The sequence below is a fragment of the Caballeronia sp. LZ032 genome (assembly GCF_031451315.1).
Classification (GTDB): Bacteria; Pseudomonadota; Gammaproteobacteria; order Burkholderiales; family Burkholderiaceae; genus Caballeronia.
The window spans coordinates 1,162,582-1,207,961 of record NZ_JARUXP010000001.1 but is presented as its reverse complement, the minus strand read 5'-3'; the positions used below and the strand labels follow the sequence as shown (position 1 = coordinate 1,207,961).

Genomic DNA, 45,380 nt, shown 5'->3' with positions numbered 1-45,380 from the left:
GCTCGCACCTCCTACAACTGCCTGAGTTCGAAAAGTACAAGGCCACCTGATGAATGCCCCGAGGCGTCCACGAACAAAACCCAATTTTGCAGGTCCGACTATCTATGGTCAATGCGCGGCCCTGAAAATGCCGATCGGTGCAGTCGTTGCAGCTGGCCTCGCCATGCAGTTTTTCTTCTTTGGCATGTGGTGCGTGATCTACGCCTATACGCCGGAACTCTATCCGACTCGTGCGCGAGCGACCGGCGCAGGTATGGCGTCGTCGATCGGGCGGTTGGGATCGATTATCGGCCCGTATGCAATCGGCGTCGCACTTCCGGTAACCGGGCAAGGGGGCATATTCGCAATGGGTGCAGTGTGTTTTCTGATCTCGGCCATCACCATTGCCGTGCTTGGACAGGAAACAAGGGGAATCTCGCTGGAGGAGGTATCAAGGTAGCCCCGTTCAGCACCGCCGCGACGATGGGTACCAGAAGGAGCCAAATCACGAAATGGCCAGCATTCGAGCGCTTTACGCGAGATAGATAGCCGCGAAGTGTCACTCGACCGCTGAGCTGCTCTGTGACAGGTGCCACACCCCACCCTCCAAAGGTACCCAACTGCTCCTAACGGTCCCGCCAAGGGCGCAGAAACCTCCACTAAACGAGCTGGTGAGAAACCGTTTCAAATCAGCGCCATGACGTTAAGTTAGATGGAGAAGTTCAATGGAAAGAATAGGACGGTCGTTGAAAGCAATGGTCGAGAACTGGTTGTCGCCCAATCCTGAGCGAGGGTTCAGAGTCAGCCACTACGGACGATCCAGGATTGGGCGTTACGTTTGCGTTGTCGCTGAGAATGGAACAGGATCGAAGGCAATGTTCTTTTATCGTCACTCCGATGGAAACTGGTGCATCTTTCCACCGGCACCCGAGCGGCCGGCTATGCAGATTCGGGACTGTTGCTAGATAGTTTAACAAGATCGGCGGGAGATCCGTGCCACTTAGCACGCCTTCCTGGTAGATGGCCGAGCACTGGTCACGCGAAATCGGTCGCGCTATAAGCGGCACTTTCATCGTCTATGTTTCGATCAAAAGAGCATGACGCAATCCGTACTGAAATTGGATCAAACATCAAGGAACGGCTTCCGCTACGTATCTCCAGCGAACGCAACGATCGAACTATTACCAACTTTCGAAAGAATCCCTTGTCAGAAAGTTACTGTTCTAAAAAAGCGTGCGCTCGTACAATTTCCTCACCTGTAAATACCGAGTTCTTCCGTTTACCAATTACTCCACTCTGCGATGCTAGGTTGAGCTTATCGAGCCAATTCAACCCTTAACCGGACACTTGTATCCGGGCGTCGCGTTCCGGCGGCTGCACTAAAGAATCGGGCGGCATAGCCGAACACGTCTGAATGAGCCCGCTCTCGCGACCGGTATCTAGTTCGACAATGGTCTTGCTCAAAAGTATGCGGGCCGCAAGGCGAATTACCTTGATGTAAACAATACCTTAGCCGCAAGATCTGCGCCTTCTCGAAATCAGGATGGAGGTTACGTCCGACTCGGATCGATCTCCTCCTCCCGTGGCTCGGCAGGGAACGGAAAACCAGCAGTTACATGGTTATATGAGCATGCCAGCAACGTGGCGTTGACCAAAGAGCGGGAATAAGATGGATACAGTCAGTCAGATGCGCGTCTTTGTACGCATCGTGGAATGCGGGGCGTTTACACGCGCGGCAGAGACCTTCAACACAAGTCCGGGAGCCATGTCAAGGGCGATAACAGAACTTGAGGGACGGTTGCGCACTAGGTTGCTGAATCGTTCTACTCGAAAACTTGCGCTTACACCGGCGGGTGAAATCTACCTTGAGCGATGCAAACAAATTCTTGCGGACATCGAGAGAGCTGAGGAGGAAGCCAGCGACGCTCAGCAGCGGCCTACAGGAAAATTGCACATTCACAGCTTCGCAGGATTTGGGCTGCGCTATATTCTGCCTGCAATTAAGGCGTATCGGACGTCTTACCCCGAAGTCGTTGCTGACCTCACCCTATCTCAACGCGTTCCAGAACTCTATGAAGAGGGCATTGATATTGCCATCGTATCAACCTCGTCCGTCCTCCCCGACTCCGACCTTGTCTCGCACTTGTTGGGCTCCTCATTCAGCGTTCTCTGCGCGTCGCCTACATACGTGCTGGAACGAGGTATGCCAGGTAATCTGAATGAACTCGCTCAGCATGAGTGTCTTATTCTCCACACGCCCGCGTTTCCCGCGTACGAGTGGTTGCTTGAAAGCGACAAGGGAAGCGAAGCAGTCAAAATTTCAGGTTCAGTAGAATTGAACACAGGTGAAGCAGTTGCACTAGCGGTGCGCTCAAGCATGGGTATAGGCACGGTACCAGTGTACCTGGCGCTTGATGGTCTATTGGACGGAAGCCTCGTTCGCGTTCTATCGCAATATGTACTGCAGAAAATGAACATCTACGCGCTTCATCCTTCACGAAAGTACATCGATGCGAGAATACGAACGTGGATTGAGTTCTTGCGCCAGTACTTACCGACCGTAACCGCGCGCGATGCTCATTTGCTTGACGAATATGCGGCCTCGACGGTGAACGCAGCGGAATGTCCTCAGGCATAAATCGCTTGCACGTAGCAACGCTTGATTGACGGTGGATCGCAAACCCACACCTCCACCAAGTGCTCCGTGATGAGTGCGTTTTTTTCCAATTCCGCATAAAGATTTGTCAGACGTCGAGTACCATATTTCGATGAAAGATTTTCTTCAGAATGAAGTAATAGACGATACCGAAACCGCACCATGCCACGCCCAACTCCCATGTGGCCATGCCCATCGAGTAGAGCACGTAGGCGAGAATCACAAAACCTATCGCCGGGGACAAAAGATGTTTGAGGAATGACCGCGAGCGTTTCCGGAAAATGAAGTGTGAAATAACCGCGACATGCAACATCATGAAGCCACTGAGTGCGCCGAAATTCACGAAGTTCGTTAGAGTATCCAGGTGATCGAGAAATCCCAGCGACAATCCCAGTGAAACAATCGAGACCGACACCAGGCTGACATGAGGCGTCTTGAACGCCGAATGGACTCTAGCCAATACGAGCGGCAACTTTCGATCACGCGCCATGGAATAAAGCAGGCGAGCAATAGCTGTCTGGGAAGCGATAGAACAAGAGACCCCGAAGGTCAGCGCCGTGGACCAAGCAGTGAGCAAAGACAACGGCTTGCCTCCTGCTACCTCGGCGATTTCATAGAACGCAGTATCCAAAGACTTGAATTTGAGCCCGGCGGCCAGGTCTGCTGCGATCCATGTCTGCAGTACAAACAACGCGCCCACACATAGCAGGGACACGACCGTCGCATTTCCAACGGTCTTTGTACTGTTGCCTCGGACCTCTTCAGCGAGCATGGAAATGCCGTCAAATCCAAGGAAAGACAAGGCGCACACGGACACTGCCGAGAAAATCATGATCGGCTTGAAAGACGCAGGCTGAAACAGCGGATTCAGCGTGAGGCGCCCTGCACCCTCGCCGTGATACAGCGAGTACAGTCCACATACGCAAAAGATGATCAATACGAGGATCTGGGCAATTAGGAACAGCCTGTTGGCCGCCGCTGTCACCTGCACGCCAACATAGTTGGTGACGGTGCCAATGAGTAAGAAAGCAACAATCCAGAGCCACTTGGGTAAAAGCGGAAACAGCGACGAAAGCGCGGAAGCTGCGACCACATATGTCAGCGCGGGAATCAGTAGATAGTCCAGGATGAGCATCCACCCGGTGAAGAAACCCGCTGTCTCGCCTATGCCTCGTTGCGCGTATGCATAAGCTGACCCCGCAATCGGGAAATCCTCGGACAGGACTTTGTAGCTCAGCGCAGTGAACAACATGGCGACCATCCCAATCACATACGCCAAGGCAACCATCCCGCCTGCTGCATCCGCAACGTAGCCGTAGATCGCAAACGGTGCGATCGGTATCATGAAGATCACACCGTAGATAACGAGGTCGACAAACCCAAGCGTGCGTTTCAGTTCCTGCTTATAGCCAAATGATTCCGTTGACATAGCTTGATCCCGAAGAGGTGTTGTATGGCAACGTGTGAATCTCGGCGTCTCCGCCCAAACTTCGCGTTGCGTCAGGATCGATTTTCGTTAGCCTTAATCATTGGAAAAGATCCAAAGCATAAGCTTTTCGGTGCACTTTTGGATGATCGGAATTCGCCCGGGATATCTACTGCCGTACGACAGTGTATGGATCGATCACCGAAAAGACATCGTGACCAAACGGTCGAACATGGCATCCGAAAGCAGCCATCGTAGAAATAAAATCGGGCCAGCCATTGCACCCGCGTGATAGCGCGCTCTCGGACGCGATGCCTTCAATGCCTTGAGCGTCAGTTTAGCGATCGCCTCTGGCGACGAGCCCTTCGATTGGCGCTGGACTTCGACGTATTGTCTAAGGAGCTTGATATATGGGCCCGTGCCCGAGAGACGCTGCGCTTCCGCGATAGCGATATCGCCCTACCCTGTTGCAATGATCCCGGGCTCGATCACGATGACGTCGATGCCGAAAGGCCTGGTTTCCAGCCTCAGCACATCGCTGTACCCTTCCAGGGCAAATTTCGAGGCGTGATACCAGCCCCCCATCGGCGTATAGATCTTTCCGCCGACCGACGTTACGTTAACGATCTTGCTGGCCGCCTGCTCCCTCATCTTTGGCAATACCTTCTGGATCAATCGGGCCGTACCGAATACATTCACGTCGAATTGCCGATGTGCGTCGTCCATCGGTATGTCTTCGAGCGCGCCATATTGGCCATATCCTGCGGCATTGATCAACACGTCGATGCGGGGTTGCTCGTTTAGTACCTGCGCCACCCCGGCATCCACCGCGGCTTTATCCGTGATGTCCATGTAGAGAACACGACCGCCTGCGGCCTGGATCGGAGCCAACTGATCAGCACGTCGTGCCGCACCGTAGACGATGTAACCTTCTTTCAGAAGCGCCAAGGCAATGCTTTTACCAATACCGGAAGAAGCCCCAGTGACCAGAGCAACAGGGGGATGCGCGCAGATAGCCATGTTTGCCTTTTCGTTGACTGAACGGTAGTCGTTGTTTATAAACTGTGGGGAAACCCCACAGTCAAGTAGTCGTTTGGCTCACGAAAGAAAGGAGGATGATCCCGTGCTGATCAGCGAGCTGGCAAAGCTATCGGGCCTGTCCAAGGACGGCATCCGTCATTACGAGGAAGTGGGTCTGATCCGATCGACCGCGCGGCAGGCGGGAAGCCGCACCTATCGGGAATATGGCGCCGATGCACTGGATGTGATCATCAAGGTCCGCAACGCACAGCGTCTCGGATTCGCCCTCAAGGACATTGGTCCGCTGATGCAGGCCTATGAGGCCAACACCTTCTCGCTCGAAGAAACGATAGGTATTCTGGAGGAGCGACTGCAGGAAGTCAGAGGCAAGATCGACGAACTACGCCAAAGCGAAGCCTACATCGTCGAGAAAATTGCCCTGTACCAGAAAACACGAGACATGGAAGCACTGGTAAGCGTACGCACCGCCCGTCCGAAGCGATCGCTGAAGGGGCGGCGCGGCCGACAAGAACGCGCCGATAGAGGGCAACGTATTACGGTTACGGCACAATCGCAAAAACACGCGCCGGAAATCCGGAACCACGCTTCGGCTTTGGCCAAGTCGCGACGATAAGCGCCCCCGCTTCGGGCATCGCATCGAGATTGGCCAGCAACTCGATCTGCCAACGATCCTGGTCGAGCACATAGCGTTCGAGCGAGCCATCACCGCGACTGATCGCGAGACCGCCGTCGGTGTCCAGCGTCTCATGCCCGCAAGCCGTCGCACCACGTTCCTCGAAGATGCAACGCAGCGCTTCGAGCGTCCAGCCGGGGAAATGTGCCACACCTTCAGGGTCGCGATTCGACATTTTCTCGCGATCCGGCCAGCGAGACGCCCAGCCGCTATGCTTGGCGACAAACGCGCCGCGTGGTATCGGACCATTGCGCGCTTCCCAACGCAGTATGTCGTCGGTCGACAAACGATAGTCCGCATTGGCGATTACCTGCTCGCGGATGTCGATGACGACCAGTGGCAGGATCATCTCGCTCACCGGTATCTCGTCGAGAAACCGGCGGCCCGCCACGAAGTGCGCGCCCGGATCGACATGCGTGCCCCACTGGCCGACAAAGCTGTAGCGATGCGCAAGAAACCCCTGCCCCATCGATCCACGCGCCGGCGCGTGGTCGTACAGGACCGTACGCGTCTCAGGCTCGAAGAACGGCGAGTGCGGAATCGACGCGTCGAACGCGTGGGTCAGGTCCACGAACCGGCACTCATGCAACTGCCCCAGGAGTGCCCAGAGGTCGAGCGCCATCCGCTTCAGATCCGCTCGAGGTTCGTGCGCGTGCGCTCGTTGACGACATTGCCGGTATTGACCGTCGTCTTCGGCTCGAGCAACAGGCAATGCACTTCGTCCGTCACGGCTTCCGGGCAGTGCTCGGTACCCTTCGGCACGATCAGGTATTCACCCTCTTCGATCAGAATATCGCCACCATTTTCCGCATGCAGCTTCATGCGCAGCGTGCCCTTTACCACGAAGAACAGCTCGTCCTCGTGATCGTGATGATGCCAGTTGAACGTCCCGCTGAATTTCGCGAACTTAATCTGTGAATCATTGATGTCGCCACCGATCCTGGGCGACCAGTATTCGCTGAAAGCCGAGAATGCTGCCGTAACATTAACCTTGTTGAGCTTCATGCCGTCACTCCTTCGATCTGGAAAATGGTGTCGATCTGCGCCGGCAGGAGGCGCTTGACGAACGTACCCTGAAACAATGCGCTGCCGACAGTGAAACCCCAGGTCCTCGCGTCAATCATAGCCTTGACGCGCACTTCGCCGTCGATGCTGCCAGCCGCGATGACGGGGACCGGCACGGCTTCCGTGACGCGCCGTGTCAGTTCGGCCGGATCGCCTTCACCCGCGAAGCGGTATGCGAGTAGATCGAGACCGTGCACACCAGGCATGGCCGCGATGCGGCGAGCATCCTCGACGATCTCGTCCATCGTACCCTCGAGTACCGTCGGGTGTCCGACCGTGCGGCCGGCAAACGGGAAATACTGGATCGACGAACCTTTGAGCATGGTGAGCGCGTCTTCGACGTGGCGTCCACCTAGCAGATAGTCAACGCCGATGTCGAGCGCAGCCTGGATCGATTCGAGTTCGCTTTGACGGCTCGTCGCGACGACTTCGAGCATCACCTTGCGACCGTCGGCCCGGATGCGTTGAGCCAGTTGCTTGAGCGACGCGACCGGCAGACCGATATCCTTGAAGCCGACAAAGTGAACAGGGCTGTCACGCAGGCTGTCGTAGACTGCCAGTGCATCGGGGACGGTAGCATCGTTCTCCGTCAGCATCAGAATGAAATGGGAGGACACGTTAGACTCCTTGAAAATATAAATGGCTCACACCCGGGAACGGGCGAATTGATGGGCTGTTTGCAATGCGACCTGCAAACTGGCCGGGTCGGCAATACCTTTGCCAGCGATATCGAACGCCGTGCCGTGGTCCGGGCTCGTTCGCACGAAAGGCAGGCCGACAGTGATGTTCACGCCGTCCTCGACGCCGGCCAGCTTGACCGGAATGAGCCCCTGGTCGTGGTACTGCGCCACCACGATGTCGAAGCGGCCGCGGCGCGCGTTCATGAACACCGTGTCGCCTGGCCACGGGCCGCTTGCATCGATGCCTTCCGCCTGGGCGCGCTGGATGGCCGGCGCGACGATGTCGAGGTCCTCCCGACCAAACAGACCACCCTCGCCGGCATGAGGATTCAGGCCCGCCACGGCAACACGCGGGTTCTCGATGCCGAGTTCCGTCATCGCACGATGCGCGAGTCGGATGATGCGCAATTCGGTCTCGACGGACAGCTTTGAAATCGCGTCGCGCATTGAGCAGTGAACCGTCACAAGAATCGTGCGTAACGTAGGGTTCACGAGCATCATCGCGTAGTCTCGCGTGCCGGAAAGATCCGCGAGCATCTCCGTGTGACCCGGATAAGGAACGGAGGCAGCAGCAAGCGCCTCCTTGTGAATCGGTGCGGTGCAGATGCCTGCTATCTCGCGCTTGATCGCTAGATCAATCGCCGTGCGGATAGCACCAAATGCCGCTTCGCCGGCCAGTGCATTGATTACACCCAGCGGCAGGTCGGCAGGCAACGGCTCGGCACCCGGCACGCGCAGCACGTCGAGCGTCCCCGGGCGCAGCGCGATGCCCGAAACCGAATCCGTCTCGCGGACTTTGAGTGGCAAACCGAGCGCGGCCGCCGCGCGCCGCAGCACTCCGGCATCGCCGACGGCGAATGACGGATAGTCGGCGATAAACGCGGCGTTCGAGAATGTCTTGACGACGATTTCGGGCCCAATGCCGGCCGCGTCGCCCGTCGTCACGGCGATCAGTTTCTGTTTCATACTCTTGCTCCAGTCAATGCGTCGAGGCAGATGAGCAGCGCGTCGTCGCCGCCAAAACCACCGGCCTTCGTAATCATCGGGAAGCTGCCTTTCGAGCTGCGAACCTCGATAAGCGGCACGCCTGGCAGGATTTCGCGATGTACGCGCAGCGATACGGCAGGCAGTGAGTCGACGATGCGTCTGGCTGTTTCACCACCCGTTACGACAAGGCCGTCGCATGCTCCGCTGGCTATGAGGTTGGTGACCTGCGTCACCAAGTCGCGCAGTGCCGCTTCGGCTAAAGCAGCGCCGGGCAGGCGATCACTCCCGGTAGCCAGCACGTTGATCCGGCGGCTCTCGCGTGCCACGATCAGTTGGCGACGCGAACTCGGATTGAGGCTGCCGACAACCAGCCAAGGCGCACCGCAGGACAAGCCCGCAAGTTGAGGAATCGGTTCGGGCTGCGACAGCGCGCGGGCGAGCGCGCGCAGCAATCCGGTGGAACCGGCGAGCAGCAAGTCTCGTGAGCCGGCGAACAAGCCGACCAATGCATCGAGATCATCCTCGGCACGCGTATCCATCACAACGGCGTCGTGCTCTTCGAGCAGGACTTTCGCTTGCGCTGCGTCTCGTGCGATGACAACCGGCAAACCCTGCGCGAGAAACAACGCAGGCACGCTGGACTCCAGAACCGGCAAGGTCGGGTCTCGCCCGAATGCGGTTTTATGTACGGGAACGCCGTCGACAAGTACACGGCCAGCCTCCGTCGTCCGTCCGGCCGACGGGAAAGCCGGCGCGATCAGCAACTTGCGGCGGCCAGATGCGGCGCGGGCGCTCACACAGTCTTTGGCGACGTGCCCACGCAACGTCGAGTCGAACTGCAGCACGAGCACATCAGCATGGCACCAGGCACGCGCGGCATCTGCTACCGGGTCGCCAGCAGCGACGCGTTCGCGCGTGTCCGTGTCTAGGCTGACGACTGCGGTCGCCGTAACATTTTCTGTATCTTCCGGCCGCAGTAGCGCAGCCGTATTCCAACCGCGCTCGGCAAAACAGGCAGTGCCGTCGAGGGCACTCGTGAAGTCGTCAGTGATGATGCGAATACGCATGGAAGTTCCGCGCTGTTTTTGGTTCTTGAATTTTGACGTTTTTCATGTATTTTTTAAGAACCAAAAAAATGGAATTTCACGGTGTCTATGGTTCGCTCATCCGTATCGAAACAATCCCATCCTGCCTTAGTCGACCTTGAGATCGACCGGTATGCAAGCGGACCGGTGTTCCGTCAAATCATCAGACAATTACGGGAACGGATCGACAACGCGGTCCTGCCATGCGGAACTCGCCTGCCACCGACACGCGACCTAGCGCAGCAACTGGGTATCGCGCGTAATTGCGTAGTAGAGGCTTATGACGAATTGATTGCCGATGGCGTCCTGGAAGGACGCGGCCGAAGTGGGACCTTCGTGGCCGCGAGCAGAGGTTTTACCGCTCCCCGTCGAGAGGAAGTCATCGGGCAATCGTCTGTTTTGCGACGTATCGATAATGAGAACAACGATGCGCCGCCGCAACCGGTCGCCGCATTCGACTGGCGTCTTGGACAGGTCAATGTGCGGGCACTGCCGTTGGAGGCATGGCGCAACGCATGCCGCGAAGCCGGGCGGCATCTTCCACCGGCAGGATATGGCGACCCACGCGGAGAACCAGGATTACGCCATACCATTGCGTACTGGCTGCATGAACATCGTTCGGTGTCGGTCGATCCCAATCAGATTGTCGTTACCCACGGAACTGGGCAAGCACTACATCTCGTATCGCGCACATTCTTGCGCGATGGCGACATGTGTGCGGTCGAAGACCCTGGATATCTAGGGGCCAACTGGGCATTCGCGCGCTCAGGAGCGACGCTGCACCACGTGCCCGTCGATGACGAAGGAATGTTGGTTGAACGGATCATTGAGTCGCCGACAACTCCAGCGTTGGTACACGTGACGCCAGCGCACCAATACCCGCTTGGCGGTCGTCTGTCCGGACCTCGGCGTCGTTCGCTCATTGACCTAGCTCGCACACACGGGACAATGATTGTCGAGAACGAGTACGACTGCGAATTCCATTACGCAGGCACGCGTTATCCGCCGTTGTTTGCGAGCGCACCAGAAAACACGCTACTCCTGAGCACGTTTGCGAAAGCAGTCAGCCCCTCCCTGCGGCTCGGCTTTATCGCAGCGCCAAAGGCTGCAGCAACCGCCCTGGCCGCACACATCGAACGCGAACGTGTCCATGTCTCCTGGCCGGTCCAGAAAATTATCGAGACCCTCTTGGTCTCAGGAGAGCTCGACAAGCATCTGCGCAGAGTACGACGCCACTATGGCGCGATGCGCGACTTGGTCCGCGGACGCTTGGCCGAATACGTCAGCGAAATCGAATTGAGAGGCGATGAAGGGGGGTTGCACGTTGTTGTGGCCGGCCGTGAGCGGGCATTCGATCTCGAATTGCGAAAGGCCTTGAATTTACGCGGCATCGTCTTCAACGAAGTGCGGGAATTTGCAAGTTCAGCTATGGAAGAGTCGAATGGTTTTTTGCTTGGATACGCCCATATGGATCTGAGCGATCTGTCGGCTGCGCTGGATGAATTGACCACTTGCATCCAGCAATGTTATTCACGTTAGGCCGCACAGCATGCGCGAATTAGCTTGGTCGAGTGAAAAATTCCTCCGCTGGTCCCGCGAGTGCCATCCGTCGTATTGGGAAAACGTGGGAGCAAAGTCCATCCCAATCGGCAGAGGGGGTATGTGTCGAGATGCGCTGAAGACCACAAAGCAAATCAAAATTTCTCGATTAGTATTGTCGCTCCAAGCTCCCGTTTTGGAGCACTTTTGGTAGGGATACCTTAGCGGCGCTATCAGTTTCGGGGTTCTTCGCTATCCACCCCTCAAGCATATCAGCCCAAGTCTGTAGCATCGTCCTTCGCTGCTCGGCATATTCAGCCTTGTTGTACACCGCGCGTACCCCACGCTGTTCGTGCGCCAGACATTTCTCTATCCAGTCGCTGTTGAACCCGGCCTCATGCAGTTGCGTGCTCGCCGTTCTTCGCAGGTCATGCACCGAGAAGGATTCGAAGTCTGGCTCCCCGCTCTCACGGACCAGTTTGACCGTACTGTCGATCACACGATTTAGGGTGGCGGCACTTATCGGTAATTCAGTCTCATATCGGCCGGGATGCAAAAACGCACTCGCGCCAAAGCAAGTCTTGAAGGTGACCAGTATGTCCAGAGCTTGCTGGCTCAGATAGACGTTGTGCGCACGACCTGCCTTCATGCGGTCTTTCGGGATAGTCCAGATCGCTGTATTAAAATCTACCTCGCTCCAGTTGGCGAGAATAAATTCTGACTTGCGCACCATTGTCAGCAACATGAACTTGATGGCCAGACGCAACGTTGGCAAGGTGGCTGTCCGCTCCAACCCTTTGAAAAACACGTGGATTTCCCCGGGTGTCAGTGCCCGGTCTCGCGGTTTGAAAGTAGCGATGGCAGAGGGCCGTATGTCTTCTGCAGGATTGGCTACCTTCAGCCCTCTTGCCTGCACAAAACGATAGACCTGGAGGACGATGTCGCGTGCCTGAACGGCAGGTGCAGCCGCGCCCCGCTCCTTGATCTTCTCACACCTCATTAGGAGTCTTGAAGGTGTGATCTCTTCGAGCTTCAGCCGCCCGAACTCCGTTGCAAGATTCCGGTCGTAGACGGACTTCCTCATCGCGCGGGTCGACGCCGCGAGCGTGGCTTCCGCGAAGTATTTTTCGGCCCACTTCCCGAACGTCATCGCTTCGGCCGCTTCCACACGCTTTTCAACCTTGCTTCTCGACGGACTGATGCCCTGTTCAACTTCCCGACGCGCTCGTTCAAGGAGCAGCCTCGCTTCCGCAAGACGCATCGACATGCCACAGGAAAGGTCGTCGGCAGCGCGTGCGCCGCGTGCTGGCAGCCCGGGATCGTAGCGGCCAATGACCAGGGTCTCCCGGCGACCATTCAGACGATAGTCGAAGCGGAAACTCACCGCTCCGGACGAGGTAACAGCCACGTACAGGCCGCGCTGGTCAGCGACCTTGTATATCCTGCCAGTTGGCTTGAGCGCCCGCAATTCGAGGTCCGTAAGCATGCAATACTCCGTGAACTGATACCGTGTTTGATACCGTCACGCGCCGTGACGGTATCAAAATGGATCGTCTGCAGAGAAAGATGCTATACCGTCGCTCATGCCGTCGGCGACGTAACGCTGCCGACGGACGGCAGCGGACCAAAATAGTCGATAAACCCTTGATCTTGTGCGGGAAATCGGGGAATCGACGGACCTCTGCAGACCACTGCAGAGGATCCTAAATTACTCCCACTCGATCGTCGCCGGCGGCTTCCCCGAAATGTCGTACACCACGCGATTGATCCCCCGCACCTCATTGATGATGCGATTGCTCACATGCCCGAGCAGTTCATGCGGCAGATGCGCCCAGTGCGCGGTCATGAAATCCAGCGTCTGCACGGCACGCAGCGCGACCACATACTCATACGTGCGTCCATCGCCCATCACGCCGACGCTCTTCACCGGCAGGAACACCGCAAACGCCTGGCTCGTCAGGTCGTACCACGACTTGCCCGTTTCCTTGTCGATGGTCGTCCGAAGCGTCTCGATAAAAATCGCATCCGCGCGGCGCAGCAGATCCGCGAACTCCCGCTTCACCTCGCCGAGAATGCGCACACCCAGACCCGGACCCGGGAACGGATGGCGATACACCATCGCGGGCGGCAGACCGAGCCTCACGCCGAGTTCGCGCACTTCGTCCTTGAACAGTTCGCGCAGCGGCTCGAGCAACTTGAGGTTCAGCGTCTCCGGCAAGCCGCCGACGTTGTGGTGGCTCTTGATGGTGTGCGCGCCCTTCTTGCCCTTGCCCGCAGATTCGATCACGTCCGGATAGATCGTGCCCTGCGCGAGCCAGCGTGCATCGGTGAGCTTGTCGGATTCCGCGTGAAACACTTCGACGAACTCCGCGCCGATGATCTTGCGCTTCGCCTCCGGGTCCGTCACGCCGGCGAGCTTCTGCAGGAAGACTTCGCTGGCATCGACGTGGATGACCTTCACGCCGAGGTGATCCGCGAACGTCGACATCACCTGCTCGGCCTCGTTCTGGCGCAGCAGGCCATGATCGACGAACACGCAGGTCAGCTGGTCGCCGATCGCGCGATGCAGCAGCGCCGCCGCCACCGATGAATCCACGCCGCCCGACAGCCCGAGAATCACCTTCTCGTTGCCCACCTGCGCGCGAATCTTCTCGACCGCTTCGTCGATGTAATGCCCCATCTCCCAGTCGGGATTCGCGCCGCACAGCTCCAGCACGAAGCGGTCGAGCATCGCGCGGCCCTGCACCGTGTGCGTCACTTCCGGATGCCATTGCAGGCCGTAAAAGCGGCGGTCGTCGTCGGCCATGGCGGCGATCGGGCATGACGGCGTCGAGGCCATCAGCTTGAAACCCGCCGGCAGATCCACGACCTTGTCGCCGTGGCTCATCCACACCTTCAGCATGGAGTCGCCCTTCTCGGCCTTGAAGTCCTCGATGCCTTCGAGGAAGCCCGTGTGGTTCAGCGCCTGCACTTCCGCATAGCCGAACTCGCGCACATTGCCGAGCTCGACCTTGCCGCCCAGTTGATCTGCCATGGTCTGCATGCCATAGCAGATGCCGAGCACCGGCACGCCCAGATCGAAGACGATCTGCGGCGCGCGCGGCGACTTCGCCTCGGTAACCGAATTCGGGCCGCCCGACAAAATGATGCCCTTCGGTGCGAATTCGCGGATGAAGGTTTCATCGACGTCGTACGGATGAATCTCCGAGTAGACGTGCGATTCGCGGATACGCCGCGCGATCAGCTGGGTGACTTGAGAGCCGAAATCGAGAATCAGGATTTTGTCGTGCATGGCTGCGGCCAAAGGCTAAAAGAACGATGGTTGTCGATGCTGCCGGCCCGCCCTCGTGCGCGCGCCGCCAGCGAAGTGTTCGCAAATGAATCGACGGCCGGCGCCCTGGCCGACCGTGCTGGTATGTCCTGTTGCCACCCGCGCCCCGCCTGCTTCGCGACGGCGCCGGCCCGGGAAGTGCGCGCGTTCAGCGCGGCGCTCCGCTTGCCGGACCCGTGCGCGGAACGAGCGGATCACGCGGATCACGCGGATCACGTGGATCAAGCGGATCCAGCCGCCGGCCAGTCGCCGGATCGATCCCGCCGCTGATCTCCGGCTCGATGCGCCTTCCGGTCGCAGCGTCGATCTCGTGTCCGCTGACCGGATCGAGCTTGCGGCCCGTGACGGGATCGAGTGTCGCGCCGGTCGCGGGATCCACGGCGCCGCCATCGAGCGGACGGCCCGACGGCTCCACCGTGCGGCCACTGACGGGATCGATGCCGGTCGCCTCGGGCGCCCGCGCCGAAGGGCGCACTGCCGTATCCGGCGGTACCGCAACGGGAACCGGCGCCACGGGCGTCACGACCTCGTCGCGTGTTTTCGCCGCCCGCTTCTCGGCACGTTGCGCCGAAGCGGCGCCCGCCTGTGCGGCCCGCTCGCGCCGGCGCACCGCCGACGACAGCCTCACGCTGCCGAACCCGAGCACCACGAGCACGACACCGACCACCGCCGCGCTCATCTGTCCGAAGCTGTCGACCTGCGGCATCTTCAATCCGAGCAGCCAGACCAGCACCACGACGCCCGACAGCCACTGCACGTGCCCCGAAACGCGCGCCGCCCGCGCGGTCAACGCGCCGTCGACGGCCGCGTGGAACGCGAGCCATGCGAGGCCGATCAGCGCCACCCCGAGCAACTGCCCGGCAAATGCGGGCTGCACGCGGATGGCGTCGAGCTGCAACGCGCCGTACAGGCCCGCCCATGGCGTCAGCAGGAACAACAGGCCGAACGCCAGGAAGATCAGGGCATTGATGACCAGTACGACGCGCAGCAACGGTTTCATGGGCAGTCCAGGTCAGTTGACGAACAAGCGCGAGGCCACGGAACGGCGACGCTCAATCGACGTGATAGTTGGGCGCTTCCTTCGTGATCTGCACGTCGTGCACATGCGATTCGCGCATGCCCGCCGCGGTGATCTGCACGAACTCCGCCTTCTCGTGCATTTCCGTGATGGTGCTGCAACCGCAATAGCCCATGCTCGCGCGCACGCCGCCGACAATCTGGAACAGGATGGCGTTGACCGAGCCCTTGTAGGCCACGCGGCCTTCGATGCCTTCCGGCACGAGCTTGTCGATGTTCGCCGAATTGTCCTGGAAGTAGCGGTCCGCCGCGCCGTCCTTCATCGCGCCGACCGAACCCATGCCGCGATACGCCTTGTACTGACGGCCCTGATACAGGAAGACGTCGCCCGGGGATTCCTCGGTGCCCGCCAGCATGCTGCCCATCATGACGACGTTCGCGCCCGCTGCCAGCGCCTTGGAGACGTCGCCCGAGAAGCGCACGCCGCCGTCCGCGATGACCGGCACGCCGCTGCCGCGCAGCGCTTCCGACACATTGGCGATGGCCGTGATCTGCGGCACGCCGACGCCCGCGACGATCCGCGTCGTGCAGATCGAGCCCGGGCCGATGCCGACCTTGACCGCGTCCGCGCCGTACTCGACAAGCGCCTTGGCGGCCGCCGCCGTTGCGATATTGCCGCCGATCACCTGCACATGCGGATAGTTCTGCTTGACCCAGCGCACGCGCTCCAGCACGCCCTGGCTGTGACCGTGCGCGGTATCGACGACGATCACGTCGACGCCCGCCTGCGCCAGCGCATCGACGCGTTCTTCATTGTCCGGACCGACGCCCACCGCCGCGCCCACGCGCAGCTTGCCGTCTTCGTCCTTGCACGCGTCCGGATTCTCGGTCTGCTTCGTGATGTCCTTCACGGTCATCAGGCCGCGCAGTTCGAACGCGTCGTTGACGACCAGCACGCGCTCCAGGCGGTGGCTGTGCATCAGCGCCTTGGCCTCGGCGAGCGAGGTGCCTTCCTTGACCGTCACGAGCCGCTCGCGCGGCGTCATGATGGTGCGCACCGGCTCGTCTATGCGTTCTTCGAAGCGCAAGTCCCGGTTTGTCACGATGCCGATCAGCTGCGCGCCCTCGACTACCGGAAAGCCCGAGATGCCATGTTGCTGCGTCAGCGCGATGACGTCGCGCACGCGCATTTGCGGCGGCACGGTGATCGGATCGCGTACGACGCCGGACTCGAAACGCTTCACCTTGGCGACTTCGCGCGCCTGTTCCTTGGCGGTGAGGTTCTTGTGGACGATGCCGATGCCGCCCAGCTGCGCCATGGCAATGGCGAGCCGGCCTTCGGTGACCGTGTCCATGGCGGCGGACACGAGAGGCATGTTCAGGGAGATGTTGCGAGTCAGCTGGGATTTCAGACTGGTGTCGCGCGGGAGAACGCTGGAGAAGGCGGGCACGAGGAGCACGTCATCGAACGTGAGTGCTTTCTGGATCAGACGCATGGCAAATCCTATGGGCGCAAAAGCAGATTATACCGATAGTTCTCCGGGTTTTCACTGTCCGAACAGCAAGTTAGGCCGCTCGTCGGACAAAAACCGGGCCTGCGCCGCGCCGCGTGCGGGATCGTCTTCGCGAACCGCGCGCGGGGCGCGCATGCTACGCTTCGCGCCTTCTTCAGGATGCGGACGGCGACTCGGGCAATGCAGCGCGGTGTGATGTACGGAATGTCGGCGGGCGCGATCTGGGGTTTCATCTTTCTGGCGCCGCGCATTCTGCCCGACTTTTCGCCGCTCACGCTCAGCATCGGCCGCTATCTGATGTACGGCGCGGTGTCGCTCGCGGCGGCGCTGCCCATCGCCCGCGGTTTGCTCAGGAAGCTCACGCGCGCCGACTTCGTCGCCCTCGCCCGGCTCGCGCTGGTCGGCAACCTGCTCTACTACATGCTGCTCGCGAGCGCCGTGCAGCTCGTGGGCGTGGCGCCGGCCTCGCTGATCGTCGGGATCCTGCCGGTCACCGTCACGCTCGCCGGCCGGCGCGATCATGGCGCAATCGACCTCAAGCGGCTCGCCGGTCCGCTGCTGCTCGTGGTGGCGGGCATCGCCTGCATCAACCTCGATGTGTTCCGCGATCTGCTCGGCGTGTCCGGGGCCGTGTCCCACGCGAGCATTCTCACGCGCCTCGCGGGCCTTGCCTGCGCCGTCGGCGCGCTGGCCGCCTGGACCTGGTACGCGGTGGTCAACGCCCGCTATCTTCAGGCGAACGATCACTTCGACGGCAGCGAGTGGTCCGTGCTGTGGGGCATCGTGACGGGATTGCTGGGTGCGGTGCTCGGCGTGATCGCCTGGATGCTGCCCGCAGGCACCGTCCAGGCCGCTGTCGCGCCCGAACGCTGGCATCTCTTCTGGATCGTGAGCATTGCGCTCGCAACCGGCGGTTCATGGCTCGGCAACATGCTGTGGAATGCGGCGGCGAAGCGCCTGCCGCTCACGCTGTCCGGTCAGATGATCGCGTTCGAGACGCTCTTCGCGCTGCTCTATGCCTTTATCTACGACGGCCGTTGGCCGCGCACGCCCGAAGTGCTGGCGGTGGTGCTGCTGCTCGCGGGCGTCAGCTGGTCCGTGAGGCAGCATACGGTGCGGCCGGCGGTTTCCACACGGGAAGTCCCGGCACATTGAAACGAGTCAACGCTCAGCGCACATCCTTCGACTGCCACTTGCGCCCTTCGATCGATCCCGCACGCCGCGCTTTTTCGACGCGGCGCAGGCGAGCCGTCTTCGGATCCACCGTCAGCGGCCGATAGATCTCCACGCGATCGAACGCGCTGAGCACGGCATCGAGCGTACTGAGCTTGCCGAACACGCCGACCTTCTGCCGGCTCAGGTCGATGTCCTGATGCACGCGCAGCACGCCGCTCGCCTCGATGGCCTCGCGCACGCTCGCGCCGTCCTGCAGCGTGACCTGCGCGAGGAAGCTGGCGCCGTCGGGCAGGCCGTAGCACACGTCGATCTCCATCATGGCTTGCCGTAGCGCTGGTCCGCACGCTTCACGAAGGAATCGACGAAGGTATTGGCGATATGACTGAACACCGGCCCGATGAGCTTTTCCAGAATCACATTGGAAAACTCGTAGTGCAGTGCGAACTCGATCTTGCACGCATCGGCCCGCAGCGGCGTGAAGCGCCAATAGCCGGTGAACTTCTTGAAAGGGCCGCTCAGAAACTCCATATCGATACTGGTCGGCCGTTTCTGCGTGTTGCGCGTGGCGAAATGCTGCTTGATGCCCTTGAAGCTGATGTCGATCTTGGCTTCCATGCCGTTCTCGTCATGGCGGCCTATCTCGACGCCGCCGCACCAGGGCAGGAAATTGGGATAGTCGGCGACATCGGTGACGAGGTCGAACATTTCCTCCGCCGAATGGCGGATCAACACGGTTTTCTGGACATCTGCCATATAGGGCGCAGCGAAGGCTGAATTGGGCGGCAACGCGCAAGAGAACACGGCATCAGAACATTCGCGTGCCGGCGCGCTGCTAAAATCGTGATTTTAAACGAGTTGAGCACTTTCCATTCATGAGCATCATCGACAACAGAAAAGCCTTCTTCGATTACTTCATCGAGGAACGCTACGAGGCCGGTCTCGTGCTCGAAGGCTGGGAAGTCAAGGCGCTGCGTGCGGGCCGCGGGCAGATCAAGGAAGGCTACGTCGTCATCAAGGCAGGCGAGCTCTTTCTGATCGGCACGCATATCAGTCCGCTGCCCGAGGCCTCGAAGTTCGCGAACCTCGACCCGGTGCGCACGCGCAAGCTGCTGCTGCATCGCGACCAGATCGACAAGCTCATCGGCAAGGTCGAGCAGCGCGGCCACACACTCGTGCCGCTCAACTTCCACTACAAGGAAGGCCGCGTGAAATGCGAGATTGGCCTCGCCAAGGGCAAGAAGCTGCACGACAAGCGCGAGACCGAAAAGAAACGCGACTGGGATCGCGAGCGCGCACGGCTGATGCGTTCGGCCACGAAATAAGGCAAACAGGGCGCTCTTGCAGCGCCCTGTTTTTCAGCCCTTGCGGATCACGCTGCCGCCGCCCTCGCCCTTCACGATCGTCAACGCCGACGCGATCAACGAACTCATGTCCGAGAGATTGCCCGGCACGATCAGCGTGTTGCCGGCCTTCGCGATATTGCCGAACGCGCTGACGTACTGCTCGGCGATCTTGAGGTTCACCGCCTCCATGCCGCCCACGGTCTGAATGGCGGTGCCGATCTTTTCGATGGCCTGCGCGTTCGCCTCGGCAACCGCGAGAATGGCCGACGCCTCGCCCTGCGCCTGGTTGATCGCGGCCTGCCGTTCGCCTTCGGACTTCTGGATAGCCGCCTCACGCGCGCCCGCGGCCAGATTGATCTGCTCCTGCTTGCGACCTTCGGACGCGGCGATCAGTGCGCGCTTCTCGCGCTCGGCGGTGATCTGCGCCTGCATCGCGTGGAGAATTTCCTTAGGCGGCGTCAGATCCTTGATCTCGTAGCGCAGCACCTTCACGCCCCAGTTCGACGCGGCGTCGTCCAGCGCATTGACGATGCTGTGATTGATGAAGTCGCGCTCCTCGAAGGTCTTGTCGAGTTCCAGCTTGCCGATCACGGAACGCAAGGTGGTCTGCGAGAGCTGCGTGATGGCGAACACGAAGTTGCTCGAACCGTACGACGCCTTCATCGCGTCCGTGACCTGGAAGTACAGCACGCCGTCCACCTGCAACTGCGTGTTGTCGCGCGTGATGCAGACCTGGCTCGGCACTTCCAGCGGAATTTCCTTGAGCACGTGCTTGTAGGCCACCCGGTCGATGAACGGCAGCACGATGTTGAGGCCCGGCGTGAGCGTCGAGTGATAGCGGCCGAGCCGCTCGAGCACCCACGCATGCTGCTGCGGCACGATCTTGATGGTTTGCGCCGCGATCACGATGACGATCACGAGCAGAATGGCCCCGACGATGGTGACGTCCATCTTTGCTACTCCTCGCAGTTGTGTTGTCTTGTGTCTTCAGCGGCGCGCGACGACCACGAGCCGGTTGCCGTCGAGCGCGGTGATGCGATACCAGCGCGCGCCTTCGGCCTCGCCCGGCGCGAGTTCGACATCCCATTGCGCGCCGCGATACATCGTGCGCGCGCGGCCGTCGCGCCATTGGTCCACTTCCACGGTGGCGCCGATATCGAGATTCACGCCGGCATCGCGCGACGCGTCGCGCCGCTTCCAGTTGCCGAAGCGCGAGCGCCGCAGCGCCACCACCGCGATCAGGGCGACCAGCGCCGCCACGACGAACTGCACGTGCGGCTGCGCGCCCAGCACATGCGCCACGCCGCCCGCGAGAAAGCCGAGCGCCACCATCAGCAGATAGAACGTGCCAGTGAACAGCTCGAACACGATCAGCACCCCCGCCGACACCCACCAGAACAGTCCGCTCGCAGCCATGCCCGCCTCCAAATGCAAACACCCCGGAGGATGTCCGGGGTGTTTTTATAGCACGCTCGCGCCTTTCCGAAAGCATCGGGAAAGGCGGATTTTGCTTATTTCGACAAGGTCTTCGCCAGCTGCTGCCAGGTGTCGATGATCGTGTCCGGGTTCAGCGACATCGATTCGATGCCCAGTTCCGCCAGCCACACGGCGAGGTCCGGATGATCCGACGGGCCTTGTCCGCAAATACCGACATACTTGTTCAGCTTCAGGCACGTTTCGATTGCGCGCTTGAGCATGAACTGAACGGCTTCGTCGCGTTCGTCGAAGTCCGCGGCGAGCAGTTCCATGCCGGAGTCGCGGTCGAGGCCGAGCGTCAGCTGCGTCAGGTCGTTCGAGCCGATCGAGAAGCCGTCGAAGCGCTCCAGGAACTGCTCGGCGAGGATCGCGTTGGACGGTACTTCGCACATCATCACGAGCTTGAGGCCGTTCGTCCCGCTCTTCAGGCCGAACTTCGCCAGCAGCTCGATCACGCGGTCCGCCTGCTTCAGGGTCCGCACGAACGGCACCATGATCTGGACGTTGTCGAGACCCATCTCCTCGCGCACCTTCTTCAGCGCGACGCATTCCATGTGGAACGCCTCGGCGAAGTCTTCCGCGATATAGCGCGACGCGCCGCGGAAACCGAGCATCGGGTTCTCTTCGTCCGGCTCATAACGCGAACCGCCGATCAGCTTCTTGTACTCGTTCGACTTGAAGTCGGACAGGCGCACGATCACCGGCTTCGGATAGAACGCCGCCGCGATCGTGGCGATGCCTTCCGTCAGCTTGTCGACATAGAACGCACGCGGCGATGCATGACCGCGCGCCACGCTCTCCACCGCCTTCTTCAGGTCCGCGTCGACGTTCGGGTACTCGAGGATCGCCTTCGGATGGACGCCGATGTTGTTGTTGATGATGAACTCGAGGCGCGCCAGGCCCACGCCCGCGTTCGGCAACTGGGCGAAGTCGAACGCGAGTTGCGGATTGCCGACGTTCATCATGATCTTGACCGGAATGGCCGGCAGTTCGCCGCGCTGGACTTCGGTCACTTCGGTTTCGAGCAGGCCGTCGTAGATCTTGCCTTCGTCGCCTTCCGCGCACGACACCGTGACGAGCGCGCCGTCCTTCAGGATGTCCGTTGCGTCGCCGCAGCCGACCACTGCCGGCACGCCCAGCTCACGCGCGATGATGGCTGCGTGGCAAGTACGCCCGCCGCGATTCGTCACGATGGCCGATGCGCGCTTCATCACCGGCTCCCAGTTCGGGTCGGTCATGTCGGCGACCAGCACGTCGCCCGGCTGCACGCGTTCCATCTCCGACGGGTCATGGATGACGCGCACCGGACCCGCGCCGATCTTCTGGCCGATCGCGCGGCCGGTGGTCAGCACGTTCGACTGGCCTTTCAGCTTGAAGCGCATCTCGGCCTTGCCGGACGCCTGGCTCTTCACGGTTTCCGGACGCGCCTGGAGGATGAACAGCTTGCCGTCGCGGCCGTCCTTGCCCCACTCGATGTCCATCGGACGCTGATAGTGCTTCTCGATGATGACCGCGTACTTCGCGAGTTCGATCACGTCTTCGTCGGTGATCGAGAAGCGGTTGCGCTGCTCGTGCGGCACGTCGACCGTCTTCACGCGGCCCGGCTCGCCCGGCTTCGTGAATTCCATCTTGATGAGCTTGGAGCCGATGGAGCGCCGGATGATCGGATACTTGTTCTGTTCGAGCGTGGTCTTGAAGACGTGGAATTCGTCCGGATTCACCGCGCCCTGCACGACGGTTTCGCCCAGGCCGTAGCTCGACGTGATGAAGACGGTTTCCTTGAAGCCCGATTCGGTGTCGATGGTGAACATCACGCCGGCCGCGCCGACGTCCGAGCGCACCATGCGCTGCACGCCCGCCGACAACGCGACTTCAGCATGCGTGAAGCCCTTGTGGACGCGATACGAGATGGCGCGGTCGTTGTACAGCGAGGCGAACACGTGCTTCATGCGATCGAGCACGTCCTCGACGCCGACCACGTTCAGATAGCTTTCCTGCTGGCCCGCGAAGGAGGCGTCGGGCAAGTCTTCCGCGGTCGCGGACGAACGCACGGCGAACGACAGCTCTTCGGGCGAGCTGTTTTGCAGGACCTCGAAACCACGGCGGATTTCTTCTTCGAGACGCGGCTGCAGCGGTGCGTCGACGATCCATTGACGGATTTCCTTGCCGGCTTCGGCAAGCGCCTTGACGTCGTCGACGTCGAAGGTTTCGAGACGCTTCGCGATGCGGTCCGTCAGGGTGTTGTGCTGGAGGAAGTCGCGAAATGCGAGGGCCGTGGTGGCGAAGCCCGTGGGCACGCGAACGCCGGCTTCGGAAAGCTGGCTGATCATCTCGCCGAGCGACGCATTCTTGCCACCGACGATTTCCACGTCGGTCATTCGCAACTGCTCGAAGGGAACTACATACGCCTGATCCTTTGCGACATCTTTCGCGACATTGACTGCGTTACTCATACAAGCCCCTAAGGTGGATGGAATTCTCGATCGCACGAGTGGGCTCATATGCGGCGGCGCTCATTGGAAGCGCCCGCCGCATCTCGTACAACCTGTTTGATAAGCCTTCGGGGGAGCCACGCCGCTTGATACCGGTGAATACCGGGGCGTGGTCAAAAAGAAGCGAAACGTCGGAAACTTGCTCGAGACCGTGGATTTACCCTGCTACACGTTACAAAAGCCACGAAACGACCGCGATTTGACGAAAATCCGCTTCAGTTTGTCCGCAATTGCTTATCGAACAGGTTGCCGCTATTCTACCTTGCTGCATTTCAAAATTGTTTCGATCGGGCAGGGGTTCAACGGCAAAATCGAGGTGTTTCGGGCCTGTTCGTGGGGCATCCCACACCCAGGCGCCCGCTCTGCACTCGTTTTTCTCTTCGCCGGCGGTCAGTTACCATAACACAGGTTTTTCCGGCGTCCGTGCTTTCGCGCCACCGCTGCCGCCCGCTTTCATCCTTTTCCTTTTCGTTTTCTCTTTCCGCCGATGCCGCCTTCCGTATTCATCGTTTCCGACGGTACCGGGATCACTGCCGAAACCTTCGCGCATTCGATCCTCGCCCAGTTCGACCAGAAATTCCGGCTCGTGCGCGTGCCTTTCGTCGATTCGATCGACAAGGCCTACGCGACCGTCGAGAAGATCAACGAGACCGTCGCGCTGGACGGCCGCCGGCCCATCGTGTTCACCACGCTGGTGGACAGTGCGTCGAACGAAGTCGTCAAGGGCTGCAACGCGCTCGTGCTCGACATGTTCCAGACCTTCATCGAGCCGCTCGAACAGGAACTGGAAATCAAGTCCACGCACGCCATGGGCCGCGTGCACCAGAACGCCGATACCGAGGAATACAAGAACCGCATCGAGGCCATCAACTTCTCGCTCGCGCACGACGACGGCCAGTCCAACCGCAATCTCGCCGATGCCGACGTGATCCTCGTGGGCGTATCGCGCAGCGGCAAGACGCCGACCAGCCTCTATCTGGCGATGCAATACGGTGTGAAGGCAGCAAACTATCCGCTGATTCCGGAAGACTTCGAGCGCGGCAAGCTGCCGACGCCGCTGCTGGAACATCGCGAGAAGATGTTCGGGCTGTCGATCGATCCGCAACGGCTCTCCGAGATCCGCAACGAGCGGCGACCGGGCAGCAAGTACGCCGCGCTGGAGAACTGCCGCTACGAGATCAACGAAGCGGAGATGATGATGAAGCGCGAGGGCGTGAAGTGGCTGTCGTCGACGCACAAGTCGATCGAGGAAATCGCCACGACGATCCTGCAGGAAGTGAAGCCCGAGCGGCCTTCCTACTACTGACGCGAAGGCGCCGGTTCAACGCTGCTGGCGGCACTGCTCGAACAGACAGATCGCCGCCGCAGCCGCCACATTCAGCGACTCCATGCCGCCCGGCTGCGGAATCGTCACGCGATGCGTGACGGCATCGCGCCAGACCTGCGACACGCCCGCCCCTTCATTGCCGAACACCCACGCCAGCGCGCCGGACAGGTCGCAGTCGTACAGCGCCACGGCGCCGTGGGAGTCCGTGATCGTCACGGGCGCGTCGAGCCGCGCGATCAGCCCGTCCGGTTCGACGTCCTCGAAAATATCCAGCAGGAAATGCGCGCCCATGCCCGAGCGCAGCACCTTCGACGACCACGCGTACGCCGTCCCCGGCGCGCAGAACACGCGCGTGATGCCGGCCGCCGCCGCGCTGCGCAGGATCGAGCCGACATTGCCGGCGTCCTGCACGCCATCGAGGACCACGCAGGTTTCGGCGACCCGCACGGGCAGTTCGGCGTCGAGCTTCTCGACCAGCAACAGCATGCCGACGCCATGCACGACGCTCGACAGCTGGCCGAACAGCGCATCCGGCAGCACCATCACCCGCTTTTCCTCGATGCGCGCGACGATCCGCCGCGCTTCCTCGTGCGTGAGCGCGCCCTCGGTCACGATGCAGGTTTCCGGTTGCCCGGCGGCATCGAGATAGGCGGACGCGAGATGCAGGCCTTCCAGCAGCGCGTGGCCGCTGCGGCGCTGCTGCGCCGTCGAGCCGGCGAGCGCCTTGATGCGCTTGTAGAGCGGATTGTCCCGCGAGGTGATGGATTTCACGTGGTGTCGAAAGATGCCGCTCAGAAGGCCAACATGTCCGAATCGTCTTGCGCGGCTGCGGTGACTTCGAGCACTTCCGGTGCGATTTCGGGCAGCACCGAGCCGAAGCGTGCATGCGCCTCGCGAACCGGCGCGAACGAACGCCGATGATGCACGCACGGCCCGTGTTCGCGCAGCGCCTTCAGATGCTGCGGCGTGCCGTAACCCGAATGCACGTTGAAGCCATACATCGGATGGACGTCGTGCAGCTCGACCAGCATGCGGTCGCGCGTGACCTTCGCAAGGATGGACGCCGCCGAGATCTGCTTGATGAGCGCGTCGCCGCCGATGACCGCTTCCGCGCGGATCGAGAGCGTCGGGCAACGGTTGCCGTCCACCTTCACGAGCGTCGGAGCGACGGACAACCCTTCCACCGCGCGCTTCATCGCGAGCATGGACGCATGCAGGATGTTGATGGTGTCGATTTCATCGACGCTCGCCGACGCAATGCAATACGCCAGCGCCCGGTCGACGATCTTCTCGTACAGTTCCTCGCGACGCTTCGCGCTCAGCGCCTTCGAGTCGTCGAGCCCGTTGATGCGTGGTTTAGCGGGATCGAAGATCACCGCCGCCGCGACCACCGGTCCGGCCAGCGGACCACGACCCGCTTCGTCGACGCCGCAGATGATGTCGAGCGGGGAACTGAAATCGAGGCCGGGCTGGGTGAGTTGCCTTGACGCCATTACCGGGGTCTCCGCGTGTCGAGCACCCGCGCCACGGCCTGTGCCGCCTTCTGCGACGTATCCTGGCGCAGCGCGATGTGCATCTCGGTGAAGATGTCCGTCAGCGTACGGCGGTTCGCGTCGTCGTTCAACTGTTTCAGCGTCGCGTCCGCGAGCGCCTCGGGCGTCGCGAAATGCTGCAACAACTCCGGCACGACGAAGCGTCCGGCAAGAATGTTCGGCAGGCCCACATACGGCAGATAGCCCTGCCGCTTCATGATCTGGCCCGTGAGCCAGGGCACTTTGTACGAGATGACCATCGGCTTCTTCAGCAGCGCGGCTTCGAGCGTGACCGTGCCGCTCTTCACGAGGATCGCGTCGGCGGCGGTCATCGCGCGCTGGGCGTTGCCGTCGGTGATCGTCAGTGCAAGGTTCGGATGCGCATCCACGAGCGGCCGCAGCAACTCGCGCAACGCCGGATTCGCGGCCGGCATCAGGAAACGCACGCCCGGCTCGCGCTGCTGCATCAGTTCCATTGCGTCGAAGAAGGTCGGGCCGATCAGCGCGATTTCCGAACGCCGGCTGCCCGGCAGCACGGCAATCACCGGGCCGCCCGTCGCGATGCCGAGTTCTCGGCGCGCACCCTGCGTATCCGGTTCGAGCGGGATCTCGTCGGCGAGCGGATGGCCGACGTAGCTCGCCGCCACGCCCGCCTTCTCCATCAGCGCCGTTTCGAACGGGAATACGCAGAGCATGTGATCGACGGCCTTGACGATCTTCTTGATGCGCCCGCCGCGCCACGCCCAGATGGACGGACAAACGAAGTGAATGGTGGGAATGCCGGCTTCGCGCAGCGGCTGTTCCAGGCCGAAGTTGAAATCGGGCGCATCCACGCCGATGAACACCGACGGCGGCTCCGCCAGCAGTTGCCGGCGGATCTCGTTGCGGATGCCCAGAATCTCGGGAATGTGCTTCAGCGCTTCGACATAGCCGCGCACGGTCAGCTTGTCCATCGGCCAGTGCGCTTCGAAGCCTTCGGCCGTCATGCGCGGGCCGCCGATGCCGCTATAGCGCGTGCCTTCCGGCAGCGCGCCCTTCAGGCCCTTGAGCAGCGAGGCCGCCAGCAGGTCGCCGGACGGCTCGCCGGCGACCATCGCGACGCGCGGCGGAAGGTTGAACGGGGTCATCGGGCGGCGGTCTAGCGGATGATGCCGCGCTGCGAGGCCGCGATGAAGCCGGCGAAGGCCTTGACCACCTCGTCGCCCTCGCCGCCCGCGGCGCCGAGATCCTGGAGCTGCGACTTGGCTTCCTCGAGCGACAGGCCGCTCTTGTAGACGATGCGATAAGCCGAGCGCAGCGCCGAAATGGCGTCCGGCGTGAAGCCGCGGCGGCGCAGCCCTTCCACGTTGATGCCGTGCGGCTCCGCCTTGTTGCCCGCCGCGATCACGAACGGCGGCACGTCCTGCACGAGCGCCGACGCGCCACCGAGCATCGAATGCGCGCCGATGCGCACGAACTGGTGCACGCCCGACATGCCGCCGATGATCGCGTGATCGCCGACGATCACGTGGCCCGCCAGCTGCGCGTTGCTCGACATGATGACGTTGTCGCCGAGCCGGCAGTCATGGCCGACGTGCACGTAGGCCATGATCCAGCAGTCGCTGCCGATGGACGTCAGGCTCTGGTCCTGCACCGTGCCGGTATGCAGCGTCGTGAATTCGCGGATGGTGTTGCGGTCGCCGATTTCGAGACGGGTCGGCTCGCCCTTGTACTTCATGTCCTGCGGACGGCCGCCGATCGACGCGTAGTGGCCGATGCGATTGTCCCGGCCGATGGTCGTATGGCCTTCGATCACGCTGTGCGAGCCGACCGTCGTGCCGGCGCCGATCACGACGTGCGCGCCGACGATCGCGTACGGTCCGATCTCGACGGACTCGTCGAGCTGAGCGCCCGGCTCGATGATCGCGGAGGGGTGAATCTTGCTCATGCGCTGTTCGCCTATGCTGTTCGTGCTGCTCGTTTCTCTGACGCGGATGACGCCCGTGCGCTCAGGCGTCCGTGGTCTTCACGGTACACATGAGTTCGGCTTCGGCGGCGGTCACGCCATCCACTTCGGCGCGCGCCTTGAACTTCCAGATGCCGCGCATGTAGCGCTCGAAAGTCACGTTGAGGATCAGCTGGTCGCCCGGTTCCACCACGCGCTTGAAACGCGCGCCATCGATGCCGACGAAGTAGTACAGCGTGTTGGTCGGATCGTGCGGCTCTTCCGCGAAGGTCAGCAGCGCCGCCGTCTGCGCGAGCGCTTCGAGAATCAGCACGCCCGGCATGACCGGACGCGTCGGGAAGTGGCCCTGGAAATACGGCTCGTTGATCGTCACGTTCTTCAACGCTTTGATGCTCTTGTGCGGCTCGAGTTCGAGCACGCGGTCCACGAGCAGGATCGGGTAGCGATGCGGCAGCAGCGTAAGGATCTTGTGGATGTCGAGATTGATTTTTTCTGTGCTCATGGTCGTTCTGCTCACGCGCGGGTCCCGCGTGGAAATGGGATGGCGGGCCGTCTGCGACGCCCGCCCGGATTGCTGTGTCTCTTGCCGGGTCCAGTCCGGCGGTTCGGACCGGCCCGCTTTTCGATTCTGCCGCGGCCGAATGTTACGTTCGCCGCGGGATGCCGCTTGCTTCGCTCAAGCGCCGCGCTCGTCGCCCTGCTTGCCTGCGCCGGCGAGCGCGCTCTCCAGCGCCTTGATGCGCTCGCGCATCTTGTCGAGATTGCGCATGATGGCGGCGCTCTTGTTCCAGTCCGCGTGCGGCACGGCCGGGAAGGCGCTCGTGTACATGCCAGGCTTGAGCAGCGACTTCGAGACGCCCGACTGCGCCGTGACGATCACGTAGTCCGCGAGCGTCACATGTCCCGCGATGCCCACGGCGCCGCCGATCATGCAATGCCGGCCAATGTTCGTGCTGCCCGCGATGCCCGCGCACCCGGCAATCACCGTGTACGCGCCGATGCGGCAGTTATGGCCGATCTGCACGAGATTGTCGATCTTCACGCATTCCTCGATGACGGTGTCCGCCATCGCGCCGCGATCGATCGTGGTATTCGCGCCGATCTCGACGTCAGCCGCGATCTTCACCGCGCCGACCTGCGGAATCTTCACCCAGTTGCCGGTGCGGGCCTCGCCTTCGCCGGTGAAGTCCGGGGCAAAGCCGAAGCCGTCCGCGCCGATCACCGCGCCCGCGTGCACGATCACGCGCGCGCCGAGCGTGCAGCCGTGATAGACGGTGACGTGGGGATACAGATGCACGTCGTCGCCGAGCGTGACGCGCTGGCCGACGGTCACGCCGGCATCGAGCTTCACGCGCTCGCCGATCACTGCGCCCGCCTCGACCGTCACATGCGGTCCGATCACGGCGCTGGCCGCGACCTGCGCGGCGGGATCGACATACGCGCTCGGATGCACGCCGGGCACGGCCTTCGGCGTGGCCAGGTCGATGAAGGCCTGCGCCACGCGGGCGAAGTAAGCGTAGGGGTTCGGCGTGACGATGAAATTACTGCCCGCGCGATTCGTCACTTTCTCGAGATCGGCGTGCGAAATCAGCACGGCGCCCGCCTGGGTCGTCTCGACCTGCGGAAGATACTTCTGGTTCGCGAGAAACGCGAGCTGGGTGGAATCCGCCTTGTCGAGCGGTGCGAGACTCCCGACGCGGTGCGCCCCGTTGCCGGCCACTTCTCCGCCGAAGCGCTTCACCAGTTCGTCGAGCGTGATCGCCATGCCTGATGCCATCTCCTCTCAGTCCTCGTCAGTTCGGGCTGGTGCCGCTCGCGCCCGTGCCGTTCGAATTCGCCGCGAGCGCCTTCAGCACCTGATCCGTGATGTCGATGCGCGGACTGACATACACCGCCTCCTGCACGATCAGGTCGTAGTGCTGCTGTTCCGCGATCTGCTTGATGACCTTGTTGGCCCGGTCCAGCACGGCCGCGAGTTCTTCATTGCGGCGCTGGTTCAGGTCTTCGCGGAACTCGCGCTGCTTGCGCTGGAAATCCGCGTCGGTCTGCGCGAGGTCGCGCTGGCGGGCGGCGCGGTCGGCCGGGGCCATCGACGCGCCGTTCTTGTCGATGTTGTCCGACATCGCCTTCAGGCGCTGCGCCATGTCCTGCAGCGCCTTATCGCGCTTGGCGAATTCCTGCTCCAGCTTCGACTGGGCGGCCTTGGCCGCCGCCGATTCGCGCAGGATGCGGTCCGAATTGACCGCCGCGATGCGCGCTTCCTGTGCGCTCGCGCCAGCGGCGGCGCCCAGGCCGAGAACCAGCGACAACGCAAGCGCCAGTGCCCTGTGTTTCGCAAGCTTACCGGTTCGCAAAGTGTTCCTCACGTTACGTCGAATTGAGTGAAGTTCGGGTTCATCGACACGCCGCTTAGAAAGCCGTACCGATCTGGAACTGGAACTTCTGGTACTGATCGCCTTCATGCTTCTGCAGCGGGAAACCCAGGCTCAGCTTGAGCGGGCCGATCGGCGAAATCCACGCGAGACCCACACCGTAGCCGTAGCGCAGGCCGTTCGCGCCGCTGGTCGTGCCGCCCTGGCCCGGGTCGCCCCAGACGTTACCGGCATCGAGGAAGGTGAACACGCGCAGCGTACGGTCATAGCCCGTGCCCGGCAGCGGGAACGTCAGCTCGATATTGCCGACCGCCATGCGCGAGCCGCCGATCGGATCGTTCGTGGTGGCGTCGCGCGGACCCAGCGAGCTCGGCGAGTAGCCGCGCACCGAACCGATACCGCCTGCGTAGTAGTTCTTGAAGATCGGGTACGTCTGGCCGTCCAGCCCCTTGCCGTAGCCGCCCTGCAAGTTGAAGCCGAGCACGAAGCCGCGCGCGAACGAGTAGTAATACTGGAACTGCGCGTCGAACTTCGCGTAAGTGGTGTTGCCGATCGGCGTGCCGTATTCCGCGTTCGACTGCAGGTAATAGCCGCGGCTCGGCACGAGGGCGCTGTCACGATTGTCGCGCGACCAGCCCACCGTCAGCGGATAGTTGTTCACCACCCGGCCGAACTCGTTCACGTAGTTCGTGTAGGCCTTAGGCGTGGCGGCGTCCAGGTCCATGGTGTTCTGCTCGGCGCCGACGCCGAAGAACACCGTGTCCTGCTCCGAGAACGGAATGCCGAACTTCGTGTCCGCGCCCATCGTCACGATCCGGAAGCTCGAATCGGTCGAGTAGTACAGCGGCTGGTAAGTACGGTAGTACGCGTCGGTAATGCGCTTGATGCCGTCGATGGTGAAGTACGGATCGACCTGCGTGACCGTCAGCGTGCGGTAGGTCTTCGCGGTGTTCACGTTTACCGAAAGGCTCGTGCCGGAACCGAACACGTTGTCCTGCGAGACGCCCGCCGACAGCACCACCTTGTCCGTCGACGAGAAGCCCGCGCCCAGCGTGATGGCGCCGGTCGGCTTTTCGGCCACCTTGACGTCCACGTCCACCTGGTCGTTCGTGCCTTCGACCGGCACCGTGGCCACGTCCACGTCCGTGAAGTAGCCGAGACGGTTGATACGGTCCTTCGAGAGCGCGAGACGGCTCGAATCGAACCACGAGCTTTCCAGCTGGCGCATTTCGCGGCGGACCACTTCGTCGCGCGTGCGGGTGTTGCCGACGATGTTTACGCGCCGCACGTACACGCGGCGGCTCGGGTCCACCTGCAGCGTCAGCGCGACGGTGTGATCCTTCTGGTCGATGTCCGGCTGCGCGTTGACCTGCGCGAACGCGTAGCCGTATTCGCCGAGCTTGTCGACGATCGACTTCGTGGTGGCCTGTAGTTTCTCCGCCGAGAAGCGGTCGCCCGGCTTGATCTTCACGAGCTTCTTGAGCTCGGCTTCGCGGTCGAGCAGATTGCCCGACAGCTTGACGCTGCTGATCTTGTAGGGCTCGCCTTCATGCACGGCGATCGTCAGGTACATGTCCTTCTTGTCGGGCGAGATGGACACCTGCGTCGAGTCGATGCTGAACTCGAGATAGCCGCGGTTCAGGTAGTACGAGCGCACGTTCTCGAGGTCGCCCGTGAGCTTTTCCTTCGCGTAGAGGTCGCTCTTCGTGTACCAGGAGAACCAGTTCGGCGTGGAGAGCTGCATTTCGCCCAGCAGCGTGCTCGAACTGACCGCCTTGTTGCCGACGAAGTTGATCTGGCGGATCTTCGCGCTCGGACCTTCCGCCACCGAGAACAGGATGGCCACGCGATTGCGGTCCACCGGCGTCACCGTGGTGGTCACTTCCGCCGCGTAGTAGCCGCGCGTCAGGTATTGCCGCTTCAGTTCCTGCTCGGCCTTGTCGACCAGCGCCTTGTCGTACGAACGGCCCTGCGACAAGCCCACCGAGCGCAGCGCCTTCGTCAGGTTGTCCTTGTCGAATTCGTGCAGGCCGGCGAAGTCGATGCTCGAGATGGCCGGACGTTCCTGCACCTGCACGACCACCACGTTCCCTTCCGTGGCGATCTGCACGTCGTTGAAGAAGCCCGTTGCGTAGAGCGCGCGGATCGCTTCGGAGGCTTTGTCGTCGGTGAAGGTGTCGCCTTGCTTGATCGGCAGGTATGCGAACACGGAGCCCGGTTCGATGCGCTGAAGACCGTCGATCCGAATATCCTGCACGACGAACGGCGTGGTGGCGTGTGCCGCCATACCCGTCGCGGCGAGCGCCGCGGCCACAGCCGTCTTAGGAACAAAGCGATGAGGTTTGAACAACGTGCTTCCCCAGTATTTAAAGCTGCATTCGTTCCAGCGGTCGCCCGAGCGACGCCGCCAGAAATTGTCAAAGTGGATCAGAAACGAATCAGACGAGCGAGGTCGTTGAACAGCGCAATCATCGAGAGCGCGACGATGCAGACCAGGCCCGCCCTTTGCAGAACCAGCTGCCAGCGATCGGATACGGCTTTGCCGGTGACAGCCTCAACCAAATAATATAACAGATGCCCACCGTCCAATACCGGAATCGGTAACAAGTTCAACACTCCAAGGCTGATGCTGACGAGCGCCAGAAACGACAAAAACGCCGACAAACCCAGCCTCGCGCTCTTGCCCGCGTAGTCCGCGATGGTGACCGGTCCCGACAGGTTCTTGAGCGACGCCTCGCCGACGATCATCCGCCCGAACATGCGCAGCGAGTAGGCGCTGATGTCCCAGGTGCGGTTCACGCCCAGACGCAGGCTTTCGATCGGCCCATAACGCACGTTGACCGAAGGCAGCACGTTGCCGAGCGCCGCGCCGATCCGGCCGATCTCCTTGCCGGTCGTCGCGTCGTGCTTGAGATCGGGCGTGATCTGGACGGCATCGAGCTTGCCGTTGCGTTCGATGCCGAGCGTCACCGGCTTGCCGCCGTGCGCCTTCACGTAATCGATGAAGCTAGTGGCGTTGTCGACCGTGCGGCCGTCGATGGTGCGCAGCGTGTCGCCGGGCTTGAGCCCGCTCTTCTGCGCCGCGCTGCCCGCTTCCACAGCCGCCACCGTCAGCGTGCCGCCGCCCGGCGTGAAGCCGAGCTTGTCCATGAAATCCTGATCGGCGTCGGCGTCGGTGATGCCCGTGACGCTCACCGGGAAATCGAAGGTGCCGTCTTTCGTTTTCGCCGACAGCACCACGCGGCGATGATCGAACGCGGCGTCCAGCAGTTTCCAGCGCAGGTCGGACCAGGAGCGGATCGTGTGAGTCTCGCCGCCCGACGCGTCGCGCATCGCGAGCACGGTTTCGCCGCCCTCGAAGCCCGCGCGCGCGGCGGCGGTGTCCGGCGCCGGCTGCGAGACGATGGCCGCGGGCTCGGTGACGCCGGCCGCAAACACCGCGGAAAACAGCACGATGGCCAGCAGGAAGTTGGCGATCGGGCCTGCGGCGACGATCGCGATGCGCTTGGCGACGCTCTGGCGGTTGAACGCGCGCGGCAGGTCTTCGGCGGGAATCTTCGTGCCGCTGTCGGGATCGACCTCGCGCTCGTCGAGCATCTTCACGTAGCCGCCCAGCGGCAGCGCGGCGATGGTCCACTCGACGCCGGTCTTCTTGCTGGTCCACTGCACCAGCGGCTTGCCGAAGCCGACGGAAAAGCGCAGCACTTTCACGCCGCACCATCGCGCGACGCTGTAGTGACCGAATTCGTGGACAACGACGAGCACGCCAATCGCGACGACGAAGGCGACGATTTCGGTCAGAAAGTTCATGACGGCCTCAATGGGCGATGGGTTCGGCGCCTGGCGCGCTCGCGGTGAGCTCTGCGACGAAACCGGAGGCAAGACGGCGTGCGTTCGCGTCGGCGGCGAGGACGTCGTCCAGCGACGCGGCGCTCGTGTTCGGCAGCGCATTCAGCACGCGCTCCACGACCTCGCCGATCGCCATGAAGCCGATGCGGCGCTCGAGGAACGCTTCCACGGCGATCTCGTTCGCTGCGTTGAGCGCGGCGCTGGCGATGCCGCCCACCTCCAGCGCCTCGATGGCCAGCGCGAGACACGGGAAACGCTTGAAATCGGGCTTTTCGAACGTGAGCGTGGCGATCTGCGCCAGATCGAGCGGCATGACGCCCGAATCGACCCGGTCAGGATACGCCAGCGCATGCGCGATGGGCGTACGCATGTCCGGATTGCCGAGCTGCGCGAGCACCGAGCCGTCCGCGTAGGAGACCATCGAATGGATCACGCTCTGCGGATGGATCAGCACCTCGATGCGCGAGCCGGGAAGATCGAACAGCCAGTGCGCCTCGATCACTTCGAGGCCCTTGTTCATCATCGTCGCCGAATCGACGGAAATCTTGCGACCCATCGCCCAATTCGGATGCTTGACGGCTTCTTCCGGCGTCACGTTGACGAGCGATGCGGGTTCGCGCGTGCGGAACGGACCGCCCGACGCCGTCAGGATGATCTTCGAGACGCCGCCGTGCAGCTTGGCTTCCTTGTCCGCGCAGGGCGGCAAGCACTGGAACACGGCGTTGTGCTCGCTGTCCACCGGCAGCAGGATGGCGCCGTTGTCGCGCACGGCATCCATGAAGATCTGGCCGGACATCACCAGCGCTTCCTTGTTGGCCAGCAGGATGCGCTTGCCTGCGCGCGCCGCCGCGAGCGTGGGCGCGAGGCCGGCCGCGCCGACGATCGCCGCGACCACGGTGTCGCACTGCGACGCGCGGGCCACTTCCACCAGCGCCTCGGGACCGTGCGTGACCTCGGTCCTGCAGCCCTCGGCGCGCAAGGCGGACGCCACGCGCGCGGCCGTGTCGGCGTCGCCGACGACCGCCACTTCGGGCTGGAACCGGAGGCACTGCGCGATGAGCTTGTCGCCGTTGCGGTGCGCGGTGAGCGCATGGACCGAGAAACGGTCCGGGTGCCGCGCCACGACGTCGAGCGTGCTATCGCCGATCGAGCCCGTGGAGCCGAGCAATGTGAGACGTTTTTGCATGAATTCTTCTCTAGCCGATTAGCCGAGCATGAGCAATGCGATCGGCAGAACAGGCAACAATGCGTCGATGCGGTCGAGCACACCGCCGTGGCCCGGCAGCAGGCCGCTCGAATCCTTGACGCCGGCCTGGCGCTTCAGGAGCGACTCGAACAAGTCGCCGATCACGCTGAACGCGACCAGCACGCTGAGCGCGACGAACGCGCGGTCCCAGCCGAGACGCTCCGCGAAGGCCGTGAATACGGTGGGCGCGCAAAAACCGGTGGTGGCGGCGAGCGCGCCGATCACGATAACGGCCAGCCAGCCGCCGATGGCGCCTTCCCAGGTCTTGCCGGGGCTGATCGACGGGGCGAGCTTGTGCCGGCCGATGGCTTTGCCGGCGAAGTATGCGCCTATGTCAGCCAGCCAGACTACTAGCAGAAGCGATAGCACGAAGGCCACGCCGCGGATACGGGCGTCGACGACGGCGTGCCAGCAGGCGATGAACACGACGATGCCGGCGAACAGCAGGAACGCGCGCCAGGCGCCGGCGGCGAGCGCGGGCTTGCGGATCAGCGCGTACGGCCCGGCGAGCACCCAGAAGATGGCCGCCATCTGGTACAGCGGCCTGCCCGCCACGCCGAGCCAGGCGCTGAAAATCAGCGCGAGACCCGCGACCACCGCGTAGGCGACCGGCCCGGCGCCGTTCAGCTTCAAGAGACGCCCCCACTCCCACGCCGCGAACACCACGACGAACCCGATCAGGGTGGCGAATCCGCCGATCGGCGCATACAGCGTGACCGGCACGAGAATGGCCAGCAGAACGATTGCCGTGATGACACGGATCTTTAGCATGAAAGGGTGTCGGCCTTCTGCGATTGGGATTCGACCTGCGCGCTGGTGCGCCCGAAACGGCGCTCGCGGCCGCCATACGAGGCGATCGCGCGGTCGAGCGCGGCGGCGTCGAAATCGGGCCAGTAGGTATTCGTGAAGTGGAACTCGGTGTACGCGAGCTGCCACAGCAGGAAGTTGCTGATGCGCTGCTCGCCGCCGGTGCGGATGAACAGGTCCGGCTCCGGCGCATAGGCCATGGCGAGATGCTGGGCGAACGCTTCGTCGTCGACGCGCGCGGGCACGCCGCTCTCCAGCGATTCGGCAATGAGCTTTTTAGTGGCCTGCATGATGTCCCAGCGCCCGCCGTAATTGGCGGCGATGGTCAGCGTGAGGCGGGTGTTGCGGGCCGTCTTGGTCTCGGCGCGCTGGATCAGCGCGCGGATGCGGTCGTTGAACATCGAGGTGTCGCCGACGACGCGCAGGCGGATGCCGTTCGCGTGCAGCTTGCCGATCTCGCGCTCCAGCGCGGTCACGAAAAGACGCATCAGGAAGGAGACTTCGTCGGTCGGACGGCGCCAGTTCTCGGAACTGAACGCGAACAGCGTGACGAACTCGACGCCGCGCAGCGCGCAGCTTTCGACGGTCGCGCGGACCGCATCGACGCCGCGCGTGTGACCGGCGACGCGCGGCAGGCGCCGCTCGGTCGCCCAACGGCCGTTGCCGTCCATGATGATCGCGACGTGACGCGGTACGGCTGCGACATCGGGCACGGTAACGGTAGAGCTGGTATAGGTCATGGCCGCTGAATCTTGAAATCTGAAGGAGTGAGAGCCGGCCTCAATGTAAGACGCCGAGGCCGGCGGGACCGTTCCTGCGGCCTCACACCGTCATGATTTCCGCTTCTTTGGTCTGCACGAGCTTGTCGATCTCGGCGACGAACTTGTCCGTGAACTTCTGGACTTCGTCGCTGGCGCGGCGCTCGTCGTCTTCGGAGATTTCCTTGTCCTTGACGAGCTTCTTGAGCTGGTCGTTCGCGTCGCGACGCAGGTTGCGCACCGCAACCTTGGCGGTTTCGCCTTCGCTCTTGACGACCTTCGTCAGCTCGCGGCGGCGCTCTTCGGTCAGCGCGGGCATCGGCACGCGGATCAGGTCGCCCTGCGTCGCCGGATTCAGGCCGAGATCCGATTCGCGGATCGCCTTCTCGACCACCGGGACCATCTTCTTTTCCCACGGCTGAACGCCGATGGTGCGGGCATCGACGAGCGTCATGTTCGCGACTTGCGAGATGGGCACGTTCGAGCCGTAGTAGTCGACCTGGATATGGTCGAGCAGGCCAGTATGGGCACGGCCCGTACGGATCTTCGCGAGATCGGCCTTGAATGCCTCGATCGACCGTTGCATCTTCTGGTCGACGCCCTTTTTGATGTCAGCCACACTCATTTGAACCTCCAAACCTGAGTTTTACCTGCAATAGCGGCGCCTGGCGCGCAGGGCCCGAGCCACCGCGCGCCGCGCCCGATATTGCGAGAGTTTACACGTGGACGAGCGTCCCTTCGTCGTCGCCCTGCACGATGCGCTTGAGGGCACCGGGCTTCGTGATCGAGAACACGCGGATCGGCAGCTTCTGGTCGCGGCACAGCGCGAAGGCGGTTGCGTCCATCACCTGCAGATTCTTGCCGATGGCTTCGTCGAAGCTGATCGTGCTGTAGCGCGTTGCATGCGGATCCTTCTTCGGGTCGGCGGAGTATACGCCATCGACCTTGGTGGCTTTCAGCACTACTTCGGCGCCGACTTCCGAACCGCGCAGCGCCGCCGCCGTGTCCGTCGTGAAGAACGGATTGCCCGTGCCGGCCGCGAAGATCACCACCCTGCCTTCTTCGAGCTGGCGAATGGCGCGCGGGCGGATATACGGCTCGACCACCTGGTCCATGCGCAGCGCCGACTGCACGCGCGCTTCGATGCCGGCGTGGCGCATCGCGTCCTGCAGCGCCAGCGCGTTCATCATCGTGGCGAGCATGCCCATGTAGTCGGCCGTGGCGCGGTCCATGCCGGCCGCACCGCCCGCGACGCCGCGGAAGATGTTGCCGCCGCCGATGACCACCGCCAGCTGGGTCCCGATTCGCACTACCTCCGCGATGTCCGCCACCATCCTTTCGATTGTTGCCCGATTGATGCCGAAGGCATCGTCGCCCATCAGGGCTTCGCCGGAGAGTTTGAGGAGTACGCGTTTGTAGGCTGTGGGCATATGAGGTTCCGATCGCGCCGAGGAGGGTTGCAACAACGTAGAACTGTAGGGGTGAAACAATATTTACTGCAAGCGGCCCGGATCGGGCGGCGGGCGCGGAAGACGAGGGTTAACCCTGATCTGCCGCGCCCGCCGCACGATGCGAACCGGAGCGCTGAAAGTGGACGGCGGTGCAACCGCCGCCGGTCCAGCCCGCGCGACGAACGGTCGCGTTATTTCAGCAGATGCTCCTTATCAGTGCCTTAAGAGCACCGCCTTACGACTGCTTGGCCGCCGCAACCTGCGCCGCGACTTCGGCAGCGAAGTCGTCCTGACGTTTCTCGATGCCCTCGCCCACCACGAACAGCGCGAACTTCTGCACCGACGCGTTGCTGGCCTTCAGCATCTGCTCGATGGTCTGCTTGTCGTTCTTCACGAACGGCTGGTTCAGCAGCGAGACTTCCTTCAGGTACTTCTGGACCGAACCGTCGACCATCTTCGCGACGATTTCAGCCGGCTTGCCCGACTCGGCGGCCTTCTGCTCGGCGATGCTGCGTTCCTTGGCGATCAGGTCGGCCGGCACTTCGTCCGACGACAGCGAGACCGGCTTCATCGCGGCGACGTGCATGGCGACGTCCTTGCCCACTTGCTCGTCCGCGCCCGTGAAGTCGACCAGCACGCCGATACGCGTGCCATGCAGGTACGAAGCAATCTTGTTGGCGGATTCAAAACGCACGAAACGGCGGATCGAGAGGTTTTCGCCGATCTTGCCGACCAGCGCGAGGCGCACGGCGTCGACCGTCGAGCTTTCGAGCGGCAGCGCCGACAGCGCGGCCACGTCAGACGGGTTTTGCTTGGCGACCAGTTCGGCGATGGTCTTGCCGAAGGCCAGGAAATCGTCGTTCTTCGCGACGAAGTCGGTTTCGCAGTTCAGTTCGACCAGCGCGCCCACGTTGCCGTCGACGAACGCCGAGACGATGCCTTCAGCCGTCACGCGCGATGCCGCCTTGCTCGCCTTGTTGCCGAGCTTCACGCGCAGCAGCTCTTCAGCGCGCGCCATGTCGCCGTCGGCTTCCGTCAGCGCCTTCTTGCATTCCATCATCGGCGCGTCGGTCTTCGCGCGCAGTTCTGCCACCATGCTTGCGGTAATTGCCGCCATCATTCGCTCCTTGAGTCTGTTTGATACGTGCCGCAGGCCTTACGGCTCGCCCACGGCAGGAAAAATAGGCAGGTCCAGCGGCCCGGCTAAAAAAAAGGGGCCTTTCGCAAAGCCCCCTTTCTTGTCGGCCACAGGGCTCGATTACGCCTGTTCGTTGACCTCGACGAACTCGTCGCCTTCGCCGCTGCGCACGGCCTGGACCACGTCGTTCACCGCGTTCGCGCGGCCTTCGAGGATCGCGTCGGCCACGCCTTCGGCGTACAGCGCGACGGCCTTCGACGCGTCGTCGTTACCCGGGATCACGTAGTCGATGCCTTCCGGCGAGTGGTTCGTGTCAACCACGGCGATGACCGGAATGCCGAGCTTCTTGGCTTCGGTCACGGCAATCTTGTGGTAGCCGACGTCGATGACGAACATTGCGTCCGGAATGCCGCCCATGTCCTTCACGCCGCCGATCGACTTTTGCAGCTTGACCATTTCGCGTTCGAACAAAAGGGCTTCCTTCTTGCTCATGCGCTCGGTTTCACCCGATTCCAGCGCCGCTTCCATGTCCTTCAGGCGCTTGATCGACACTTTCAGGGTCTTGAAGTTGGTCATCATGCCGCCGAGCCAGCGCGCATTGACGAACGGCATGCCGGCGCGTGCTGCTTCCTGGGCGATGGTGTCGCGCGACTGGCGCTTCGTGCCGACGAAAAGGATCGTGCCGCGGTTGGCTGCCAACTGGCGCACGTACTTCAGCGCGTCGTTGTAGAGCGGCAGGGTCTTTTCGAGGTTGATGATGTGAATCTTGTTGCGATGACCGAAGATGTACGGGGCCATCTTGGGATTCCAGAAGCGGGTTTGGTGACCGAAGTGGACACCGGCTTCCAACATTTGACGCATCGTGACTGCCATGAAATTCTCCGCGAGGGTTGGGTCTTAAGCCGGCTGCCGCATCCTGCGTCCGGGTGGCGAAATTCGCCTGACGGGCGCCGGACACCCTGGGTGCGCCGGCTTGCGATTCGACTTGATTGACTTGACTGGTGAAACTGGGGTGAAACTGATCTCCAAGCCTTGATCGCTGCATTACCGCTGGCATGGTTCCGGAGAACCGTGACGCTGCCATGGATGTGGATCAAGACTTAGCCCGTGAGTATAGCATGTGAGGATTGATCGGCTCAAGCCGCCTGTCAGGCGCCGAAGGCATGGCGACTCGACGTGGCGACCCGGCCCCGACGCCTTGCCGCTGCGCCATCTGCCCCCAAGTATCCGGGTGCGGCACCTTTCCTGAAGTGCGATAATGCCGCTTTGGCGCGCTACAGCCGCCTGAATTGCATCAGAACACGTACGAAATCCGCGTACGCAAGTCAATACACGTACACTCGCGTCCTTCCGAGCCAAGTCATGTCCATTACGCTGAAAAACGACCACGATATCGCGCAGATGCGCGTCGCCTGCCGGCTCGCCAGCGAAGTGCTCGATTTCATCACGCCGCACATCGCGCCTGGCGTGACGACCGAGGAACTCGACCGCCTTTGCCATGAGTACATGCTGAAGGAGCAAGGCACCGTTCCCGCGCCGCTCAACTATCAGCCGCCCGGCTACCCGCCCTACCCGAAGGCCACCTGCATCTCTGTCAACGACGTGATCTGTCACGGCATCCCCGGTGAAAAGGTGCTCAAGAACGGCGACGCGCTCAATATCGACATCACCGTCATCAAGAACGGCTATTTCGGCGACACGAGCCGGATGTTCATCGTCGGCGAGGGCTCGATCCTCGCGAAACGCCTCGTCCAGACGACCTTCGACTGCATGTGGCTCGGCATCGATCAGGTGCGCCCTGGCGCGCATCTCGGCGATATCGGCGCGGCCATCCAGAAGCACGCCGAGTCGCAAGGGTATAGCGTCGTGCGCGAATACTGCGGCCACGGTATCGGCCAGGTCTTCCATGAAGAGCCGCAAGTGCTGCATTACGGCCGTCCGGGCACCGGCATCGAACTTCAGGCGGGCATGATCTTCACCGTCGAGCCGATGATCAACGCCGGCCGCCGCGAAATCCGCACGATGCCCGACCAGTGGACCGTCAAGACGCGCGACCGCAGCCTGTCCGCGCAATGGGAGCACACCGTGCTGGTCACGCCGACCGGCTATGACGTGCTGACGGTTTCGGCCGGCACGCAGGCGCCGTCGCAGCTGATCGCGGCCACCGCCTGAACGCGTTCCACTCTCTCCGGCGCGCGCCGCCACCGCGCAGCGCCGCCCCTTCTCCCGCCCGCCGATCCGAGCCATGAGCGTCATCGCCGTCGCCACGCCCTGTGAAACCCTGCGCGCCGCCTACAAGGCCGCGAAGGCAGCGCTCATCGAGCGCTTCCAGACGACCTCGAATGTCGAGCCGCTGATGCACGCGCTCGGACGCGCCACCGACGACGCCCTCAAAGGCGCCTGGCACGCCTGCGCGATGCCGGACAACGCGGCGCTCGTCGCGGTGGGCGGCTACGGACGCGGCGAGCTTGCGCCGTTCTCCGACGTCGACATTCTGGTGCTGCTGCCGGACAGCGCCTCCGACACCGACACCGAGCTCAACGGCCGGATCGAGCGTTTCATCGGCATGGCGTGGGATCTGGGGCTCGACATCGGCAGCAGCGTGCGCTCGGTCGAGCAGTGCATCGCGGAGGCCGCCAACGACATCACCGTGCAGACCTCGCTGCTCGAGGCACGGCGCATCTGCGGCGACACGCGCCTGTACCAGCGCTTTTCGGAGCGCTATCACGAGACGCTCGATCCGCGTGCGTTCTTCCAGGCGAAGGTGCTGGAAATGCGCCAGCGTCACGCGAAGTTCCAGGACACGCCGTACAGCCTCGAACCGAACATCAAGGAAAGCCCCGGCGGCCTGCGCGACCTTCAACTGATCCTGTGGATCGCGCGCGCGGCGGGCTTCGGCAGCAACTGGCGCGAACTCGACACGCGCGGCCTCATCACCGAGCGCGAAGCGCGCGAACTGCGCCGCAACGAGGGCTTTCTGAAGGCGCTGCGCGCACGGCTGCATGTGATCGCGAAGCGCCGCCAGGACATCCTCGTATTCGATCTGCAGACGCCGCTGGCCGAGAGCTTCGGCTTCGAGGCGACCGCCGCCAAGCGCGCGAGCGAACAGCTGATGCGCCGCTATTACTGGGCCGCGAAAGCCGTGACGCAACTGGCGACCATCCTGATCCAGAACGTCGAGGCGCAGCTGTTTCCGTCGACGAGCGGCATCACGCGCGTGCTCAACAGCCGCTTCGTCGAGAAACAGGGCATGCTGGAAATTGCCCGCGACGATGTCTTCGAACACGAACCGCACGCCATTCTTGAAGCCTTCCTGCTGTACGAGCAGACGCGCGGCGTGAAGGGCTTTTCGGCGCGCACGCTGCGGGCGATCTACAACGCACGCGACCTGATGGACCGCGCATGGCGGCGCGATCCGGACAACCGCCGGCTGTTCATGGAGATCCTGAAGCAGCCCGAAGGCATCACGCACGCCTTCCGCCTGATGAACCAGACCAGTGTGCTGGGGCGTTATCTGATCAATTTCCGGCGCATCGTCGGACAGATGCAGCACGACCTCTATCACGTCTACACGGTCGACCAGCACATCCTGATGGTGCTGCGCAACCTGCGCCGCTTCGCGATCGCGGAACACGCGCACGAGTACCCGTTCTGCAGCCAGTTGATGGGCAACTTCGAGCGCCCGTGGGTGCTGTATGTCGCGGCGCTGTTCCACGACATCGCCAAGGGACGCGGCGGCGATCACTCGACGCTCGGCATGGCCGACGCCCGCCGCTTCTGTCGCGAACACGAGCTCGGCCAGGAAGACACGGACCTGGTCGTGTGGCTCGTGCAGCAGCATCTGACCATGAGCCAGGTCGCGCAGAAACAGGACACGAGCGATCTCGAGGTCATCAAGCATTTTGCCTCGGTCGTGCGCACCGAGCGGCGCCTGACGGCGCTCTATCTGCTGACCGTCGCCGATATCCGCGGCACCAGCCCGAAAGTCTGGAACAACTGGAAGGGCAAGCTGCTCGAGGATCTGTTCCGCGCGACGCAAGCCGTGCTCGGCGGCGCCGAGCCCGATGCGCACTCGGAACTGAAGTCGCGTCAGGAAGCGGCGCTCGCGCTGCTGCGGCTCGAAACCGTCCCCGAAGGCGCGCAGAAGCGTCTGTGGGACCGGCTCGACGTCGGCTACTTCCTGCGGCACGATCCCGCCGATATCGCCTGGCAGACGCGTGTGCTCTACCGGCACGTCGAAAGCGACCGGCCCATCGTGCGCGCCCGGCCCTCGCCGATCGGCGCGGCCTTGCAAGTGCTCGTGTACGTGCAGGATCGCCCGGATCTGTTCGCCGGCATCTGCGGGTATTTCGACCGCAATGGCCTGTCGGTGCTCGATGCCCGCATCACGACGACGCGCCATGGCTACGCGCTCGACAACTTCCTGGTCGCGCATCCTGAGCACGATGGCAGCTATCGCGACATCGCGAATCTCGTCGAACAGCAACTGAGCACGCTGCTGACCGACGAGCGCATTCTTCCGGAACCGTCGAAGGGCCGCGTCTCGCGGCTCGTGCGGACGTTTCCGATCACGCCGCGCGTGGACCTGCGTCCCGACGACCGCGGCCAGTACTACATCCTGTCCGTGTCCGCCAACGACCGGCAGGGCCTTCTTTATTCGATCGCGCGGGTGCTCGCGCAACACCGGATCGGCGTGCAGGCGGCGCGGATCAATACGCTCGGCGAACGCGTCGAGGACGTGTTCCTGATCGACGGCAAGAGCCTGTCGAACAACCGCACCCAGATCCAGGTCGAAACCGAACTGCTGCGCGCGATCGCAGCCTGAGAATTTATGCGCGTCAAACTGACAGCCAAACATCCGCGTCCGACCTCGGCCACGCGTTCGCCGGTCCGGACCGGCACCTCCACCGGGCGCAAGCCTGCGCGGCCCGCCGTGCCGGATGAAGCGCGGCCTGCACGTGGGAAGCCGTCGGCCGGGGAGCATCGCGGCGACGCGCCGCGCAAATCGTTCGAAGGCCGGCCGCCGGCGCGTGGCGAGCGTGCTGCGGGCGGTGACGAGCGTCGTCCGTTCAAGCCGCGTGGCGATGATTCGCGTCCGACGTTTGGTGAGCGTGAACGTGGTCCGCGCAAGTCGTTTGAAGGTCGCCCGCCTGCGCGTGGCGAGCGTCCTGCGGGTGGCGACGAGCGTCGTCCGTTCAAGCCGCGTGGCGATGATTCGCGCCCGCCATTTGGTGACCGCGAGCGCGGTCCGCGCAAGTCGTTTGAAGGTCGCCCGCCTGCGCGTGGCGAACGTGCTGCGGGTGGTGACGAGCGTCGCACGTTCAAGCCGCGTGGTGATGATTCGCGTCCGGCGTTCGGCGAACGCGGCCCGCGCGAATCGTTCGAAGGTCGCCCGCCTGCCCGTGGCGAACGTCCTGCGGGCGGTGACGAGCGTCGTCCTTTCAAGCCGCGTGGCGACGATTCGCGTCCTGCGTT

The 45,380-nt window shown here is 62.5% G+C and carries 42 protein-coding genes; 10 read left to right on the top strand and 32 right to left on the bottom strand.

Going from position 1 to position 45,380, the window contains the following annotated elements; all coding sequences use genetic code 11:
* Positions 1-127 precede the first annotated feature (127 nt).
* Both QCE69_RS05610 and QCE69_RS05605 read left to right on the top strand, forming a co-directional pair.
* Positions 128-439, top strand: coding sequence for an MFS transporter (locus tag QCE69_RS05610; RefSeq protein WP_309929808.1), 312 nt, complete (start codon positions 128-130; stop codon positions 437-439).
* Positions 440-1,648: 1,209 nt separating this feature from the next.
* Positions 1,649-2,617, top strand: a complete 969-nt coding sequence (locus QCE69_RS05605) for a LysR family transcriptional regulator (protein WP_201650246.1) — start codon at positions 1,649-1,651, stop codon at positions 2,615-2,617.
* A 106-nt stretch (positions 2,618-2,723) separates the two neighbouring features.
* On the opposite strand, the gene QCE69_RS05600 is transcribed toward QCE69_RS05605, so the two are convergent.
* Positions 2,724-4,064, bottom strand: a complete 1,341-nt coding sequence (locus tag QCE69_RS05600) for an APC family permease (protein ID WP_309929804.1) — start codon at positions 4,062-4,064, stop codon at positions 2,724-2,726.
* Positions 4,065-4,520: 456 nt separating this feature from the next.
* On the bottom strand, positions 4,521-5,081 hold the full coding sequence (locus tag QCE69_RS05595; RefSeq protein ID WP_309929802.1) for an SDR family NAD(P)-dependent oxidoreductase: 561 nt from the start codon (positions 5,079-5,081) through the stop codon (positions 4,521-4,523).
* A 103-nt stretch (positions 5,082-5,184) separates the two neighbouring features.
* Here QCE69_RS05595 and QCE69_RS05590 point away from each other — a divergent pair, with 103 nt between their 5' ends.
* The gene (locus tag QCE69_RS05590) at positions 5,185-5,715 is read left to right on the top strand and encodes a MerR family transcriptional regulator (protein ID WP_309929800.1); all 531 of its coding nucleotides are present in this window, start codon (positions 5,185-5,187) and stop codon (positions 5,713-5,715) included.
* Here the strand turns inward: QCE69_RS05590 and QCE69_RS05585 are convergent.
* From QCE69_RS05585 to QCE69_RS05565, 5 genes are read right to left on the bottom strand one after another with little or no spacing between them, the layout of a single operon-like run.
* The gene (locus QCE69_RS05585) at positions 5,642-6,397 is read right to left on the bottom strand and encodes a cyclase family protein (protein ID WP_309929798.1); all 756 of its coding nucleotides are present in this window, start codon (positions 6,395-6,397) and stop codon (positions 5,642-5,644) included. The genes QCE69_RS05590 and QCE69_RS05585 overlap by 74 nt on opposite strands.
* 5 nt (positions 6,398-6,402) lie before the next feature.
* On the bottom strand, positions 6,403-6,780 hold the full coding sequence (locus QCE69_RS05580; RefSeq protein ID WP_201650241.1) for a cupin domain-containing protein: 378 nt from the start codon (positions 6,778-6,780) through the stop codon (positions 6,403-6,405).
* Positions 6,777-7,457 (bottom strand): 4-hydroxythreonine-4-phosphate dehydrogenase, encoded by a 681-nt coding sequence (locus tag QCE69_RS05575; RefSeq protein WP_309929794.1) that lies wholly within the window; start codon positions 7,455-7,457, stop codon positions 6,777-6,779. The genes QCE69_RS05580 and QCE69_RS05575 overlap by 4 nt, the downstream gene beginning before the upstream one ends.
* 27 nt (positions 7,458-7,484) lie before the next feature.
* Positions 7,485-8,486 carry a 4-hydroxythreonine-4-phosphate dehydrogenase PdxA gene (gene pdxA, locus QCE69_RS05570; protein ID WP_309929792.1) on the bottom strand — a complete coding sequence of 334 codons (1,002 nt, stop codon included), beginning with the start codon at positions 8,484-8,486 and terminating at the stop codon, positions 7,485-7,487.
* Positions 8,483-9,574 carry a four-carbon acid sugar kinase family protein gene (locus QCE69_RS05565; protein ID WP_309929790.1) on the bottom strand — a complete coding sequence of 364 codons (1,092 nt, stop codon included), beginning with the start codon at positions 9,572-9,574 and terminating at the stop codon, positions 8,483-8,485. Before QCE69_RS05565 ends, pdxA begins: the two co-directional genes overlap by 4 nt.
* 87 nt (positions 9,575-9,661) lie before the next feature.
* On the opposite strand from QCE69_RS05565, the gene QCE69_RS05560 reads away from it, so the two are divergent.
* Positions 9,662-11,131 carry a PLP-dependent aminotransferase family protein gene (locus tag QCE69_RS05560; RefSeq protein WP_309931562.1) on the top strand — a complete coding sequence of 490 codons (1,470 nt, stop codon included), beginning with the start codon at positions 9,662-9,664 and terminating at the stop codon, positions 11,129-11,131.
* A 169-nt stretch (positions 11,132-11,300) separates the two neighbouring features.
* Here QCE69_RS05560 and QCE69_RS05555 read toward each other — a convergent pair whose 3' ends face one another.
* From QCE69_RS05555 to guaB, 4 genes are all read right to left on the bottom strand, one after another.
* A complete protein-coding gene (locus QCE69_RS05555) occupies positions 11,301-12,617 on the bottom strand; it encodes a tyrosine-type recombinase/integrase (RefSeq protein WP_309929789.1) in 1,317 nt (438 codons plus the stop codon).
* A gap of 222 nt (positions 12,618-12,839) precedes the next feature.
* Positions 12,840-14,423: a glutamine-hydrolyzing GMP synthase gene (guaA, locus tag QCE69_RS05550; protein ID WP_309929788.1), complete on the bottom strand. Its 1,584-nt coding sequence runs from the start codon at positions 14,421-14,423 to the stop codon at positions 12,840-12,842.
* A gap of 187 nt (positions 14,424-14,610) precedes the next feature.
* Positions 14,611-15,462: a hypothetical protein gene (locus QCE69_RS05545; protein ID WP_309929786.1), complete on the bottom strand. Its 852-nt coding sequence runs from the start codon at positions 15,460-15,462 to the stop codon at positions 14,611-14,613.
* A 52-nt stretch (positions 15,463-15,514) separates the two neighbouring features.
* Complete coding sequence (gene guaB / locus QCE69_RS05540; RefSeq protein WP_309929785.1) at positions 15,515-16,975, bottom strand: IMP dehydrogenase; 1,461 nt, start codon at positions 16,973-16,975, stop codon at positions 15,515-15,517.
* 198 nt (positions 16,976-17,173) lie between these two features.
* Here guaB and QCE69_RS05535 point away from each other — a divergent pair, with 198 nt between their 5' ends.
* Complete coding sequence (locus QCE69_RS05535; protein WP_309915507.1) at positions 17,174-18,148, top strand: DMT family transporter; 975 nt, start codon at positions 17,174-17,176, stop codon at positions 18,146-18,148.
* A gap of 13 nt (positions 18,149-18,161) precedes the next feature.
* On the opposite strand, the gene QCE69_RS05530 is transcribed toward QCE69_RS05535, so the two are convergent.
* Together QCE69_RS05530 and QCE69_RS05525 are read right to left on the bottom strand one after the other, a co-directional pair.
* A complete protein-coding gene (locus QCE69_RS05530) occupies positions 18,162-18,488 on the bottom strand; it encodes an RnfH family protein (RefSeq protein ID WP_309929783.1) in 327 nt (108 codons plus the stop codon).
* Positions 18,485-18,922: a type II toxin-antitoxin system RatA family toxin gene (locus tag QCE69_RS05525; protein WP_309831957.1), complete on the bottom strand. Its 438-nt coding sequence runs from the start codon at positions 18,920-18,922 to the stop codon at positions 18,485-18,487. The genes QCE69_RS05530 and QCE69_RS05525 overlap by 4 nt, the downstream gene beginning before the upstream one ends.
* 119 nt (positions 18,923-19,041) lie before the next feature.
* On the opposite strand from QCE69_RS05525, the gene smpB reads away from it, so the two are divergent.
* Positions 19,042-19,491, top strand: coding sequence for an SsrA-binding protein SmpB (gene smpB, locus QCE69_RS05520; protein ID WP_309808092.1), 450 nt, complete (start codon positions 19,042-19,044; stop codon positions 19,489-19,491).
* A gap of 33 nt (positions 19,492-19,524) precedes the next feature.
* Here the strand turns inward: smpB and QCE69_RS05515 are convergent, their stop codons facing one another.
* The 3 genes from QCE69_RS05515 to ppsA all read right to left on the bottom strand — a co-directional run bounded on the left by QCE69_RS05515 (position 19,525) and on the right by ppsA (position 23,441).
* A complete protein-coding gene (locus tag QCE69_RS05515; protein WP_309929781.1) occupies positions 19,525-20,463 on the bottom strand; it encodes an SPFH domain-containing protein in 939 nt (312 codons plus the stop codon).
* A gap of 36 nt (positions 20,464-20,499) precedes the next feature.
* Positions 20,500-20,928 carry an NfeD family protein gene (locus QCE69_RS05510; protein ID WP_309808090.1) on the bottom strand — a complete coding sequence of 143 codons (429 nt, stop codon included), beginning with the start codon at positions 20,926-20,928 and terminating at the stop codon, positions 20,500-20,502.
* 95 nt (positions 20,929-21,023) lie between these two features.
* On the bottom strand, positions 21,024-23,441 hold the full coding sequence (ppsA, locus tag QCE69_RS05505; protein WP_309915499.1) for a phosphoenolpyruvate synthase: 2,418 nt from the start codon (positions 23,439-23,441) through the stop codon (positions 21,024-21,026).
* A 526-nt stretch (positions 23,442-23,967) separates the two neighbouring features.
* Here ppsA and QCE69_RS05500 point away from each other — a divergent pair.
* Positions 23,968-24,786, top strand: a complete 819-nt coding sequence (locus tag QCE69_RS05500; RefSeq protein WP_309808087.1) for a pyruvate, water dikinase regulatory protein — start codon at positions 23,968-23,970, stop codon at positions 24,784-24,786.
* 15 nt (positions 24,787-24,801) lie between these two features.
* Here QCE69_RS05500 and QCE69_RS05495 read toward each other — a convergent pair whose 3' ends face one another.
* The 16 genes from QCE69_RS05495 to rpsB form a co-directional block, all read right to left on the bottom strand.
* Positions 24,802-25,578, bottom strand: a complete 777-nt coding sequence (locus QCE69_RS05495; protein ID WP_309915497.1) for an RNA methyltransferase — start codon at positions 25,576-25,578, stop codon at positions 24,802-24,804.
* Between the two features lie 20 nt (positions 25,579-25,598).
* Positions 25,599-26,300 carry a ribonuclease HII gene (rnhB, locus tag QCE69_RS05490; protein WP_309915493.1) on the bottom strand — a complete coding sequence of 234 codons (702 nt, stop codon included), beginning with the start codon at positions 26,298-26,300 and terminating at the stop codon, positions 25,599-25,601.
* Complete coding sequence (lpxB, locus tag QCE69_RS05485) at positions 26,300-27,466, bottom strand: lipid-A-disaccharide synthase (RefSeq protein WP_309808084.1); 1,167 nt, start codon at positions 27,464-27,466, stop codon at positions 26,300-26,302. The genes rnhB and lpxB overlap by 1 nt, the downstream gene beginning before the upstream one ends.
* Positions 27,467-27,477: 11 nt before the next feature.
* A complete protein-coding gene (gene lpxA, locus QCE69_RS05480; protein ID WP_309808083.1) occupies positions 27,478-28,266 on the bottom strand; it encodes an acyl-ACP--UDP-N-acetylglucosamine O-acyltransferase in 789 nt (262 codons plus the stop codon).
* A 61-nt stretch (positions 28,267-28,327) separates the two neighbouring features.
* On the bottom strand, positions 28,328-28,786 hold the full coding sequence (gene fabZ, locus QCE69_RS05475) for a 3-hydroxyacyl-ACP dehydratase FabZ (RefSeq protein ID WP_309808082.1): 459 nt from the start codon (positions 28,784-28,786) through the stop codon (positions 28,328-28,330).
* A 174-nt stretch (positions 28,787-28,960) separates the two neighbouring features.
* Positions 28,961-30,049 (bottom strand): UDP-3-O-(3-hydroxymyristoyl)glucosamine N-acyltransferase, encoded by a 1,089-nt coding sequence (lpxD, locus tag QCE69_RS05470; protein WP_309919657.1) that lies wholly within the window; start codon positions 30,047-30,049, stop codon positions 28,961-28,963.
* Positions 30,050-30,077: 28 nt separating this feature from the next.
* On the bottom strand, positions 30,078-30,650 hold the full coding sequence (locus QCE69_RS05465; protein WP_404987297.1) for an OmpH family outer membrane protein: 573 nt from the start codon (positions 30,648-30,650) through the stop codon (positions 30,078-30,080).
* A gap of 43 nt (positions 30,651-30,693) precedes the next feature.
* Complete coding sequence (gene bamA, locus QCE69_RS05460) at positions 30,694-33,006, bottom strand: outer membrane protein assembly factor BamA (protein WP_309915490.1); 2,313 nt, start codon at positions 33,004-33,006, stop codon at positions 30,694-30,696.
* Positions 33,007-33,083: 77 nt separating this feature from the next.
* Positions 33,084-34,466, bottom strand: a complete 1,383-nt coding sequence (gene rseP / locus QCE69_RS05455) for an RIP metalloprotease RseP (RefSeq protein ID WP_309915487.1) — start codon at positions 34,464-34,466, stop codon at positions 33,084-33,086.
* 7 nt (positions 34,467-34,473) lie between these two features.
* Positions 34,474-35,691, bottom strand: a complete 1,218-nt coding sequence (locus tag QCE69_RS05450) for a 1-deoxy-D-xylulose-5-phosphate reductoisomerase (RefSeq protein WP_309929779.1) — start codon at positions 35,689-35,691, stop codon at positions 34,474-34,476.
* Positions 35,692-35,709: 18 nt separating this feature from the next.
* A complete protein-coding gene (locus tag QCE69_RS05445) occupies positions 35,710-36,522 on the bottom strand; it encodes a phosphatidate cytidylyltransferase (RefSeq protein ID WP_309929777.1) in 813 nt (270 codons plus the stop codon).
* On the bottom strand, positions 36,516-37,298 hold the full coding sequence (uppS, locus tag QCE69_RS05440; RefSeq protein ID WP_309929776.1) for a polyprenyl diphosphate synthase: 783 nt from the start codon (positions 37,296-37,298) through the stop codon (positions 36,516-36,518). Before uppS ends, QCE69_RS05445 begins: the two co-directional genes overlap by 7 nt.
* Positions 37,299-37,380: 82 nt before the next feature.
* Positions 37,381-37,941: a ribosome recycling factor gene (gene frr, locus QCE69_RS05435; RefSeq protein WP_309808075.1), complete on the bottom strand. Its 561-nt coding sequence runs from the start codon at positions 37,939-37,941 to the stop codon at positions 37,381-37,383.
* A 91-nt stretch (positions 37,942-38,032) separates the two neighbouring features.
* Positions 38,033-38,746 carry a UMP kinase gene (gene pyrH / locus QCE69_RS05430; protein ID WP_309808074.1) on the bottom strand — a complete coding sequence of 238 codons (714 nt, stop codon included), beginning with the start codon at positions 38,744-38,746 and terminating at the stop codon, positions 38,033-38,035.
* Positions 38,747-39,002: 256 nt separating this feature from the next.
* Positions 39,003-39,884: a translation elongation factor Ts gene (gene tsf, locus QCE69_RS05425; RefSeq protein ID WP_309915475.1), complete on the bottom strand. Its 882-nt coding sequence runs from the start codon at positions 39,882-39,884 to the stop codon at positions 39,003-39,005.
* Positions 39,885-40,025: 141 nt separating this feature from the next.
* Entirely contained in the window at positions 40,026-40,778 is a 753-nt protein-coding gene (rpsB, locus tag QCE69_RS05420; RefSeq protein ID WP_309915473.1) for a 30S ribosomal protein S2, read from the bottom strand.
* A 489-nt stretch (positions 40,779-41,267) separates the two neighbouring features.
* Here rpsB and map point away from each other — a divergent pair, with 489 nt between their 5' ends.
* The 3 genes from map to QCE69_RS05405 form a co-directional block, all read left to right on the top strand.
* A complete protein-coding gene (gene map / locus QCE69_RS05415) occupies positions 41,268-42,077 on the top strand; it encodes a type I methionyl aminopeptidase (RefSeq protein WP_309831914.1) in 810 nt (269 codons plus the stop codon).
* Between the two features lie 73 nt (positions 42,078-42,150).
* The gene (locus tag QCE69_RS05410; protein ID WP_309929775.1) at positions 42,151-44,730 is read left to right on the top strand and encodes a [protein-PII] uridylyltransferase; all 2,580 of its coding nucleotides are present in this window, start codon (positions 42,151-42,153) and stop codon (positions 44,728-44,730) included.
* A gap of 115 nt (positions 44,731-44,845) precedes the next feature.
* Positions 44,846-45,380: hypothetical protein (locus tag QCE69_RS05405; RefSeq protein WP_309929773.1), on the top strand; the 535-nt coding region annotated here is incomplete at its 3' end.

What these genes read in the sequence shown, in the direction of transcription:
- QCE69_RS05610 (WP_309929808.1), top strand. Translation starts at nt 128, where the DNA reads ATGCCGATCGGTGCAGTCGTTGCAGCTGGCCTCGCCATGCAGTTTTTC.
- QCE69_RS05605 (WP_201650246.1), top strand. Translation starts at nt 1,649, where the DNA reads ATGGATACAGTCAGTCAGATGCGCGTCTTTGTACGCATCGTGGAATGC.
- QCE69_RS05600 (WP_309929804.1), bottom strand. Translation starts at nt 4,064, where the DNA reads ATGTCAACGGAATCATTTGGCTATAAGCAGGAACTGAAACGCACGCTT.
- QCE69_RS05595 (WP_309929802.1), bottom strand. Translation starts at nt 5,081, where the DNA reads ATGGCTATCTGCGCGCATCCCCCTGTTGCTCTGGTCACTGGGGCTTCT.
- QCE69_RS05585 (WP_309929798.1), bottom strand. Translation starts at nt 6,397, where the DNA reads ATGGCGCTCGACCTCTGGGCACTCCTGGGGCAGTTGCATGAGTGCCGG.
- QCE69_RS05580 (WP_201650241.1), bottom strand. Translation starts at nt 6,780, where the DNA reads ATGAAGCTCAACAAGGTTAATGTTACGGCAGCATTCTCGGCTTTCAGC.
- pdxA (WP_309929792.1), bottom strand. Translation starts at nt 8,486, where the DNA reads ATGAAACAGAAACTGATCGCCGTGACGACGGGCGACGCGGCCGGCATT.
- QCE69_RS05565 (WP_309929790.1), bottom strand. Translation starts at nt 9,574, where the DNA reads ATGCGTATTCGCATCATCACTGACGACTTCACGAGTGCCCTCGACGGC.
- QCE69_RS05560 (WP_309931562.1), top strand. Translation starts at nt 9,662, where the DNA reads ATGGTTCGCTCATCCGTATCGAAACAATCCCATCCTGCCTTAGTCGAC.
- QCE69_RS05555 (WP_309929789.1), bottom strand. Translation starts at nt 12,617, where the DNA reads ATGCTTACGGACCTCGAATTGCGGGCGCTCAAGCCAACTGGCAGGATA.
- guaA (WP_309929788.1), bottom strand. Translation starts at nt 14,423, where the DNA reads ATGCACGACAAAATCCTGATTCTCGATTTCGGCTCTCAAGTCACCCAG.
- QCE69_RS05545 (WP_309929786.1), bottom strand. Translation starts at nt 15,462, where the DNA reads ATGAAACCGTTGCTGCGCGTCGTACTGGTCATCAATGCCCTGATCTTC.
- guaB (WP_309929785.1), bottom strand. Translation starts at nt 16,975, where the DNA reads ATGCGTCTGATCCAGAAAGCACTCACGTTCGATGACGTGCTCCTCGTG.
- QCE69_RS05535 (WP_309915507.1), top strand. Translation starts at nt 17,174, where the DNA reads ATGCAGCGCGGTGTGATGTACGGAATGTCGGCGGGCGCGATCTGGGGT.
- QCE69_RS05530 (WP_309929783.1), bottom strand. Translation starts at nt 18,488, where the DNA reads ATGATGGAGATCGACGTGTGCTACGGCCTGCCCGACGGCGCCAGCTTC.
- QCE69_RS05525 (WP_309831957.1), bottom strand. Translation starts at nt 18,922, where the DNA reads ATGGCAGATGTCCAGAAAACCGTGTTGATCCGCCATTCGGCGGAGGAA.
- smpB (WP_309808092.1), top strand. Translation starts at nt 19,042, where the DNA reads ATGAGCATCATCGACAACAGAAAAGCCTTCTTCGATTACTTCATCGAG.
- QCE69_RS05515 (WP_309929781.1), bottom strand. Translation starts at nt 20,463, where the DNA reads ATGGACGTCACCATCGTCGGGGCCATTCTGCTCGTGATCGTCATCGTG.
- QCE69_RS05510 (WP_309808090.1), bottom strand. Translation starts at nt 20,928, where the DNA reads ATGGCTGCGAGCGGACTGTTCTGGTGGGTGTCGGCGGGGGTGCTGATC.
- ppsA (WP_309915499.1), bottom strand. Translation starts at nt 23,441, where the DNA reads ATGAGTAACGCAGTCAATGTCGCGAAAGATGTCGCAAAGGATCAGGCG.
- QCE69_RS05500 (WP_309808087.1), top strand. Translation starts at nt 23,968, where the DNA reads ATGCCGCCTTCCGTATTCATCGTTTCCGACGGTACCGGGATCACTGCC.
- rnhB (WP_309915493.1), bottom strand. Translation starts at nt 26,300, where the DNA reads ATGGCGTCAAGGCAACTCACCCAGCCCGGCCTCGATTTCAGTTCCCCG.
- lpxB (WP_309808084.1), bottom strand. Translation starts at nt 27,466, where the DNA reads ATGACCCCGTTCAACCTTCCGCCGCGCGTCGCGATGGTCGCCGGCGAG.
- lpxA (WP_309808083.1), bottom strand. Translation starts at nt 28,266, where the DNA reads ATGAGCAAGATTCACCCCTCCGCGATCATCGAGCCGGGCGCTCAGCTC.
- fabZ (WP_309808082.1), bottom strand. Translation starts at nt 28,786, where the DNA reads ATGAGCACAGAAAAAATCAATCTCGACATCCACAAGATCCTTACGCTG.
- lpxD (WP_309919657.1), bottom strand. Translation starts at nt 30,049, where the DNA reads ATGGCGATCACGCTCGACGAACTGGTGAAGCGCTTCGGCGGAGAAGTG.
- rseP (WP_309915487.1), bottom strand. Translation starts at nt 34,466, where the DNA reads ATGAACTTTCTGACCGAAATCGTCGCCTTCGTCGTCGCGATTGGCGTG.
- QCE69_RS05450 (WP_309929779.1), bottom strand. Translation starts at nt 35,691, where the DNA reads ATGCAAAAACGTCTCACATTGCTCGGCTCCACGGGCTCGATCGGCGAT.
- QCE69_RS05445 (WP_309929777.1), bottom strand. Translation starts at nt 36,522, where the DNA reads ATGCTAAAGATCCGTGTCATCACGGCAATCGTTCTGCTGGCCATTCTC.
- uppS (WP_309929776.1), bottom strand. Translation starts at nt 37,298, where the DNA reads ATGACCTATACCAGCTCTACCGTTACCGTGCCCGATGTCGCAGCCGTA.
- frr (WP_309808075.1), bottom strand. Translation starts at nt 37,941, where the DNA reads ATGAGTGTGGCTGACATCAAAAAGGGCGTCGACCAGAAGATGCAACGG.
- pyrH (WP_309808074.1), bottom strand. Translation starts at nt 38,746, where the DNA reads ATGCCCACAGCCTACAAACGCGTACTCCTCAAACTCTCCGGCGAAGCC.
- tsf (WP_309915475.1), bottom strand. Translation starts at nt 39,884, where the DNA reads ATGGCGGCAATTACCGCAAGCATGGTGGCAGAACTGCGCGCGAAGACC.
- rpsB (WP_309915473.1), bottom strand. Translation starts at nt 40,778, where the DNA reads ATGGCAGTCACGATGCGTCAAATGTTGGAAGCCGGTGTCCACTTCGGT.
- map (WP_309831914.1), top strand. Translation starts at nt 41,268, where the DNA reads ATGTCCATTACGCTGAAAAACGACCACGATATCGCGCAGATGCGCGTC.
- QCE69_RS05410 (WP_309929775.1), top strand. Translation starts at nt 42,151, where the DNA reads ATGAGCGTCATCGCCGTCGCCACGCCCTGTGAAACCCTGCGCGCCGCC.